Origin of the sequence: Yonghaparkia sp. Root332, from assembly GCF_001425665.1 — a bacterium.
In the GTDB taxonomy this organism is placed as follows: domain Bacteria; phylum Actinomycetota; class Actinomycetes; order Actinomycetales; family Microbacteriaceae; genus Microcella.
This window is the reverse complement of sequence record NZ_LMCX01000002.1, coordinates 1-56,930: the sequence shown is the minus strand read 5'-3', so window position 1 is coordinate 56,930 and position 56,930 is coordinate 1. Positions and strand designations below refer to the sequence as shown.

At 73.0% G+C, this 56,930-nt stretch carries 48 protein-coding genes, 1 tRNA gene and 1 rRNA gene (1 of these 50 running past the window's edge); 15 read left to right on the top strand and 35 right to left on the bottom strand.

The genetic code is table 11. From position 1 onward, the window contains the following. The 6 genes from ASC54_RS08025 to ASC54_RS08000 form a co-directional block, all read right to left on the bottom strand. Positions 1 to 804 carry the 5' portion of a Na+/H+ antiporter subunit D gene (locus ASC54_RS08025; RefSeq protein WP_055859630.1) on the bottom strand. It extends 774 nt beyond the left edge of the window, so only the first 804 of its 1,578 coding nucleotides appear in the window; the start codon lies at positions 802 to 804; the stop codon falls past the left edge of the window. Then, positions 801 to 1,235 (bottom strand): Na(+)/H(+) antiporter subunit C, encoded by a 435-nt coding sequence (locus tag ASC54_RS08020; protein WP_055859627.1) that lies wholly within the window; start codon positions 1,233 to 1,235, stop codon positions 801 to 803. Before ASC54_RS08020 ends, ASC54_RS08025 begins: the two co-directional genes overlap by 4 nt. Next, complete coding sequence (locus tag ASC54_RS08015) at positions 1,232 to 4,213, bottom strand: Na+/H+ antiporter subunit A (protein WP_082514981.1); 2,982 nt, start codon at positions 4,211 to 4,213, stop codon at positions 1,232 to 1,234. The genes ASC54_RS08020 and ASC54_RS08015 overlap by 4 nt, the downstream gene beginning before the upstream one ends. Before the next feature lie 75 nt (positions 4,214 to 4,288). After that, positions 4,289 to 5,131 (bottom strand): trehalose-phosphatase, encoded by an 843-nt coding sequence (otsB, locus tag ASC54_RS08010; protein WP_082514980.1) that lies wholly within the window; start codon positions 5,129 to 5,131, stop codon positions 4,289 to 4,291. 3 nt (positions 5,132 to 5,134) lie between these two features. Next, positions 5,135 to 6,556 (bottom strand): alpha,alpha-trehalose-phosphate synthase (UDP-forming), encoded by a 1,422-nt coding sequence (gene otsA / locus ASC54_RS08005; RefSeq protein ID WP_055898213.1) that lies wholly within the window; start codon positions 6,554 to 6,556, stop codon positions 5,135 to 5,137. Positions 6,557 to 6,655: 99 nt separating this feature from the next. Then, entirely contained in the window at positions 6,656 to 7,573 is a 918-nt protein-coding gene (locus ASC54_RS08000; protein WP_055898210.1) for an SDR family NAD(P)-dependent oxidoreductase, read from the bottom strand. Between the two features lie 87 nt (positions 7,574 to 7,660). Between ASC54_RS08000 and ASC54_RS07995 the strand changes: the two genes are divergently transcribed. Both ASC54_RS07995 and ASC54_RS07990 read left to right on the top strand, forming a co-directional pair. Beyond that, a complete protein-coding gene (locus ASC54_RS07995) occupies positions 7,661 to 8,260 on the top strand; it encodes a TetR/AcrR family transcriptional regulator (RefSeq protein ID WP_055898208.1) in 600 nt (199 codons plus the stop codon). Positions 8,261 to 8,269: 9 nt separating this feature from the next. Continuing rightward, the gene (locus ASC54_RS07990; RefSeq protein WP_082514978.1) at positions 8,270 to 9,061 is read left to right on the top strand and encodes a sugar phosphate isomerase/epimerase; all 792 of its coding nucleotides are present in this window, start codon (positions 8,270 to 8,272) and stop codon (positions 9,059 to 9,061) included. Positions 9,062 to 9,111: 50 nt separating this feature from the next. Here the strand turns inward: ASC54_RS07990 and ASC54_RS07985 are convergent, their stop codons facing one another. The 5 genes from ASC54_RS07985 to ASC54_RS07965 are packed head-to-tail and all read right to left on the bottom strand — an operon-like array spanning position 9,112 to position 14,134. Then, positions 9,112 to 9,843, bottom strand: a complete 732-nt coding sequence (locus ASC54_RS07985) for a FadR/GntR family transcriptional regulator (protein ID WP_055859616.1) — start codon at positions 9,841 to 9,843, stop codon at positions 9,112 to 9,114. Positions 9,844 to 9,855: 12 nt separating this feature from the next. Further along, positions 9,856 to 10,644 (bottom strand): 3-oxoacyl-ACP reductase, encoded by a 789-nt coding sequence (locus ASC54_RS07980; protein ID WP_055859613.1) that lies wholly within the window; start codon positions 10,642 to 10,644, stop codon positions 9,856 to 9,858. 16 nt (positions 10,645 to 10,660) lie between these two features. Beyond that, positions 10,661 to 12,019 carry an aldehyde dehydrogenase gene (locus tag ASC54_RS07975; protein ID WP_055898205.1) on the bottom strand — a complete coding sequence of 453 codons (1,359 nt, stop codon included), beginning with the start codon at positions 12,017 to 12,019 and terminating at the stop codon, positions 10,661 to 10,663. Then, on the bottom strand, positions 12,016 to 12,774 hold the full coding sequence (locus ASC54_RS07970; RefSeq protein ID WP_055898202.1) for a gamma-glutamyl-gamma-aminobutyrate hydrolase family protein: 759 nt from the start codon (positions 12,772 to 12,774) through the stop codon (positions 12,016 to 12,018). Before ASC54_RS07970 ends, ASC54_RS07975 begins: the two co-directional genes overlap by 4 nt. Continuing rightward, positions 12,755 to 14,134, bottom strand: a complete 1,380-nt coding sequence (locus tag ASC54_RS07965; RefSeq protein WP_055898200.1) for a glutamine synthetase family protein — start codon at positions 14,132 to 14,134, stop codon at positions 12,755 to 12,757. The genes ASC54_RS07970 and ASC54_RS07965 overlap by 20 nt, the downstream gene beginning before the upstream one ends. 223 nt (positions 14,135 to 14,357) lie before the next feature. Here ASC54_RS07965 and ASC54_RS07960 point away from each other — a divergent pair, with 223 nt between their 5' ends. Then, positions 14,358 to 15,872: an amino acid permease gene (locus ASC54_RS07960; protein ID WP_055859603.1), complete on the top strand. Its 1,515-nt coding sequence runs from the start codon at positions 14,358 to 14,360 to the stop codon at positions 15,870 to 15,872. A 336-nt stretch (positions 15,873 to 16,208) separates the two neighbouring features. Here ASC54_RS07960 and ASC54_RS07955 read toward each other — a convergent pair whose 3' ends face one another. Genes ASC54_RS07955 through ASC54_RS07945 form a run of 3 tightly spaced genes read right to left on the bottom strand, consistent with a single transcriptional unit; the run spans position 16,209 to position 21,563 of the window. Then, positions 16,209 to 18,119 carry a YhgE/Pip domain-containing protein gene (locus ASC54_RS07955; protein ID WP_055898197.1) on the bottom strand — a complete coding sequence of 637 codons (1,911 nt, stop codon included), beginning with the start codon at positions 18,117 to 18,119 and terminating at the stop codon, positions 16,209 to 16,211. After that, on the bottom strand, positions 18,116 to 20,992 hold the full coding sequence (locus tag ASC54_RS07950; protein ID WP_055898194.1) for an MMPL family transporter: 2,877 nt from the start codon (positions 20,990 to 20,992) through the stop codon (positions 18,116 to 18,118). Before ASC54_RS07950 ends, ASC54_RS07955 begins: the two co-directional genes overlap by 4 nt. A gap of 10 nt (positions 20,993 to 21,002) precedes the next feature. Beyond that, complete coding sequence (locus tag ASC54_RS07945; RefSeq protein WP_055898192.1) at positions 21,003 to 21,563, bottom strand: TetR/AcrR family transcriptional regulator; 561 nt, start codon at positions 21,561 to 21,563, stop codon at positions 21,003 to 21,005. 113 nt (positions 21,564 to 21,676) lie between these two features. On the opposite strand from ASC54_RS07945, the gene ASC54_RS07940 reads away from it, so the two are divergent. Continuing rightward, complete coding sequence (locus ASC54_RS07940; protein ID WP_055859590.1) at positions 21,677 to 21,883, top strand: hypothetical protein; 207 nt, start codon at positions 21,677 to 21,679, stop codon at positions 21,881 to 21,883. Here the strand turns inward: ASC54_RS07940 and ASC54_RS07935 are convergent. The 3 genes from ASC54_RS07935 to ASC54_RS07925 form a co-directional block, all read right to left on the bottom strand. Next, complete coding sequence (locus tag ASC54_RS07935) at positions 21,880 to 24,615, bottom strand: AMP-binding protein (RefSeq protein WP_055898189.1); 2,736 nt, start codon at positions 24,613 to 24,615, stop codon at positions 21,880 to 21,882. The genes ASC54_RS07940 and ASC54_RS07935 overlap by 4 nt on opposite strands. Positions 24,616 to 24,684: 69 nt before the next feature. Beyond that, a complete protein-coding gene (locus ASC54_RS07930) occupies positions 24,685 to 25,317 on the bottom strand; it encodes a LysE family translocator (protein WP_055898186.1) in 633 nt (210 codons plus the stop codon). Between the two features lie 81 nt (positions 25,318 to 25,398). After that, a tRNA-Lys gene (locus tag ASC54_RS07925) sits at positions 25,399 to 25,471 on the bottom strand. Positions 25,472 to 25,637: 166 nt separating this feature from the next. Here ASC54_RS07925 and bcp point away from each other — a divergent pair. Continuing rightward, a complete protein-coding gene (gene bcp / locus ASC54_RS07920) occupies positions 25,638 to 26,114 on the top strand; it encodes a thioredoxin-dependent thiol peroxidase (RefSeq protein ID WP_055859580.1) in 477 nt (158 codons plus the stop codon). A gap of 32 nt (positions 26,115 to 26,146) precedes the next feature. Here bcp and ASC54_RS07915 read toward each other — a convergent pair whose 3' ends face one another. Next, complete coding sequence (locus ASC54_RS07915; protein ID WP_055859577.1) at positions 26,147 to 26,554, bottom strand: hypothetical protein; 408 nt, start codon at positions 26,552 to 26,554, stop codon at positions 26,147 to 26,149. Positions 26,555 to 26,766: 212 nt separating this feature from the next. Here ASC54_RS07915 and ASC54_RS07910 point away from each other — a divergent pair, with 212 nt between their 5' ends. Further along, positions 26,767 to 27,015 carry a WhiB family transcriptional regulator gene (locus ASC54_RS07910; protein WP_055859575.1) on the top strand — a complete coding sequence of 83 codons (249 nt, stop codon included), beginning with the start codon at positions 26,767 to 26,769 and terminating at the stop codon, positions 27,013 to 27,015. Positions 27,016 to 27,118: 103 nt separating this feature from the next. On the opposite strand, the gene ASC54_RS07905 is transcribed toward ASC54_RS07910, so the two are convergent. From ASC54_RS07905 to ASC54_RS07895, 3 genes are read right to left on the bottom strand one after another with little or no spacing between them, the layout of a single operon-like run. Continuing rightward, the gene (locus ASC54_RS07905) at positions 27,119 to 28,618 is read right to left on the bottom strand and encodes a sensor histidine kinase (protein WP_055859572.1); all 1,500 of its coding nucleotides are present in this window, start codon (positions 28,616 to 28,618) and stop codon (positions 27,119 to 27,121) included. A 9-nt stretch (positions 28,619 to 28,627) separates the two neighbouring features. Continuing rightward, the gene (locus tag ASC54_RS12835) at positions 28,628 to 30,271 is read right to left on the bottom strand and encodes a hypothetical protein (RefSeq protein WP_055898184.1); all 1,644 of its coding nucleotides are present in this window, start codon (positions 30,269 to 30,271) and stop codon (positions 28,628 to 28,630) included. Between the two features lies 1 nt (position 30,272). Then, the gene (locus ASC54_RS07895; protein WP_055898181.1) at positions 30,273 to 30,911 is read right to left on the bottom strand and encodes a hypothetical protein; all 639 of its coding nucleotides are present in this window, start codon (positions 30,909 to 30,911) and stop codon (positions 30,273 to 30,275) included. A 145-nt stretch (positions 30,912 to 31,056) separates the two neighbouring features. Between ASC54_RS07895 and ASC54_RS07890 the strand changes: the two genes are divergently transcribed. Continuing rightward, positions 31,057 to 31,341, top strand: a complete 285-nt coding sequence (locus tag ASC54_RS07890) for a helix-turn-helix domain-containing protein (RefSeq protein ID WP_055859561.1) — start codon at positions 31,057 to 31,059, stop codon at positions 31,339 to 31,341. On the opposite strand, the gene ASC54_RS07885 is transcribed toward ASC54_RS07890, so the two are convergent. Next, entirely contained in the window at positions 31,317 to 31,901 is a 585-nt protein-coding gene (locus tag ASC54_RS07885) for a hypothetical protein (protein ID WP_055859557.1), read from the bottom strand. The two genes, ASC54_RS07890 and ASC54_RS07885, sit on opposite strands and share 25 nt — an antisense overlap. Before the next feature lie 185 nt (positions 31,902 to 32,086). Between ASC54_RS07885 and ASC54_RS07880 the strand changes: the two genes are divergently transcribed. Continuing rightward, positions 32,087 to 32,581 carry an Rv3235 family protein gene (locus tag ASC54_RS07880; RefSeq protein ID WP_055898178.1) on the top strand — a complete coding sequence of 165 codons (495 nt, stop codon included), beginning with the start codon at positions 32,087 to 32,089 and terminating at the stop codon, positions 32,579 to 32,581. 122 nt (positions 32,582 to 32,703) lie between these two features. Next, complete coding sequence (locus ASC54_RS07875) at positions 32,704 to 33,909, top strand: MFS transporter (protein ID WP_055859550.1); 1,206 nt, start codon at positions 32,704 to 32,706, stop codon at positions 33,907 to 33,909. A gap of 30 nt (positions 33,910 to 33,939) precedes the next feature. Here ASC54_RS07875 and secA read toward each other — a convergent pair whose 3' ends face one another. From secA to mtrA, 6 genes are all read right to left on the bottom strand, one after another. Beyond that, positions 33,940 to 36,747, bottom strand: a complete 2,808-nt coding sequence (gene secA / locus ASC54_RS07870) for a preprotein translocase subunit SecA (RefSeq protein WP_055859547.1) — start codon at positions 36,745 to 36,747, stop codon at positions 33,940 to 33,942. Between the two features lie 224 nt (positions 36,748 to 36,971). Further along, positions 36,972 to 37,652, bottom strand: a complete 681-nt coding sequence (hpf, locus tag ASC54_RS07865) for a ribosome hibernation-promoting factor, HPF/YfiA family (protein ID WP_055859544.1) — start codon at positions 37,650 to 37,652, stop codon at positions 36,972 to 36,974. A 47-nt stretch (positions 37,653 to 37,699) separates the two neighbouring features. Continuing rightward, positions 37,700 to 38,512, bottom strand: coding sequence for a ComF family protein (locus ASC54_RS07860; RefSeq protein ID WP_055859541.1), 813 nt, complete (start codon positions 38,510 to 38,512; stop codon positions 37,700 to 37,702). 94 nt (positions 38,513 to 38,606) lie between these two features. Beyond that, complete coding sequence (locus tag ASC54_RS07855) at positions 38,607 to 40,304, bottom strand: GerMN domain-containing protein (RefSeq protein ID WP_055859538.1); 1,698 nt, start codon at positions 40,302 to 40,304, stop codon at positions 38,607 to 38,609. Continuing rightward, positions 40,297 to 41,916, bottom strand: coding sequence for an MtrAB system histidine kinase MtrB (mtrB, locus tag ASC54_RS07850; RefSeq protein WP_055859535.1), 1,620 nt, complete (start codon positions 41,914 to 41,916; stop codon positions 40,297 to 40,299). The genes ASC54_RS07855 and mtrB overlap by 8 nt, the downstream gene beginning before the upstream one ends. Positions 41,917 to 41,920: 4 nt before the next feature. Continuing rightward, positions 41,921 to 42,601 carry an MtrAB system response regulator MtrA gene (gene mtrA, locus ASC54_RS07845; RefSeq protein WP_055859532.1) on the bottom strand — a complete coding sequence of 227 codons (681 nt, stop codon included), beginning with the start codon at positions 42,599 to 42,601 and terminating at the stop codon, positions 41,921 to 41,923. Between the two features lie 132 nt (positions 42,602 to 42,733). Between mtrA and ASC54_RS07840 the strand changes: the two genes are divergently transcribed. Genes ASC54_RS07840 through ASC54_RS07820 form a run of 5 tightly spaced genes read left to right on the top strand, consistent with a single transcriptional unit; the run spans position 42,734 to position 48,097 of the window. Beyond that, entirely contained in the window at positions 42,734 to 43,870 is a 1,137-nt protein-coding gene (locus ASC54_RS07840) for a hypothetical protein (RefSeq protein WP_055859527.1), read from the top strand. Then, positions 43,867 to 44,550, top strand: a complete 684-nt coding sequence (locus ASC54_RS07835) for a DUF4129 domain-containing protein (RefSeq protein ID WP_055898175.1) — start codon at positions 43,867 to 43,869, stop codon at positions 44,548 to 44,550. Before ASC54_RS07840 ends, ASC54_RS07835 begins: the two co-directional genes overlap by 4 nt. Continuing rightward, positions 44,547 to 45,803, top strand: a complete 1,257-nt coding sequence (locus ASC54_RS07830) for a DUF4350 domain-containing protein (RefSeq protein ID WP_055898173.1) — start codon at positions 44,547 to 44,549, stop codon at positions 45,801 to 45,803. Before ASC54_RS07835 ends, ASC54_RS07830 begins: the two co-directional genes overlap by 4 nt. Before the next feature lie 12 nt (positions 45,804 to 45,815). Then, the gene (locus ASC54_RS07825) at positions 45,816 to 46,769 is read left to right on the top strand and encodes a MoxR family ATPase (RefSeq protein WP_055898170.1); all 954 of its coding nucleotides are present in this window, start codon (positions 45,816 to 45,818) and stop codon (positions 46,767 to 46,769) included. 2 nt (positions 46,770 to 46,771) lie between these two features. Further along, a complete protein-coding gene (locus tag ASC54_RS07820) occupies positions 46,772 to 48,097 on the top strand; it encodes a DUF58 domain-containing protein (RefSeq protein WP_055898167.1) in 1,326 nt (441 codons plus the stop codon). Positions 48,098 to 48,354: 257 nt separating this feature from the next. Here the strand turns inward: ASC54_RS07820 and ASC54_RS07815 are convergent, their stop codons facing one another. From ASC54_RS07815 to ASC54_RS07790, 6 genes are all read right to left on the bottom strand, one after another. Further along, positions 48,355 to 51,234, bottom strand: coding sequence for an FtsX-like permease family protein (locus tag ASC54_RS07815; protein ID WP_156376792.1), 2,880 nt, complete (start codon positions 51,232 to 51,234; stop codon positions 48,355 to 48,357). Further along, complete coding sequence (locus ASC54_RS07810) at positions 51,231 to 51,968, bottom strand: ABC transporter ATP-binding protein (RefSeq protein ID WP_055898161.1); 738 nt, start codon at positions 51,966 to 51,968, stop codon at positions 51,231 to 51,233. Before ASC54_RS07810 ends, ASC54_RS07815 begins: the two co-directional genes overlap by 4 nt. Further along, the gene (locus tag ASC54_RS07805) at positions 51,965 to 52,588 is read right to left on the bottom strand and encodes a PadR family transcriptional regulator (RefSeq protein ID WP_055898158.1); all 624 of its coding nucleotides are present in this window, start codon (positions 52,586 to 52,588) and stop codon (positions 51,965 to 51,967) included. Before ASC54_RS07805 ends, ASC54_RS07810 begins: the two co-directional genes overlap by 4 nt. Before the next feature lie 166 nt (positions 52,589 to 52,754). Continuing rightward, positions 52,755 to 54,248, bottom strand: coding sequence for a catalase (locus tag ASC54_RS07800; RefSeq protein ID WP_055898155.1), 1,494 nt, complete (start codon positions 54,246 to 54,248; stop codon positions 52,755 to 52,757). Between the two features lie 86 nt (positions 54,249 to 54,334). Further along, positions 54,335 to 54,742, bottom strand: a complete 408-nt coding sequence (locus ASC54_RS07795; protein ID WP_082515094.1) for a Fur family transcriptional regulator — start codon at positions 54,740 to 54,742, stop codon at positions 54,335 to 54,337. Between the two features lie 66 nt (positions 54,743 to 54,808). After that, positions 54,809 to 55,804 (bottom strand): stage II sporulation protein M, encoded by a 996-nt coding sequence (locus tag ASC54_RS07790; protein WP_055898152.1) that lies wholly within the window; start codon positions 55,802 to 55,804, stop codon positions 54,809 to 54,811. A gap of 16 nt (positions 55,805 to 55,820) precedes the next feature. Here ASC54_RS07790 and ASC54_RS07785 point away from each other — a divergent pair, with 16 nt between their 5' ends. After that, on the top strand, positions 55,821 to 56,684 hold the full coding sequence (locus ASC54_RS07785; RefSeq protein WP_055898148.1) for an RDD family protein: 864 nt from the start codon (positions 55,821 to 55,823) through the stop codon (positions 56,682 to 56,684). 115 nt (positions 56,685 to 56,799) lie between these two features. Here the strand turns inward: ASC54_RS07785 and rrf are convergent. Further along, a 5S ribosomal RNA gene (gene rrf / locus ASC54_RS07780) occupies positions 56,800 to 56,916 on the bottom strand. Positions 56,917 to 56,930 lie beyond the last annotated feature (14 nt).

Here is a 56,930-nt window from a genome sequence, read left to right as displayed (position 1 = left end):
GGGGAAGATGACGGTCTCGACGCGGATGATCGCGTACACGCCGATCTTGGTGAGGAGGCCCGCGAAGGCCGCCGTGACCGGTGCGGGCGCCGTCGGATAGGAGTCCGGCAGCCAGAACGACAGCGGGAAGACGGCGGCCTTGATGCCGAAGGCGACGAGCAGCATGACGTGCAGGAGGATCTGGACGTCGACCGGGATCTCGCCGATGCGCTGCGCGATCTGCGCGATCGTCACGGTTCCGAGCGCGCCGTAGATCATCGCGATCGACGCGAGGAAGAGCAGCGAGGAGAGCAGGCTCACCACCACGTACGTGACGCCGGCCCGGATCCGCGACTCGGTGCCGCCGAGGGTGATGAGCACGTAGCTGGAGACGAGCAGGATCTCGAAGCCCACGTAGAGGTTGAACAGGTCGCCGGCGATGAAGGCGATCATGACGCCCGTGGTCAGGATCAGGTAGGTGGGGTTGTAGATCGAGACGGGGGTCTCCTCGTCGCCGTCGGCGAGACCCTGCCCGACCGAGAAGACGAGGACCGCGAGGAGCACGATCGCGGAGACGACGATCATCAGCGCGGCGAGTCGGTCGACGACCAGCACGATGCCGAAGGGCGCCTGCCAGCCTCCGACCTCCATGACGAGCGGCTCGACCTGGTCGACGTGGATGAGCAGGACGATGCCGATGACGAGCTCGATGACGAGCGCGCCGATCGCGATGACCCGCTGCGGTTGCGGGCGGCGACCGGCGACCAGCGTGAGGGCCGCTCCGAGCAGGGGCACGAGGACGACGAGCGGGACGAGGGCGGTCATCGCGACTCCTCGCCCTCGAGCGGGAAGTCGGTGGTCGACGACTCCGGCAGGGTCTCCTCCGCCGCGATGAGCACGGCGCCGCCGCGCAGGGCGAGGTCGTCGGCGTCGTCGCTGACGTCGTCGGCGTTGGCCAGGCGCCAGGAGCGATAGATGAGCGCGAGCAGGAAGGAGGAGACGGCGAAGGTGATCACGATCGCGGTGAGGATGAGGGCCTGAGGCAGCGGATCGGTGTACTCGGACGCCTCGATCGACTCGTCGAAGATCGGAGCGACGCCCGCCTCGCCGACCATGATGAGGATCAGCAGGTTGGTCGCGTTGCCCGCGAGCAGGAATCCGAGGAGCACGCGGGTGAGGCTCCGCTCGAGCAGCAGATACACGGCGCACGCGTACATCGCGGACATGACGATCACGAGGACGAGCGAGACGGTCATGCGCGGCCCTCCGACTGCGGGCCCGCGGCGGCCGGGGGGCTGACTGCCGCAGGAGCGGAGCCCGCGGCGGCGATGGCGCGCTCGACCGGGTCGGCCTGCCGGTCGACCTCCGCGCCGAGGCTGCGGAGGACGTCGAGCACGAGCCCGACGACGACGAGGTAGACGCCGACGTCGAAGATCGTCGAGGTGACGAACTCGACATGGCCGAGGACGGGGAGCTCGGTCTCGACGAACGCGGAGGTCAGGGCATCCGCCCCCAGCATCAGCGGCATCGCTGCCGTACTGGCCGCGAGGAGCATGCCCGTGCCGAGCACCGCGCCCGCGCCGACGGGCGCCGCGGCGCCGAGCTCGTAGCGGCCTCCGGCGAGGTAGCGCCCGACGAGCGCGAGGCCGGCGACGAGCCCTCCCGCGAAGCCGCCGCCGGGCAGGTTGTGCCCGGCGAAGAGCAGGTAGATCGAGACGACGACCGTGGCGTGGAAGGTCAGGCGCACGACGACCTCGAGCAGGATCGAGCGGTTGCGGGGGTCGAGCGAGGGCCCGGCGAGGATCCACGCGTTGCGCAGCTCGCCCGGGCGGCCCTGCTCGCGCACGCGGTCGAGCCGCTGCTCGACGCGCCGACGCACGAGGCCGCGCGCCGGGCGCGGCAGGGCGTCGTCGCGGCCGCGGATGAACAGCAGGCTCGCCACGCCCGTCGCCGCCGCGATGACCACGGCGAGCTCGCCGAGGGTGTCCCACGCGCGGAGGTCGACGAGAGCCACGTTGACGGTGTTGCGGCCGTGTCCGATCTCGTAGGCGAGCTCGGGCCAGGCGAGCGAGATGGGCGCCTCGGTGCGCGCACCCGCGGCGACGAGGGCGATGACCCCCATCGTCGCGCCGACGGCGACGGCGATGAGGGCGCGAAGGCCCTTCCGGGTGCTGCCGTGCCGGTCGCCGAGCTGGGCCGGCAGACGCCGCAGGACGAGGACGAACGCGATGAGGGTCACGAGCTCGACGAGGATCTGCGTGATCGCGAGGTCGGGCGCGCCCATGATCGAGAAGAGCGCCGACATGCCGAAGCCGGTGACGCCGACGACGAGGACGGCGGTGAAGCGCTTCTGCGCGCGCGTCGCCGCGACCGCGGAGGCGACCATGATGACGGCGATCGCGACCTGGGCGGGGGTGTCCCACAGGCGCACCTCGCCGGGCCCGCTCGAGCCGATGAGCAGGGTGGCGCCCGTGCCGGCGACGAACACGACGAGGATGACGCCGAGGTAGAACGGCAGCGAGCCGCGCTGGGTGAGGCTCGTCACGCGCACGGCGAGGCGGTCGACGCCGCCCACGACGTCCCAGTAGAGCTCCGACGCGCTGACCGGGCTGTGCACGCGCGCGTGCAGTCGGGCGATCGGCTCGCGCGCCAGGAAGATCGCGACGCCGGCGAGGATCGCGAGGAGGGAGAGCCCGAGCTCGAGCGTCGGCCCGTGCCAGAGTGCGAGGTGGTAGACCTCCCCCGATCCGCTCGGGGCGCTCGGGGCGCTCGGGGCGACCCCGGCCGGGAGCCCATCGGCGGAGGGGGCGACCCCGGCGTCGGCGAGCGCGGCGAGCGGGCCGAGCGCGAGCCCGGCGACCGCGAGCACGGCGGGCGCGAGGAGGAACCCCGGACCGACGTGATCGAGATCCTCCACGTCGTCGACGCCGCCCTTCGTCGCGAAGGCGCCCCAGAAGAAACGGATGCTGTAGGCCGCCGTGAGCGCGGACCCGGCGACGACGCCCGCGACCGCGATCGCGGCGAGGTCCGCGCCGCCGAGCGCGTCGACGAGCAGCGCGTGCAGGACCGCCTCCTTCGCGACGAAGCCGAACAGCGGCGGAAGGCCCGCCATCGAGGCGAGGGCGAGGGCCGCGATCGCGGCGAGCACGGGGGCGCGCCGCCCGAGCCCGGAGAGCGCGCGCAGATCGCGGGTGCCGGCGCCGTGGTCGATGATGCCGACGACGAGGAAGAGCGTCGACTTGAACAGCGCGTGGGCGACGAGCAGGGCGAGCGCGGCGAGCGCGGCGTCGCGCGTGCCCCACCCGGTGATCACGACGAGAAGGCCGAGCTGGCTGACCGTGCCGTAGGCGAGCAGGAGCTTGAGGTCGGTCTGCCGGAGGGCGACCCAGCCGCCGAGGATCATGGTGGCGAGCCCGAGCACGACGAGGATCTCGCGCCACGAGGGGGTCTCGGCGAAGGCCGGCGCGAAGCGCGCGATGAGGTAGACGCCCGCCTTCACCATCGCGGCGGCGTGAAGGTAGGCGCTCACGGGCGTCGGGGCGGCCATCGCGCCGGGCAGCCAGAAGTGGAAGGGCAGGATCGCCGACTTCGACAGCGCGCCGACGAGGACGAGGATGATCGCCGTCGTCGTGAGCGCCCCCTCGGGCGCCGCCGCGATGATGACGGGGATGCTCGCGCTGCCGGCCTGCTGGGCGAGCAGGACCAGGCCCACGAGCATGACGAGCCCGCCGAGCGTCGTCGTGATGAGCGCCTGCAGGGCCGCGCCGCGGCTCGCCCTGCGGCCCTGGTAGTGGCCGATCAGGAGGTAGGAGAGCACGCTCGTGAGCTCCCAGAAGACGAAGAGCAGGAAGACGTCCTCCGACAGCACGAGCCCGTACATGGCGCCGGCGAACGCGGTGAGCGTCGCCGCGAAGCGACCGATGCCCTCGCTGTCGCTGCGGAAGTACGCCGCGCAGTAGAGCAGCACGAGCGCGCCCACGCCCGTGACGACGAGCGTCATGACCCACGACAGCGGGTCCATGACGAGATCGAGGGTCAGCTGCAGCTGCGGGACCCACGCGGCGCGCTCGACGAGCGGGCCCCCCGAGAGGATGCCCGGGCCGACGACGAGCGCATGGCCGAAGGCCCCCAGCGGGACGAGGGCCGCCACGAGGAACACGCGGTTCGTGAGCGCTCGCGTGAGCGGGGCGAGCAGGAGGGCCGCGATTCCGAACAGCGCGAGGAGGACGAGCATGGGTCCTCCCTCGAGTGTCGGTGCGGCACGGGCGGGAGAGGGCTGGCGTCGGTTCCGGCGCTCTCGCCCCCCAGTTTACCGAGCGTCGCCTGAGAAGCTCTCACGCGATCGGAGGAGGTGCGCGAGCGCGACCGCCAGCTGCTCCGGGTCGGCCACGCGCGCCCGGGCGCTGGACGCGGCCTCGCCCACCTTGATCCCGAGGTCCCGCGGGCCGAGCACGGCGAGGGCGTCCTCGTCGGTCACGTCATCCCCCGCGAAGAGCACCGCGTCGGGGGCGAAGCGCTCGACGAGCGCGCGGAGGCCGTCGCCCTTGGTCGCGTCCCGCACGGCGAACTCGACCACGTCGCGGCCGTCGCGGACGGTGAGGGCGTCGTCGACGGCGACCGCCTCGGCATGCACCGCCTCGACGAGGGCGCCCACGGCGTCGGGGTCGTCGACGCGGCGGGAGTGCACGGCGAGGCCGGCGGGCTTCGGCTCGATCCAGGCCCCCGGCACGGCGGCGACGAGGGGCTCGAGCCGCGATCGGAGCGCGGCCACGCGGGCGGCATCGGCGTCGTCGACGGCGGGGCGGGCATCCGCCGCCGCGAAGCGCACCTCCAGGCCGTGCGAGCCGACGAGCGGCTGGTCGTCGGGCGCCTCGGCGACGCGCGCGAGGCTCTCGAGCGACCGACCCGAGACCAGGGCGACGATCGTGCCGGGGAGCGCGCCCAGCGCGTCGAGGGCGGTGCGGGCGGCGGGGAGGGCGCGGGAGTCGTCAGGGTCGTCGACGAGCGGTGCGAGCGTGCCGTCGAAGTCGAGCGCGATGAGGAGCGTCGGGGCCTCGGCGACGCGCTCGAGGGCGCTGATGAGGTCCGGATCGAGGTTCTGATCGAGGTCGCGACCGGCCGCCGAGCCGGCTACTGCGCTGCGGTCGCCCATCGCTCAGCGGTGCCCGACGTGGCGGAGCGTGTCGAGGAAGGTCTGCGACCAGCGGGCGACGTCGTTCTCGCGCACGCGGCGGCGCAGCGCCCGCATGCGGGTCGAGCGCTCGCGCTTGGGCATCTCGATCGCCTGCAGCATGGCCTCCTTGATGCCCTCGATGTCGTGGGGGTTCACCAGGAGGGCGTTGCGCAGCTCGTCGGCCGCGCCGGCGAACTCGCTGAGGATGAGCACGCCGTCCTCGTCGTGCCGGCAGGCGACGTACTCCTTCGCGACGAGGTTCATGCCGTCGCGCAGGGCCGTGACGAGCATGACGTCGGCGGCGAGGTAGAGCGCCACCATCTCCTCGCGCGGGTACCCGTGGTGGAGGTATGCGATCGCCGGGTGGCTGATGGTGGAGAAGTCGCCGTTGAGCCGGCCGACGGTGAGCTCGATCTCGTCGCGCAGCTGCATGTACGCCTCCACGCGCTCACGGCTCGGGCTCGCGACCTGCACGAGCGTGACGTTCTCCGTGCTGACGGAGCGGTCGCGCAGCAGCTCGCCGAACGCCTTGAGCCGGTGGCCGATGCCCTTGGTGTAGTCGAGGCGGTCGACGCCGAGCATGATCGTCGTCGGGTTCCCGAGGTCCTGGCGGATCTGCCGGGCCCGCTCGATGACCTCGGGGCGCCGCGCGATCTCCTCGAAGCTCTCGACGTCGATCGAGATCGGGAAGGCCTTCGCGATGACCGACCGGTGGCCGCCCGCGCCGTCGGGCACGCGGATCTCGGGGCTGCGGGTGCCGTAGCCGAACAGGCGGCGAACGGCGCTGAAGAAGTTGGCCGCGTCTGAGGAGCGCTGGAAGCCGATGACGTCGGCGCCGAGGAGGCCCTCGGCGATCGCGCGACGCCACGGCAGCTGCGAGTAGATGCCGTACGGCGGGAAGGGGATGTGGTTGAAGAAGCCGATCGTGAGATCGGGGCGCATCGCCCGCAGCAGCGCGGGCACGAGCTGCAGCTGGTAGTCCTGCACCCAGACGGTCGCGTTCGGTGCGGCGACCTCGGCGCTCGCGCGGGCGAAGCGCTCGTTGACCTCCTTGTAGGTCTCCCACCACTCGCGGTGATAGGCGGGCGGGGAGATCACGTCGTGGTAGAGCGGCCAGAGCGTGTCGTTGCTGAAGCCCTCGTAGTAGCGCTCGACCTCGCCGGAGGTGAGCGCGACCGGCACGAGATGCATGTCGTCGGCCTCGAACGGCTCTACCTCGACGTCGGGCTTGCCCGGCCAGCCCACCCAGGCGCCGTCGGCCGCGCGCATGACGGGCTCGAGGGCGGTCACGAGGCCCCCGGGAGAGCGCTGCCAGCTCGTCGTCCCGTCCGCCTCGATCACCCGGTCGACGGGGAGTCGGTTGGAGACGACGACGAAGTCGAAGCGGCCCTCTCGCTGGCTCATGTCACTCGCTTTCCGCACGCTCGTTCCGTATCGATCACGACCCCGGCGCTCGCGCGCCCGGCCGGCTCGCTACGGTATCAGCCGAATATCACCGTTCTCTCAGAATTGCGTCGACCCGGGCGCCGGGATCGGGGCGGCGAGGGCCCGGCGATGGAGCTCCTCGCTCGCGGCGACGAGATCGCGCTGCCGGCGCTCGTCCGCGATGAACGGCGCGATCTCGAAGCGGCCGCGCCTGCCCGCCCATCCGGCCGTCTCGGAGCTCCAGCTCGCGTCGGTGAGCAGGGAGACGAGCTGCTCGGCGACCGCTTGCGGCTCGCGCTTCGGGAAGAGTCCTACGAGAGTGCGGAACCACCAGGGCTGAGCGCGCAGGATGCCCGTGCGCACGTTGCCGGGCCCGTACCCCATGGCCGCGACCCCGTACCGCGCGGAAGCCGCGGCGACGAGGAGGTCGTTCGCGGTCTGCGCCGCTGCGTGCCCGCGGAAACCGGTGCGAGCGGTCACCGCGTCGAGGTCGTCGAACTCCACCCGTGCGAATCCCGGCGTCGTGGGGCTCGTCGCAGCGAGCGAGAGGAGCCTCGTGCCCGGACCGATGAGCCCGCGCGTCGCGGCGCGCTCGAGGAGGACGAAGCGCGCGAGGTAGCTCACCGCGAAATCGAGCTCGACGCCCTCGGCGGTGTGCTCGACGTGCGAGAGGAAGACGCCGACGCCCTGCACGAGGATGTCGATGCGATCGATGTCGTCGGCGAGAGCGTCCACCGCCTGCTCGACCGACCGCATGAGCGAGAAGTCGACCGTGCGCGCCGTCAGCGAGCCGGAGCTCGACGCGGCATCCGACCGGTCGATGAGAGCACGGGCCTTCTCGGCCGAGCGGCCGATGACGATGACGTGCGCGCCGCGATCACGGAGCTGGAGGGCGAGCGCGGCGCCCACGCCGTCGGTGCCTCCCGTGATGAGAGCGGTCGTGCCGTCGAGGCGGGGGCCGAGGGCCGGCAGGAGGTTACGAGCGGGTGCGGTCATGGGGCTCTCTCTTCTCGATTCGGGGCAGGCGAGGCGCTCGACCCAATGTATGCGGTGCACACATCGGGCTATGTATATCATGTAAACATGATGCGGGAGCCCGGCAGGTATCACCATGGGGATCTCGCCCGAGCCCTCGCCGACACCGGCCTCGCGATCGCACGGGCCGAGGGAGCGGCCGGGCTGAGCGTTCGTCGCATCGCGAAGCAGCTCGGCGTCTCGCCCATGGCCGCCTATCGCCATTACCCTTCCGCCGATGCGCTTCTGGCCGTCGTCTCCCAGCGCGCCAGGGAGGAGTTCGCGCAGCAGATCGCCGACCGCCCCGATGTCGCGGAGGGCGCGCCCCTCGACCGACTGCGCGCGCTCGGTGCCGCGTACGTCGAGATCGCACTCGATGACCCCGAGCTCTTCTCCGCCGCCTTCCTCCCCGTCTCGATCGCGCCACCCCGGCCCGACTCCCCCTCGGGCTGGGAGCTGTACCGCGCCGTGCTGCCCGCGACGGATGCCGCGACGCTGCAGGCGCAGTTCACCTTCGCCTGGTCCACCGTTCACGGTCTCGCGGTACTGCTCGGCTCCGGCCGGTACTCCGACGACGAGCGCTCCGCCCGCCTCGCGTCGACCCTCGACCTCATCGAGTCAGCGATCGTGCACGGCCCGGGAGGCCGAGCGTTCGACGACCGGCCCTAGGCTGGCCGCGTGATCCGCGTCGGCATGGGCACCACGAGCGTGCTCCCACGGCGGCTCGAGCCCGCGTTCCGTCTGTCGCGCGAGGCCGGGTTCGACGGCCTCGAGATCATGATCACGAGCGACCCGGCCACGCAGAGCGCCCGGGCGATCGGCGCGCTGTCGTCGCGGTACGGGATGCCCGTGCTGAGCATCCACGCCCCCGTCCTGCTCTTCAGCACCCTCGTCTTCGGGCGCGACCCGCGCACGAAGCTGCAGCGCGCCGCCGCCCTCGCCGCCGAGCTGGGAGCGGCCACGGTCGTCGCCCACCCGCCCTGGCGCTGGCAGGGCCGGTGGGCCGCCGCGTTCGAGGACGCCGTCGCCGAGACCGCCACCGCGACGGGGGTGACCGTCGCGGTCGAGAACATGTTCCCCGTCGCGGCGGGCGGCCGCACGCGCGACGCGTTCGCGCCGCACTGGAACCCGGGCGAGCTCGCCGTCGACCGCCTCGTGCTCGACGTCTCGCACGCGAGCATGGCGCGCGTCTCGGCGCTCGATCTCGCGCGCGCGTGGGGCGACCGGCTTCATCATGTGCACCTGTGCGACGCCGCCGCGCCCGACGCCGGGGGGCTGCTCGTCGACGCGCACCTCGTCCCGGGCCGCGGCGGACAGCCGGTCGCGGCGCTGCTGCGCCACCTCGCGGCGAGCGGGTTCGCGGGCGATGTCGTCGCCGAGCTCAACACGCGGCACTGCGGCCGCGACGACGCCGCGCGCCTGGCCGAGCTGCGCGAGACGGTCGCGTTCGCGCGCGCGCACCTCGCCTGAGCCGCGCCCGACGGACCGACGCGCCTGCCGGGGGCCGACGCGCCTGCCGCCTACGCCAGGAACCCGCGCAGCAGCGACGCCGTGCCCTCGAGGTGCTCGGTCATCGCGGCCGCGGCGCCGTCCGCGTCGCCCGACAGCACGGCCCACACGATGCGCTCGTGCTGCTCGTTGGAGTGCGCGATGTTGGGCGGCAGCAGCGGGATCCGATCGAGCAGGGTGTTGACCCGCATCCGGTTGTCGGCGAGCAGCGACACGAGCGTGGGGCTCCCGGCGAGCTCGCCGAGGGTGAGGTGCAGCCGCGAGTCGAGCCGGCGGTACTCCGCGCCCTCCGCGGCGGCGACCTCGCGCATGCGGGTCGCCAGATCGTCGCGCTGCGCCGCCGTCAGAGGCGTGGATGCCGCTGCCCTCGCCGCGCCGACCTCGAGCACGTCGCGCACGAGCAGGGCATCCCGCACCTCGTCGGCAGACACGCGCTCCCCCGGCCCGTCCTCGGGGTGCGGGAGCGGCTCGCGCACGAACGTACCGCCGTAGCGGCCCCGCCGCGACTCGACGTAGCCGGCCTCGGCGAGCGCCCGGATCGCCTCGCGCACGGTGTCGCGACTGACCTCGAGCCGCGCGGCGAGCTCGCGCTCGGGAGCGAGGGCCTCCCCCGGCGGCACGACCCCCAGCCGGATGAGCTGCAGGAGGCGGGCGAGGGTCTCCTCGAAGGCGTTGCCGCCCCGCACCGGTCGGCTGAAGGCCTCGAGCGCGAGCCCTTCGGGCGGCGGGGCGGGGTCGGTCATGATCGGCGGGCGCTACAGCGGGGTGACGTACGCGGCGCTGATGCCGCCGTCGACGAGGAAGGTCGAGCCGGTGATGAACGACGCGTCGTCGCTCGCGAGGAACGCGACGGCGGCGGCGAGCTCCTCCGCCTCGGCGAAGCGGCCCTTGGGGATGTGCACGAGGCGGCGCTGCGCCCGCTCCGGGTCCTTCGCGAAGAGCTCCTGCAGCAGGGGCGTGTTGACGGGGCCCGGGCACAGGGCGTTGACGCGGATGCCCTGGCGGGCGAACTGCACGCCGAGCTCGCGCGTCATGGCGAGCACGCCGCCCTTCGATGCGGTGTACGAGATCTGACTGGTGGCGCTGCCCATGACGGCGACGAACGACGCGGTGTTGATGATCGAGCCCGACTGCTGGGCGACCATGTGGCGCAGCGCGGCTCGCGAGCAGAGGTAGACGCTCTTGAGATTGACGTCCTGCACCCTGTCCCATGCCGGCAGCTCGGTCGTCTCGATCGAGTCGTCGTCGGGCGGCGAGATTCCCGCGTTGTTGAAGGCGATGTCGAGCGAGCCGTAGGTCGCGACCGCCGTGTCGAAGAGTGCGTTGACCTGGGCCTCGTCGGTCACGTCGACCTGCACGAAGAGCCCGTCGACCTCGGCCGCGGCGGCCTCGCCGGCCTCCGGGTTCATGTCGCCGATGACGACGCGCGCGCCCTCCGCGGCGAAGCGCCTCGCGGTCGCGAAGCCGATGCCGCTCGCGCCGCCCGTGATGACGGCGACCTTCCCGGCGAGTCGCTGGGTGAGGTCGATCGGGGTGATGGTCATGGTGCGGGCTCCGTTCCTAGCCGTGGGAGAAGAAGACGTTCTTGGTCTCGGTGAAGGCGAGCGGAGCATCCGGACCGAGCTCGCGCCCGAGCCCCGACTGCTTGAACCCGCCGAAGGGGGTCGCGTACCGCACGGAGGAGTGCGAGTTGACGCTCAGCGCGCCGCTCTCGACCCCGCGGGCGACGCGGATGCCGCGGCCGAGGTCGCGCGTCCAGATCGAGCCCGACAGACCGAAGATCGAGTCGTTCGCGAGCGCGATCGCATCGGCCTCGTCGTCGAAGGGCAGCACCGAGACGACGGGGCCGAAGATCTCCTCCGTCGCGACGCGGTCGGTGCGGTCCGGCAGCAGCACGGTCGGGGCCATCCAGTAGCCGGGGCCCCCGGGCGCGGTGCCCGTGAACGCGACGGGCGCGCTGCCGTCGAGGAAGGCCGCGACGTTCTCGAAGTGGCTCTTCGACACGAGCGGCCCCATCTCGGTCGCCTCGTCGGTGGGGTCGCCGACGCGGAAGCCTCGTACGGCGGGCTCCAGCAGCTCGAGGAACCGGTCGAGCACGCTGCGCTGCACGAGCAGGCGCGAGCGCGCGCAGCAGTCTTGCCCCGCGTTGTCGAAGACCGACCCGGGGGCGCCGGATGCCGCTGCCTCGAGGTCGGCGTCGGCGAAGACGATGTTCGCGCTCTTGCCGCCGAGCTCGAGCGTCACGGGCTTGACCTGCGCCGCGCATCCGGCCATGACGTGCTTGCCGACCTCGGTGGATCCGGTGAAGACGACCTTGCGCACGGCCGGGTGGGTGACGAAGCGGTCGCCGACGACCGAGCCGCGGCCGGGCAGCACTTGGAAGAGGTGCTCGGGCAGGCCCGACTCGAGGGCGAGCTCGCCGAGGCGGATCGCCGTCAGGGGCGTCCAGTCGGCGGGCTTCAGCAGCACCGCGTTGCCGGCGGCGAGCGCGGGCGCGAAGCCCCAGCCGGCGATCGGCATGGGGAAGTTCCAGGGCACGATGACGCCGACGACGCCGAGCGGCTCGTGGAAGGTGACGTCGAGCCCGCCGGCGACGGGGATCTGCTGGCCGATGAGCCGCTCCGGCGCGCCGCTGTAGTAGTCGAGCACGTCGCGCACGTTGCCCGCCTCCCAGCGGGCGGCGCCGATCGGGTGGCCGGAGTTGCGCACCTCGAGCTGCGCGAGCTCCTCGACGTGGGCGTCGACGGTCGCGGCGAAGCGGCGCAGGGCGCGGGCGCGGTCGACGGGCGCGAGCGCGGCCCACGCGCGCTGGGCGACGACAGCGCGCGCGACGGCCGCATCGACCTCCTCGAGCGTCGCGTGCCGGACCGTGCCGATGACGGACTCGTCGGCCGGGTTGATGAGGGTCGTCTCGCTCACGCGTGCACCCGGCGGCTCTCGGCGTAGTCGACGGCCGCGTCGACGAGGCCCGCGAACAGGCGAAGATCCTCCGGCGACATCTCGGGGTGCCACTGCACCGCGACGCCGAAGCTCATGCCGTCGACGTCGACCGCCTGGATGATGCCGTCGTCGCCGCGCGCGCTCACCGTCAGCCCCTCGCCGACCTCGTCGAGCGCCTGGTGGTGGTAGCTCTGCGCCGTCACCTGCTCGCCGACGAGCTCGGCCAGGCGCGTGCCGGGCACCGTGATCGCCGGGTTCGGGGTGAAGACCCCGCCACCGGCGTTGTACCGCTCGCTGCCGATGACCTCCGGCAGGTGCTGGATCAGCGTGCCCCCGCGCAGCACGTTGAGCACCTGCATCCCGCGGCAGATGCCGAAGAAGGGGATGTCGCGGGCGATCGCGCGCTCCAGGAGCGCGAACTCGAAGTCGTCGCGATCGGTGCGCGGCGCATCGTTCGTCGGGTGCGGGGTCTGCCCGTACCGGCTCGACTCGACGTCCTTGCCCCCCGTGATGATGAGGCCGTCGAGTCCGTCGAGGATGCTGTCGGCGACGGATTCGTCGACCGGCTGGGGAGGCAGCAGGACGACGGTCCCGCCGGCGCGCGTGACCGCCTCGAAGTAGACCTTGGGCAGGAACGCGGCAGGGACATCCCACACGCCCGTGTGCGCCTGCTCGAGGTAGGTCGTCAGCCCGATGACGGGTCGGCGGTGCCGGTCAGAATCGTTCGAAGCCACGGAATCGCTCCCAGTCGGTGACGGCCGCGTCGTAGGCCTTCTGCTCGACGCGCGCCATGTTGAGGTAGTGGTCCACGACATCCTGCCCGAACGCCGCATGAGCGATCTCCGAGCCGGCGAAGAGCTCGGCGGCCTCGCGCAGGGTCGACGGCACGCGCGGCTTGTCGGAGCCGTAGGCGTTGCCGGCGAAGGCCTCCTCGAGGGTGAGCTCGTTCTCGATGCCGTGGATGCCCGCGGCGATGATCGCGGCGGTCGCGAGGTACTGGTTGACGTCGCCGCCCGGCACGCGGTTCTCGACGCGCAGGCTCTGCCCGTGGCCGACGACGCGCAGCGCGCACGTGCGGTTGTCGAAGCCCCACGCGATCGCGGTCGGCGCGAAGCTGCCCTCGACGTAGCGCTTGTACGAGTTGATCGCGGGCGCGAAGAACAGGGTGAGCTCGCGCATCGCGGCGAGCTGGCCCGCGAGCCAGTGCTCCATGAGCGGCGAGAAGCCGTGCTCGCGGTCGCCGGCCATGACGGGCGTGCCATCGGCGCCGCGCACGCTGAGGTGGATGTGGCAGCTGTTGCCCTCGCGCTCGTTGAACTTCGCCATGAACGTCAGCGACTTGCCGTGGCGGTCGGCGATCTCCTTCGCCCCGTTCTTGTAGATCGAGTGGTTGTCGCACGTCGCGAGAGCGTGGGCGTAGCGGAAGGCGATCTCCTGCTGGCCGAGGTTGCACTCGCCCTTGACGCCCTCGCAGTACATGCCCGCGCCGTCCATGCTCAGGCGGATGTCGCGCAGCAGCGGCTCCATGCGCGTGGAGGCCATGAGCGCGTAATCGATGTTGTAGTCGCTCGCCGGGGTGAGGTCGCGGTAGCCCTTGCGCCAGGCGTCGCGGTAGCCGTCGTCGAAGACGATGAACTCGAGCTCGGTGCCGACGTAGGGCACGAGCCCGTGCTCGGCGAGGCGGTCGATCTGGCGGCGGAGGATCGCGCGCGGGCTCGGCGCGACGGGGGTGCCGTCGAGGAACAGCAGGTCGGCGAGCACCATCGCGGTGCCGGGCAGCCACGGGATGAGCCGGAGCGTGTCCATGTCGGGCTGCATGACCATGTCGCCGTAGCCGCGCTCCCAGCTGGAGATCGCGTAGCCGTCGACGGTGTTCATCTCCACGTCGACGGCGAGCAGGTAGTTGCAGCACTCGGCGCCGTGCGCGCCGACCTCCTCGCTGAACAGCCGCGCCGAGACGCGCTTGCCGACCAGACGGCCCTGCATGTCGGTGAAGGCCACGATGACGGTGTCGATCTCCCCCGCGCGGATGCTCTTCTCGAGATCGTGGGCGCTCAGGTTCCCCGAGCGGACTCCGGAGGGTGCAGCGGACATGGCTCGTCTCCTTCGACTGGCACGGTTTCGACCATTAGTACCACACACCCCGCCCAAGCCTCGGCCGTTCTGCGGGCTTCTCGCGCGTCAATGGTGGACACAGGCCACCTTTAGCGGCATGCTTCCCCACTAAGCGCACCGTGGCGCCGTGCCATCGAACGCGCATGACTGCTCCACCCCCTGTCCACCCCGGACTCGATGTCCATCCCCCCAGGAGGAATGCATGGCGGAAACGACCAAGGCGACGGGCGGTGTCACGTACACCCGCGTCGACAAGGGCTACTTCGAGAAGCGCGGCCTGCGCCGAACAGCGGGAGTGTGGGGCCTCTGGGGCCTCGCCGTCGCGGCGGTCATCTCCGGCGACTTCTCCGGCTGGAACTTCGGCATCGACTTCGCGGGCTTCGGCGGCATGCTCATCGCCTTCGTCGTGCTCGTGGTCATGTACTACGGCCTGACCTTCTCGATCAGCGAGATGTCGGCGGCCATGCCCCACACCGGAGGCGCGTACTCCTTCGCCCGCTCGGCCATGGGGCCGTGGGGCGGCCTCATCACCGGGGCCGCGGAGACGATCGAGTACGTCGCGACGACCGCCGTCATCGTCTTCTTCTCGGCGCAGTACCTCGACGGCGTCACGAGCGGCCTGCTCGGCTTCTCGCTCGCCGAGGCCGACATGATGTGGATCTGGTGGATCGTGCTGTACGTCGCGTTCGTGGCGCTCAACGCGGCCGGCGCGCACATCTCGTTCCGCTTCGCCATCGTCGTCTCGATCATCGCCATCGGCATCATCGTCGTCTTCTCGGTGATGGCCCTCGCCTCCGGCCTGTTCTCGTTCGACAAGCTGTGGGACATGGCGCCGAACCCCGACGTGGCCGGCTCGTCGGTGTTCCTCCCCGAGGGCATCGTGCCGATCCTGTTCGCACTGCCGTTCGCCATGTGGTTCTTCCTCGGCATCGAGGAGCTGCCGCTCGCGGCGGAGGAGTCGCACACCCCGGAGAAGGACATCCCGCGCGCCGGCGTCCTCGCGCGCGGCACGCTCATCGTCACGGGCGTCCTGGTCCTCTTCCTCAACACCGGCGTCCTCGGGGCGGAGGCGACGGGCACCTCGCTCGAGCCCCTGCTCGACGGGTTCCGGGCGATCGTGGGCGACGAGCTCGCCGCCGTGCTCGCGATCTTCGCGCTCATCGGCCTGCTCGCGTCGCTGCAGGGCATCATGTTCGCCTACGGGCGCAACATGTACTCGCTCTCGCGGGCCGGGTACTACCCGAAGTTCCTGTCGCTCACCGGCAGGAACCAGACCCCGTGGGTCGCGCTCACGGTCGGCGCCGTCGTCGGCTTCATCGCGATCGTGGTACTCGACCTCCTCGCGCGCCTCGACCCGGAGGGCGTCGGCGCGGTCGCCGGCGCGATCATCCTCAACATCGCAGTGTGGGGCGCAGTCGTGGCGTACTTCCTGCAGATGGTGTCGTTCCTCATCCTCCGTCGGAAGTTCCCGAACGCCAACCGCCCGTACAAGAGCCCGTGGGGTCTGTTCGGCGCCTACAGCGCCGCCGCGATCGCCGCGCTCGTCTTCATCGGGCTCCTCGTGAACCCGGCGTTCCAGGCGGCGATCGTCGCGATCATCATCGTGTACGCGCTCATCCTCATCGGGTTCGCCGTGCACTACCGCACGCAGCTCGTGCTCTCCCCCGAGGAGGAGTACGCGATGAGCGGAGGGACGCACGAGTTGACGAAGGAGTGATCGACCCGCTCACCGCGGGGTGAGCGACCGGCACTGCGCGACGGGCCGCGGGGAGCGATCTCCGCGGCCCGTTCGCGTCGACTCCCGTTCCTCCGCGCGCCGTTGTCAGGCGGATGACGGGTCCGCGGGCGCACGTCGCCGACCCGCGGTGCGCACGTCGCCGACCGGCGGTGCGCACGTTCTCCGGAGATCCGGCGAGGGACGCTCGCCCGGGCGCGCCGCGATGTGCGGTCGTCCCGCAACTCCGGAGAACGTGCACGCCGGCCGACGCCCGGCGAGGCCTGCCGGGCCGGCGGGGCGGAGACCGGGTCCGGCCCGCAGGCCCGATGAGCCGCGCTACGCCCGCGCGAGGGCGCGCGGCGCGAACCCGGCGAGCGCCGCGCGACGCCGCGCGCGGCCGACCGAGAGCCGCGCGACGACGAGCGACAGCACGCCGACGACGAGCATCGCCCCCACGGCGGCCGCGATGCGCGCCGCGTCTCCGCCGGCGAGCAGCGCCTGCAGCCCGTCGACGGCGTACGAGAGCGGGAGCACCGCGCTGAGCGTCGGGAACGGCTCGGCGAGCGCGGCGACGGGGATGAGACCGCCGACGGCGACGAGCTGCACGCCGAGCAGGAGGATCGACACCACGAGCCCCGCGCGCCCCAGCCCGAGCACGAGCGCCGCATGCAGCGCCGTGAGCGCGAGGGCGATGAGCGCCGTGAGCGCGAAGACTCCGGGCGCGAGGGCGAGGTCGACGCCGCCCGCCGTGACGAGCAGCACCGTGACGAGCGCCGCCTGCCCGACCGCGACGAGGGATGCCCGCCCGAGCACCCGGCGCAGGATCGCGCCGGCCGTCGCGGCCGTGCCGATCACGGCCGGAGCCGCGGGGCGCACGACGAGCATCGTCGCGAGCGCTCCGAGCCAGAGCCCGATCGGCGCGAGGGTCGCGGCGAGCACTCCCCCGATGTCGTCGACGGCGTTGGCGCGCGTCGACTCGACGGCGACGGGCGAGCTCGCGAGCTCGGCGTCTCCGGACTGGGGCACCTGCGCGGCGCCGTCGGCGAGGCCCGCGGCGAGCTCGTCGGCGCCCGCGGCGAGGGCGTCGGCTCCGGCGGCGAGCTCACCGGCTCCGGCGCTGGCCTCGGCGGCGCCCGACCCGAGGGCTCCGAGGCCGTCGGCGAGAGCATCCGCGCCCTGCACGAGGGAGGGGCCGCTGCCCGCGAGCGAGGCCGCACCCGTCGCGCTCATGGCGATGCCGCCCTGGATGCCGTCGATCGCTCCCTGGAGCTGCGGCGCGACGGCGCTCGTCGTGCCGGCCGCGATCTGGGCCTGCGTGAGCGCGGCGATGTAGGCCTGCTTCTCGGCGTCGGTGAGGCTCGATCCCTGGATGGCGGGGACGAGTGCGGCGAGCTGCCCGGCGGCCGAGACCGCGGCGGCATCGGCCGAGGCGACGGCGGCGGAGAGCTGGTCGAGCCCATCGGCGCCCCGGTCGAGCTGGGCGAGTCCGCTCGAGAGGCTCGAGACCCCTCCCGTGTACTGGGCGAGTCCCGCGGCGAGGTCGCGCGCTCCCGCGGCGGAGGCGTCGGCACCCGAGCCGAGCGCGGCGATGCCGTCGCCGAGCGAGGCGACGCCCGCTCCGACCTCGCCGACGCCGTCGCCGACCTGCGCGGCGCCGTCGGAGGCGTCGCCGAGCGCCGAGCCGAGCTCGCCGAGGCCCGACTGCAGGCCCGCGAGGTACTGCGCGGTCACCGTGTCGCCGAACTGCTCAGCGAGGCTCGCGCCGACGGACTCCACGATCGTGCCGGCCAGGTAGCTGTGCGCGTCGTCGGTCTCGATCGCGAGCGGGGCGAGCTCCTGGTCGGGCGAGCCGACGGTGAGCAGCGAGCGCGAGAAGCCCTCGGGGATGGTCAGCACGGCGAGCACCTCGCCCGAGGCGAGGTCGGCCTCGGCCTGCTCGGCGCTCGTGGCGCGCCAGTCGAAGCCCGTCGCGTCGGGGCCGGTGAGCTCGGTGACGAGCTGACGCCCCGCGAAGACGGGCTGCTCCTCGCCGTCCGGGCCGGTCGTCGTGACGAGCTCGTCGCTGTTGACGACGGCGGCGGGGATGCGATCGAGCGCGTCGTCCGCGTCGCCGACGGCGGCGAGGGCGGCGCCCACGAGCCCCAGCGGAACGATGACGGCGGCGATGATGCCCGCCCAGCGGCGCGGGCGGCGCCGGCGGGCGCGGGGCGCGGCGAGGGGCGCGGCGGCGGCGGTCGAGGTGCTCATCGGGGGGCCTCCGAGGTCGAGAGGGCGGTGTCGAGCAGGAGCGCGAGCTCGTCCGACGGATCCAGGTCGTGCGCGGTCTCCGGTGCGACGCCCCAGATGCGGACGACGTCGGGGCCGGCGAGCGCCTGCACCACCGCGTCGATCGCATCGACGTCGGCGGGGGCGAGCGCGCCGTCCGAGCCATCGAGCACGAGCACGGGCGTGCCGTCGATGGTCGCGACCGCGGCGAGCAGCAGCGCGCGGGCGGGGACGGGCAGGGCCGAGACGGGCTCGCCGGCCGTGATCGGCGACACGGTCGAGCCGTGGCGCTCGGCGAGGGTCGCGAGGCGGTCGAGCCAGCGGCCGGAGGAGCGGCCGGAGGAGCCGCCGCGGCGCGCGGCGCGCGGCGCGAGCGCGAGGCGCTCGGCGACGAGCTCGCCCGCGGTCGCGGTGGCCGCGAAGCGGGCGCCGCCGAGGTCGACGAGGCTCACGCGGCGCGAAGCGCGCCCGGCCTCCGACGGGAGGACGGCGCCGGCGACGAGGGCGCGACCGCCGAGCGCCGGAAGGTAGCCGGCGAGCGTCGCCGCCGCGATGCGGCGCGTGACGGGATCGGCGACGAGGGCGACGCGGTCGCCGGCGTGCGCGCGCAGCGAGAGCACGGCATCCGCGCCCTGGAGCTCGAGGCGGTCGGCGACGACGACCGCGTCGCCCTGCTCGGCGGCCCAGAGGGTGTGCTCGCGATGGTGGCGCAGCCTCTCGCCCTCGACGTCGAGGTCGGGCATCGCCCGCTCGAGCGCGCGCGGGAACCACCAGGCGCGGCGCCCGAGGAGGGTCATGATCGCCGGCCCGAGCGTCATGCGCACGACGAAGGCGTCGACCGCGATGCCGACGGCGAGGCCGAGCGCGATGGGCTTGATGAGGTTCGAGCCCTCGGGCACGAACGCCGCGAAGACGAAGAACATGATGAGCGCGGCGGCCGTCACGACGCGGGCGCCGTGCGCGAAGCCGTCCTCGATGGCGGCGCGCGCGTCGCCCGTTCGCACGTACTCCTCGCGCATCCCGGAGACGAGGAAGACCTCGTAGTCCATCGCGAGACCGAAGAGCACGGCCATGAGGATGATCGGCATGAAGCTCAGGATCGGCCCCGCCTCGGTGTGCAGGAGCTCGGCCCCCCAGCCCCACTGGAAGACCGCGACCGAGACGCCGAGCCCCGTGCCGACGGTCAGCATGAAGCCGAGCGCCGCCTTCACGGGCACGAGCACCGAGCGGAACACCGCCATGAGCAGCAGGATCGACAGGCCCATGACGATCAGGACGAACGGCACGAGCGCGTTCGTCAGCCGGGTGGAGATGTCGATGCCGACCGCGGTCGTGCCGGTGACCGACAGGGGCGTGCCGAAGTCGGCCTCGATGCCGGCCGCGGCGTCGCGCAGCTCGGCGACGACGACCTTCGTCGCGGGGTCGTCGGGCGCGGTCTCGGGCGCGACGCGGAAGATCGCGAGCTCGAGCCCCGGCGAGGGGATGCCCGGGCTGACGCTCGCGACGCCGTCGACCCGCTCGAGCTCGGAGCGGATGCCCGCGAGGTCGTCGAGGATGTCGGTCGTCTGCGTGATGTCGGCGGTCACGAGCAGCGGGCCGGCGGTGCCGGGTCCGAAGGCGTCGGCGATGAGGTCGTAGGCCTCGCGCTGGGTCGAGCCCGCGGGCTCGTTGCCGCCGTCGGGCAGGTTGAGGTCGAGCGAGAAGGTCGGGATCGACAGCGTGCCGAGGACGGCGACGACGGCGACGGTCGTGAGCACGGGGCGCTTCATGACCCCGCGCACCCAGCGGCGCCCCATCGTGCGCGCGTGCTCGGCCTCGGGCTGGGCGCGGCGCCAGGCGCGCGAGCCGGTCCGCGGCACGAGCCGCGAGCCGGCGAGGCCGAGCAGCGCGGGGAGCAGGGTGACCGCGCCCGCGATCGCGACGAGCACGGCGAAGGCCGCGCCGACGCCCATGACGGAGAGGAACGGGATGCCGACGACGAGCAGGCCCAGCAGCGCGATGATGACGGTGAGCCCGGCGAAGACGACGGCGCTGCCGGCCGTCCCGACGGCGACGGCGGCCGACTCGGCCGGGTCCATGCCGCGGCCGAGCTGGGTGCGGTGGCGCGAGACGATGAACAGCGCGTAGTCGATGCCGACGGCGAGGCCGATCATGAGCGCCAGCAGGGGCGCCGAGCTCGACACGGGCATCGCCGCGGCGAGGGCGAGGATGCCGCCCATCACGATGCCGACGCCGATGAGGGCGGTGACCAGGGGCATCCCCGCCGCGGCGAGCGAGCCGAAGGTCACCACGAGCACGAGGCCGGCGACGAGGAGGCCGACGACCTCGCTCGCGGTGATGCCGACCGTCGTGTCCTGGAACACCTGACCGGCGAACTCGACGCGCGACGCGCGGTCGTCCCCCGTGGCGATGAGCGCGTCGAGCGTGGACTCCCCGACCTCCTCCGAGGTGCCCGCGAGCTGCACCTGCACGATCGCGACGCGCTCGTCGTCGCTCACCTGCCCGTCGGCGAACTCGTCGAACGGGCCGAGCACGGCCTCGACGCCGTCGACGCGGGCGAGGTCGGCCGCGAGGTCGTCGATCTCGGCGCGGATGCCCGCATCCGTCACCGAGGACCCTTCAGGAGCGACCACGACGGCCTGCGCGCTCGCCCCCGCGACGGCCGGGAACAGCTCGTGGAGCTGGTCGAGCGCCTCCTGCGACTCGGTGCCGGGGATGGAGAACGCCTCCTCCGTCTGCCCGCCGAGTGCGAGCCCGCCGCCGAGCGCGGCGGCGAGCAGGAGCACCCAGGAGACGAGGACGAGCCAGGCGCGGCGGTAGGCGACGCGCCCGATGCGGTAGAGCAGGGTCGACACGGGTGGGCTCCTAGCGGGCGGGGTCGGCGATGGGGAGGAGGAGCTCGCTGATGACGGCGAGGAGTCCGGCGCGGAGGATCTCCGGCTCCTCCTCGACCACGTCGAGCTGACGAGCGGCGGCGAGGCAGTACGCGGCGCCGCCGAGCGCGATGCCGTACCGCAGGCGCTCGACGGGCGAGCCCGCGGCCAGGTCGAAGAGGTCGGCGACGCGGCGCATCTGCACGAGCGCGCTCTGCATGACGGGGACGTCCTCGAGCGTGGCTCCCTGGTTGATCACGAGGTGGACGACCTGGCGGTGCTCGAGCAGGTAGTCGACGAAGCGCTCGACGAACGCCGCGCGATGCGCGAGGTCGAGGCCGCTGGCGGCCGTGGCGTCGATGAGCGCGGAGAGGTCGTCCAGGGCCGGAGCGAGGGCCGCTTCGAGCAGCTGCTCCTTCGAGTCGTAGTGGTAGAGGACGCTCGCCTTGGAGGCGCCGACGAGGTCGGCGATGCGCTGCAGCGAGGTCGCGGCGTACCCGGCGCTCGCGAACTCGGCGAGCGCGATGAGGCGCAGATCTTCGGATCGGGACACCGCACGACCATACCTGACCGATCGGTCAGGTTGCTGGGCGGATCCTGAGCACCGGCCGCACCGGGTCGAGGCCACCCGGTAGCGTGGGCGACCGAGCCAATGGAGGTGCATTCGTGCGCAAGTACCTGTTCAACGGAGCCATCATCAGCGCCGCGGTGTCGGCCGTGAGCGTCATCAACGCCACCCGCAAGGGCCCCCACGACTGGCGCCTCGCGCTCATGTGGGCGAGCTGGGGCATCAGCGTCGCGATCGCCGTCGGCACGATCATCGAGGACCAGAAGACGCCGGGCGACCCGGCCTTCCAGCTCGTCGACAGCTAGGTCGTCGATCGGGCGCGCACCGCGAGCCGTCGACCCCAGCGGGGAAGGCGGAGCGCTCTGCGCCAGAGAGCCCACACGAGCATCCCCGCCGCGAACGACACCGCGGTCGCCGCGAGCGGGGCGTCGTCCTCCAGCAGCGGGTACAGCTCCCAGTGCACGAGGTAGACGAACAGCGACGCCGAGGCGACCGCGGTGACCATCGGCATCAGGATGCGCGGCAGACGCACCGCGCGCACCCAGACGAGCGCGAGCAGGCCCGCGATCACGACGGCCTCGCGCTGCGCGTCGCCGAAGAAGCCGACGGTGCCGACGACGGCGACGACGGAGGAGACGACCCTCTGCGACCGGGACCCGGCACGCGCGACGAGCCAGCCGAGGGCGAGCAGCCAGAGCACCCCGGGTGGGGCGTACCGCTCGACCGCGCCCGACGTGATGCCGCCGGTCGCCACGACCCGCGCGGCGAGGGCGAGGCCGACGGCGCCGAGCGCGAGCGCGAACGGCCGCCGACGCTCGAGCCGGTCGAGCGCGGGCACGGCGACGAGCAGCGCGAGCAGGAGCGCTCCGGCGACGGCCGCCTCGATGAACCAGAACCGCCACTGCTCCGACCACGTCGCGCTCGCCCAGCCGGCGGGCTCGCCGAGCCAGGAGTTCACCAGCAGGGCGGTCGTCGGCTCGTACGCTCCCGTCGTGAGGCCTACGGCTCCGATCCACAGAGTCGCGGGAACGGCGATCATCGCGGTCGCGCGCAGGAGGCTGCGCACGCGCGCGGCGCGGTCGATGCCCGCGAGCTGGAACCGCGCGAGGTTGTAGCCGAGCACGGCGAGCAGCACGTGCGCACCGCCCTGCAGCCCGAGCAGGTTCGCGTGCGTGCCGACGATGAGGATGATCGCGAGGGCGCGCAGCGCGACGGGGGCCTCGAGCGTCGCGGTCGACCAGCGCGACGCGCGCGCGGGTGCGGCCGGGCCGCCGCCGCGATCGGCCTCGCGATGGGCGGCGCGGCGCTCGCCCGATGAGGCGGATGCCCGGCGCTCGCTCGCGATCGCGCCGAGCTCGACCGCCGTGAGCGACGGCCAGTCGCGCGGCAGCTCGCCGACGAGCCGCTCGAGCCGCACGACCGCCTCGACGTACGCGAGAGAGTCCCCCTCGAGCGCGACGAAGCTGTCCTCGACGGCGGCGTCCGGTCGGTCGAGGACGACCGCGTACAGACTCCGGACGGCCTCGGCGAGCGCCGCCGACCCGTCGGTCGCGGCCCGCTCGAGGGTCCTCACCGCGCCGACGGGCGCCGGCTCGGTGACGAGGGCGCTCTCGACGGCGCTCTCGACGGCGCGCTCGGCGATGGCCCGCAACGCCGCCCGGTCGGGCTTCCCGCTCGAGGTCACGGCGAGCTCCTGGACCATGGCGACGCGGAAGCTGCGGGTCGGCAGCCCGGTCGCCGAGGCGAGCAGCCCGGGCACGCACTCGAGCTCGTCGAACGACGGCGACCCGATGAGCACGGCGTCGTCGGCGTCGACGGCGTAGGCGGGGATTCCCTTCTCGGCGAGCAGCGACTCGATCCGGTCGAGGTCGACGCGCAGGCCGAAGAGCTTCACGAAGCGGCTCGAGCGGCCGACGATCTCGACGAGGCCGTCCGGGGCGAGCCGCGCGAGATCGCCCGTCCGCAGCTCGTCGAGCTCGGGCCCGCGAGCGAGGTCGGCCGCGGTCGAGGCGTAGCCCATCATGACGTTCGGTCCGGAGTAGACGAGCTCGCCGCATCCCTCGTCATCGGGCGCGTCGATGCGCAGCGCGCCGCCGGGGATCGCGATGCCGATCGCCTCGGGGCGCTCCTCGGCGAGCGCGGGAGGCAGGTACGCCATGCGCGCGGTCGCCTCGGTCGCGCCGTACATGACGACGAAGTCGAGGCCGTGCGCGGCCGACGCGCGCGCCCAGCGCCGCACGCGCTCGGGTCCGAGCTTCCCGCCCGCCTGCGTGAGGCAGCGCAGCGCCGGCAGCTCGAGCGGGCGCGCTCCCGAGGCCTCGATGAGGTCGAACGAGTGCGGCACGCCCGCGATCGAGGTCACGCCGGCCGCCTCGACCTCGCTCCAGAAGGCGGGCTCGACGACCGAGCGGTCGGTGAGCAGCACGCTCGCGCCGGCGGCGAGGTGGCTCGTGATGATCGAGAGGCCGTAGCAGTAGTGCGGCGGCAGGGTCGTGGCGCCGCGGTCGGCGGGGGTGAGCGCGAGGTACTCGGCGATGCTGCGCGCGTTGCTCACGAGATTGCCGCGCGAGAGGCGCACGAGCTTCGGCGAGCCCGTCGAGCCCGAGGTGCTGAGAAGGAGCGCGAGGTCGGGGTGCAGCACGTGGGCGCTCGCGTCGCGGCGATGCTCGAGGCGCGCCTCGCCGTCGACCGACGAGACGATCGTGTCGGGGTCGTACTCGGCGAGGATGCCCGCGCGCAGCGTCTCGGCGGCGCCCGCGTCGCTCTCGCCGTCGATCATGATGACCGGATGCCCGCCCGCGAGCGCGGCGAGCAGGCTCACGATCGTCTCCTCGTCCCGACGGGCCGCGAGCATGACGAGCCGGCGGTCGGCGCCGAGCAGCGCGGAGCGCTGCACGACGCGGTCGCGGAGCTCCCCGTACGAGGTCGCCCCGCGCTCCCCCACGAGCGCGACCTGCTCGTCTCCCCCACCGAGGAACGGGTGCGCGACCGGGGTCGCCCGCGAGCGCGCGATCGAGGCGGGGAGAACGGAGGCCATGGCGCAGGTAAGGCTAGCCTAAGTGAGGCGGTCCCGCGAGAGCGGAGGGCCGGTGGGCCGCTCGACCGATCAGGAGCGCGCCGCGAAGGCCATGACGATGCCGAGCACGATGAGCGCCGCTCCCCCCGCCGCGCGCACCGCGGCGATGCGGCTGCGATTGGAGGCGAACCACTCGCGCGCCGTGCCGGCCGCGATGCCGTAGAGCCCGTCGCTCACGATGCCGATGACGAGGAAGATCGCGCCGAGGAGCAGCATCTGCACCGCCGGCTCGGCACCGCCCGGCACGACGGCCTGCGGCAGCGCGGCCACGAAGAAGACGATCGTCTTCGGATTCGTGATGCCGACCACGACGCTCTCGCGCACGATCGTCGTCGTGCGCGGCGTCACGGGGTCGAGCTCCTGCTCGCCGAACTCGTTCCTGTGCCGGATCGACTGCACGCCCAGCCAGACGAGGACGAGTGCGCCGGCGATCTTCAGGATCGTGAACAGGAGCTCCGACTGCGCGATCACGACCCCGACGCCGAGCGCGACCGACGCGATCTGGAGGCCGACGCCGAGCGCGCCGCCGAGGACGCTCAGGAGGGCCGCGCGCGTGCCGAGCGCGAGAGCGCGCCCGATGACGAACAGCACGCCGGGGCCGGGCACGACGATGATGACGATCGACGTCAGGAGGAACGCCGCGAACTCGGGACCGAACACCACGCTCCCGATGCTAGGGCCGCGCGATAGAGCCGCTGAGCACGAGAAAACCCCGGCAGCTGGCGAGAGCGAACCGGGGTTTCGTACACCCCCCGGGACTTGAACCCGGAACCCACTGATTAAGAGTCAGTTGCTCTGCCAATTGAGCTAGAGGTGCGCAGTTCGACGAGCGAACCGAGAGGCAACGATAGCAGAGATCGAAGGGGGCGTTCTACACGGCGGGCGTCCAGGCGACCCGGGGAGCGCATCCATACACTGACCACGAAGCGACGGCGCCCGGAGGGCGACGCGCGCGCTGACCCCCTCACTCCCAAGGAGCCCCCATGACCGAGGCCCGCCTCGAGGCCGGCACGCCGGCCCCCGCCTTCACCCTGCCCGACAAGGACGGCAACCACGTCTCTCTCGCCGACTACGCCGGGAAGAAGGTCGTCCTGTACTTCTACCCGGCCGCCTCGACGCCCGGCTGCACGACGCAGGCGTGCGACTTCCGCGACAGCCTGAACTCGCTCGCCTCCGCCGGCTACCAGGTGCTCGGCGTCTCGAAGGATCACGGGGCGGCCCTGCAGAAGTTCGCCGAGGAGGAGAACCTCTCCTTCCCGCTGCTGAGCGACCCGGACCTCGCCGTGCACCAGGCGTACGGCGCGTACGGCGAGAAGTCGATGTACGGGAAGACCGTGACGGGCGTGATCCGCTCGACGTTCGTCATCGACGAGAACGGCGTCGTCACGCACCCGCTCTACAACGTCAAGGCGACCGGCCACGTCGCGAGCCTGCGCAAGAAGCTCGGCATCGACGCGTAGGCCTCCCCCTCATCGTCGACGGGCTCGGGTCGCTACGACTCGGGCCCGTCGTCATGACGTGCGAGGTGCTCGCTCACCGAGGGGGTGAGCAGCAGCACGATCGCGACGATCGCGGGAACGAGCAGCCACGTCGCGATGTCGGGGCGCGGAACGAGGCCCTGGATGCTGCCGACGCCCACGGCGACCTGGAGGAACTGCCACACGAGGGCGCCGCCGCGCGTCCACGATCGACCGCGCCAGGCGGCGATCGTGATGACCACGAGCCAGATGGCCGCGATGGCGCACGCGACGAGGAGCGCGACGGCCGTGGCGATCGAGGTCGCGGGAACGGTGACGAGCTCGACCAGGAGGACGAGCGAGACCCCGATCATGAGGGCCGCCTCCGCCCCCAGGATCACGACCAGAAGGATGACGAGAGGTGGCCGGCCGGTGTCCTGCACGCAAACCCCTCTCGCGGAAACCCTTGATTTCGATCGTGTTACGTGCGAGCCTAGTTGCGGTTGAAGTGCCGCCTACAACGCTGTGGGCCGTCCTGAAGATCCCTCTTCACTCCCCACTCAGAGACCTCGTTCGCACGAGGTCGCGGTGCGCCAATCAAAGCACTTCTCGGCACTTCTCTGGCGCCCGACCCCAACCCTAGGAGCACTGTCCCATGGACTGGCGTGACAAGGCAGCCTGCCTCACCGCTGACCCCGAGCTGTTCTTCCCGGTCGGCAACACCGGCCCCGCGGTCGACCAGATCGAGAAGGCGAAGACGGTGTGCGGTCGCTGCTCGGTGACGGAGACCTGCCTGCAGTACGCCCTCGAGACCAACCAGGACTCGGGCGTCTGGGGCGGACTCAGCGAGGATGAGCGCCGCGCGCTCAAGCGCCGCGCCGCTCGCGCCCGCCGCGCCTCGTAGCTCCCCTCGACCGCCCCGTCGTCGCTGCGAGCATCGCGCGGAGGCGGGGCGTTCCTCTGCCCTCCGTGCGGTGCTCGCGAGCGCCGACCGGGCGCTCCGGCCGCTATGCGCGACGCTTGAGGTAGAGCAGCGGGACCTCGATCGTGACCTCGGTGCCCTCGCCCTCGAGCGTGTGCCAGTCGATCGTGCCGCCGAGCTCGCCCTGGATCAGCGTGCGCACGATCTGCGTGCCGAGCCCGGACCCGACCTTGCCCTCGGGCAGCCCTCCGCCGTTGTCGCGCACCTTCACCGCGAGGCTGTCGTCGGTGCGGCTCGCGACGATCTCCACCTCGCCGTCCGAGCGGCCGACCAGCCCGTGCTCGACCGCGTTGGTGACCAGCTCCGTCAGAGCGAGCGCGAGGGGCGTCGCGTACTCGCTCGGCAGCGTGCCGAAGCTGCCCGTCGACTTCGGACGGACCACCGTGTTGTGGCTCGAGGCGACCTCGGCGATGAGCATGAGCACGCGCGAGAACACGACGTCGAAGTCGACGTTCTGGTTGAGCCCCTCCGAGAGTGTGTCGTGCACGACCGCGATGGCGGCGACGCGGCGCATGGCCTGCGTCAGGGCATCCCTCGCCCCTTCGCTGTGGGTTCGGCGGGCCTGGATGCGCAGCAGCGAGGCGACCGTCTGCAGGTTGTTCTTCACGCGGTGGTGGATCTCGCGGATCGTCGCGTCCTTGGTGATGAGCTCGCGCTCCTGGTGCCGCACCTCGGTGACGTCGCGCACGAGCACGATCGCGCCGATCCGCACGCCGCCGAGCCGCAGCGGGATCGCCCGCAGGCTCACCGTCACGCCGCGCGCGTCGATGTCGGTGCGCCACGGCGCGCGGCCGGTGACGACGAGCGGCAGCGACTCGTCGACGACGAGCTTGCCGTGCAGCAGTCGCGTCGTGACGTCGGCGAGCGACTCGCCCTCGAGCTCGCCGGCGAAGCCCATGCGGTTGAAGGCGCTCAGTCCGTTGGGGCTCGCGAAGGTCACCGTGCCGTCGACGTCGAGACGGATCAGCCCGTCGGAGGCGCGCGGGGCACCGCGGCGGGGGCCGCTCGGCGCGGCCATGTCGGGGAAGTCGGCGCTCGCGATCATCTCGAACAGGTCGTTCGCGCACTCGTTGAAGGTCAGCTCCTGGCGGCTCGGCATGCGCGCCTCGCTCAGGTTGGTGTGGCGCGTCATCACCGCGATGGGATGCTCGCTCACGGCCTTCCCGCCCGGCGACAGCCGCCGCACGACGGGCACGGCCCGCACGCGCGTGGGCGTCTCCTCGTACCAGTCGGGCGCGCTGGAGTCGACGATACGGGCGGTCTCGAAGGCCTGGGTCACCTGGCGGCGCCACTCGGGCTTAATCTCCTGGCCGACGAAGTCACGGTAGAACAGCGTCGCCGAGCTCGACGGGCGCGCGTGCGCGACGGCGACGAAGCCGCCCCCGGTGGTCGGAACCCACAGCACGATGTCCGCGAACGCGAGGTCGGCGAGCAGCTGGCCCTCCGCGATCAGCAGGTGGAGCCACTCGATGTCGGCGTCGCTCAGAGCCGCGTGCTCGTGGACGAGATCGGAGAGGGTCGACACCCCGAAAGGCTACCCCGTCCGCCGGAGCATCCCTCGACCGCGCGATGACGCCGCCCCGCGGCCGCGCGACGCGGCGGCGCCGTACCCGAGGCGGTCGGCGAGAGCGGCGGCTCCCTGCCGCAGAGCGGAGCGCGGCGCGACATCGAGCACGGTGCGGGCGCTCAGCAGCGCGGCGTCGGCGGCGCTCGGATCATCGGCGATGAGGATCGGGTCGGCGATGCCGCCGAAGCGATCGAGCGTCTGACGCACCTGACCGCCCGGATCGATGCCGAGCACGCTCGCGCGGATCCGGTTGGCCACGACGTGGACGCGGTCGGTCGTCACGGTCTCCAGGAGGTCGGCGTGCGTGCGCAGCAGGCGCGCGAGACCGACCGGGTCGGCGGCGCCGACCGCCACCACCTCGTCCGCCGCGCGCAGGGCGGCGATCGTCGCGGCGTTGCGACGAGGCGCGAGCATGTCGCTCGAGACCTCCTCGTCGGTCTCGAGATTGAAGCCGGTGTCCACGACCACGACGTCGCTCCACCCGCGCGCGGCCTCGAGAGCCCGGGCGACCCGGTCGCGCGAGAGCTCGGGCCAGCGATGCGGGCGGCCGATGCCGGTGAGCACGCGGAAGGGTGCCGCCGTGCCGCCGTAGGTCAGCGCGATCCGGTCGAGCTCGCCCTCGGTGAGCGCGTCGGACCCCGCGAGGCGGCACGCGGCGGCGAAGCCCGGTGCCTCGTCGAGGAGCCCGAGCGCGGGGGCGACCGTGCCGCCGTAGGTGTCGGCGTCGACGAGGCAGACCCGCAGGCCCCGGGCGGCGAGCTCGGCGGCGAGTGCGATCGCGAGAGTCGTCCGGCCGGGGGCGCCCGCCGGGCCCCAGACCGCGACGATGCGCTGCGCGGGCGGGGTGGCGAGGGGAACGGCCCGCTCCGCCGCGGGCTTCTCGCTCGGTGCCGATGAGTCGGGTGGCGACAGGGTAGAGGCCGACGAGGAGGGTGCGGCGGGCGGGGTCGAGGCGTGCGCGCCGGCGGGCTCCGCCGCTTCGGGGGTCGCGTCGGCTCGCGTATCGCGGTCGCGGGACCACGGCCAGCGACGTGACGCGCCCGGCTGGCGCGGGGTCCGGCGGGGGCGCCCATCGGCCTCGGTCGGCGAGGCCGATGGGTCGATGCGGTGCGGCGGGAGGAGGGCGGGCGGCGGGGCCGAGCCCGTCGCAGGGGGCGCGGCGGGAGGCGGAGCATCCGTCGCCGCAGCGATCGGAGCGGCGGGTGCGGAGGACGGGGGCGCACCGGCGAAGCCGGGGTGGGCTCCGGCGGCGTCGGCGATGCCGCCATCGAGGGCGTCGAACGGAGGGGCGAGCACCCTCAGGTCGATCGGTAGGCCCGGGAGGACCCGGAGGATGTCGTGCACGCCGAGCAGCCGGGCCGTCGCCGAGACCGCGTCGTCGGCGCGCACGAGACAGGTGCGGACCCCGAGGAGGTCGCACGCCCCCACGACCTCGGTGGTGGCGACGGCGGGGTCGTCGGCGACGAGGACGACGTCGGGGACCACCTCCGCGAGCTGGGCGAGCAGCGACTCGCGGTCGTCGGCCCGCCACGCGATGCGGTGGCCGGCGCGCAGCAGCTCCAGCTCGACCGCATCGGAGAGCGAGCCGGGAAGCGCGAGCGCGACCCGCACGTCAGCGACCCACCGCGAGCGACACGGGGACGGCCGCGAGCGCGTCGCCGTTCGCCAGAGCGTCGAGGATGCGCGCGACGTCGCGACGAGGGACGAGCAGCTCCACGCGCGCGGCCTCCGCACCCGCCACCAGGCCCTCCTCGGCGACCTCCCGCACGAGCTGGGCCCCCGAGCTGATGACGACGGGGGCGCCGAACCGACCGGCCTCCTCCTGCGGCGACGCCCAGACATCGAGCTGATCGCCGGCGCGCACCGTCTCCCCGAGCGGGGTCGTGAGCGCCACGACGATCGTCGTGGTCGAGGGGCCGCGCTCGTCGCCGACCGCGGCCGAGGGCACCAGCTCCCCCTCCCCGATCGTGCGCGCGACGATGACGCCGGAGGCGGGGAGGGAGTCGACGGCCAGGTAGGCGGAGGAATCGGCGCCGAGAGAGACGCGGCGCACGTCCAGATCGTCGGCGGTGATGCGCTCGCCGGCGGTCAGCAGGCGCGGTGCGGCGTACACCTCGATGCCGTCGTCGTTGGCCGCGACGATGCCGACGACGCCCGCGATCGAGGCCGCGACGAGCGCGAGGCCGATGAGCAGACGCGGATCCGGGGCACGGCGTCGGGCGGGACGGTCGTCGCGATCGCGCTGGCTCATGGGGCTCCTCGGCAGGGGGCGGCGGGGGCGTCCCGACGTCGCGGAGCGCGGCAGGACGCGAACGATGATGAGCAATGCCCGCGGTCGCCGAGCGCAGTTATCCACACGCTCGTGCGTGCCAGGGGCGTGGTGCGAAGATCGGAGCATGGCCGACCCGACCTCCGACGCGATGGGGCGATTCCTCACCCTCACCGACGTCGCCGAGGTGCTCAGTCTCACCGCGGCGGAGGTCCTCGCCCTCGTCCGCTCGGGCGAGCTCCCGGCCATCCGACTCGGGTCGATCGGCCAGTGGCGCGTCGAGCACGCCGTGCTCGAGTCGTTCATCGCCGACAAGTACGACGAGAGCCGCCGCCTCGCGCTCTGGCACGAGGCCGAGTACGCCGACGTGGCCGAGATCTTCCCCGATCAGAGGCGCAGCACGAGCACCTGATCGAGCGCGATCACGCGGATGTGATCGACGGCGCTCTCGCGGCGCGGGGTGTCGAGCTCGTGCACGGCCACGTCCAGGTGATCGCGGCCCACGCGGTCGATCGTCCCGGTGACGCGCGTGGTGCTCGTCTCCACCGTGAGCGGGGTGCGACGTCGGCAGAGGTCGCGGAGCAGGAATGCGATGCCGAGCCGGGCGGCGAGCACGGGACCCTCCGGGCTCGCGGTGAGCGAGTCCGCGACCTGCCCGCGATCGATCAGAAGCGCCTCGATCGCGGAGAACGGCACGACGCCCTGTGCTCCCGGTCGATCATCGAGGTCGCCCGCCATCCAGTCCCGGCCGACCGTCAGGGGTCGCAGGGTGTGGACCTCGCCCGCGCGCGAGCGGTAGCGGACCCGACGCGCCTCCGGATCGCCCGAGCGCTGCAGCGCCGCGATGCGATCGCGGATCGTGAGCCGGCCGAGCCGCAGTCGCTCCTCCTCGTGCTGGAGATCGGCCTCCTCCGCCCGGAGCTCGTGCTCGAGCTGCCCGGCGAGGTCGTCGAAGAGGTGGTCCCAGCGCATGCGGGCGACGCTAGCCAGGGCCTCCGACGGTCCCGGGACGGTTCTCCACAGTTCGCGCCACCCCCTGGACACTGAGGAATCATTCTGCTTGAGTGATCCAGCCCCCCGAACGGGGGTGAACGCGACGGTCTGCCACCCGCCCCGCGAGCGGCGCCGCCTGGATCCCTCGGAGAAGAGGAGTGGGAATGAGCTCTGCCGCCGCATCCGCGGAGTCCCCCGTCGTCGAGTCGAGCACCGAGGGTGCCGCCGCGCCTCGAGCGCGCACACGTTCCGGCCGCACCATCCACGCCCGGATCGCGCACGAGGAGTTCTTCGACTACCAGCCGACCTCCACGGCCGACCTGCCGGACCCTCGACCCCTCGTCGAGAACCTCACCCGCTGCGTCATCGAGATCCTCGCCGGTGCGCGCGAGCTCGAGCAGATCGCACGCTGGGTCACCGACGACGTGTACTCCACGCTCTTGAAGCGCCAGGTCATCTCGGCCCGCGCCCGCGCCGCTCGCGGTCGCCCGGCTGTGCGACCCGCCTTCGCCCTCGGCTCCACCATCATCTGCGAGCCCCGCGACGGCATCATCGAGGCTGTCGTCGTCGTGAACTCCCGCGCACGGTCGCGCGCCGTCGCCGTGCGTCTCGAAGGGCTCGACCGCCGCTGGCGGGCGAGCGCCATCCACGTGCTCTGACTCTCACCGCGCGCCGCGCCCCTTGACGCACGGCCGCGTCCCCTGCTTGACTGCTGATCGAGACGCTGTCTCAATCAATCGGCCAGGCCGTCGCCTCGGCCCCGAGTCGGCGAGAGGACGCAATGGCCGCGGCGCGCCCGACGCTCCTGCTCGCCCTCGCCGTCGCCCTCCTGGTGCAGTTCGCCCAGCACGCGACCCGCCCGATGGCCTCCTATCGCGCACTCGGGCTCGACGCGTCGGTCGAGCAGCTCGGGCTCCTCGCCCTGGCCTTCGGGGCGCTCTCCATCCTCATCGCCATCCCGATCGGGCGGCACGTCGATCGCCGAGGCGCGCGGCCGACGACGATCGGCGGCATCGCCCTCATGGGCGGGGCCGCGGCCGCCCATGCGGGATCCGGCTCGATCACCGGCCTCATCGTCGCGCACGCCGCTCTGGGCCTCGGCCTCATCTTCGCGGTCGTCGGCCTGCAGGCGATCGTGGCCCACGCGGGGCCCTCCGAGGGGGCGGATGCGCGATTCGGGCTCTTCGGAGCCACCATCTCGCTCGGCCAGATGCTGGGGCCGCTCGTCGCCGGCGGTCTCGCCGAGGCCGCCGTCGCCTTCGACCTGACCGCCGCCGACGACCGCTACGGCACAGCACCGACCTTCGTCCTCGCCGCGGCCCTGTGCCTCATCGCCGCCGTCGCCGCCGCCCGTCTGCCGCGCCACCCGGGCGGTGCGCGCACCGCCCGCGTGGCGGAGACGGAGACGGATGCGGCTCGGTCGGAGGGTCTCGGCACCGTGCTCCGCGCCCCGCACATGGGCAAGGCGCTGTGGGCGAGCGCCATCGTGCTCACGGCGACCGACGTCCTCACGGTCTACCTGCCCGCGATCGGGGCCGAGCGCGGCTGGTCGGTCGCGCTCGTGAGCATCCTGCTCGCCGTGCGGGCGGGGATGTCGTTCGCCGTGCGCGTCGGGATCGCGCCGCTGGTCCGTCGGGTCGGGCGCAGGACGCTCCTCGTGGCGGCGTGCGCCATCGGGGCGGCCGCCCTGCTGCTCATGGCTCCGCCGTCCCCCACGTGGTCGGCGGTGATCCTGATGGCCGTGATCGGGCTCGTCCTCGGCCTCGGGCAGCCGGTGACGATGGCGTGGGTCTCGCGGTCCGCGCCGGAGCGGCTGCGCGCCACCGCGCTCGCCGCGCGCCTGACCGGCAATCGGCTCGGCCAGTCGGTCATCCCCGTGGCGGTGGGCGCGGCGACGGCCGTCGCCGGCTCCGGCGCGGTATTCGTGGTGCTGGCGGCGCTGCTCGTCAGCACATCGGTCGCGGTCGCGCGCTCCGACCTCCGCTGACGGCGGAGTCGGAGCGCGCGGCCGGGCGGACTACTTGCCCTTGCCCTGCGAGCGGCGCTGAGCGCGATTGGCGGGCGCCGGGGCGTCGCCCTCGGTCCGCTGGCCGAAGGCGCCGACGCCGCCGGCGGCCGGGCGCGCGGGCGCGGCGCCCGGAGCGGCCGGCGCGGCAGCGGTCGCCGCGGGAGCCGCCTGCCGCGCCTTCGCGGTCTCCGCCTGCTGGAGCTGACCGCGCTGGTTCCGGACCTCCACCTCGCCATCCGCGCTGGGCGCGGTGTAGCTGAGGTTCTGCGGGGCCTGCGGCGCGTTGAGGCCCTTCGCCGTGACCTGCGCCGTGCCCTTGCCGCCGGTGACCTCGACCTCGAGGTTGAACAGGAAGCCCACGGCGTCCTCGCGGATCTGGCCCATCATCGACTGGAACAGCGCGAAGCCCTCGCGCTGGTACTCCACGAGCGGGTCGCGCTGGGCCATGGCCCGGAGGCCGATGCCGTCCTTCAGGTAGTCCATCTCGTAGAGGTGGTCGCGCCAGCGGCGGTCGATCACGCTCAGCACCACGCGACGCTCGAGCTCGCGCGTCGCGGTGCGGCCGAGGCTCTCCTCGCGGTTCGCGTAGGCGAGCTTGGCGTCGGAGACGAGCTCGCGCACGAGGAAGCCGCTCGTGAGCTTCGCGCCGGCCTCGCTGATGACCTCGTCGATCGTCAGGGAGACAGGGTAGAGGGTCTTGAGCTCCGTCCAGAGCTGATCGAGATCCCACTCGTCCGAGTGCCCGGACGCGGTGTGCGAATCGACGACCTCGGTGATCACCGACTCGATGAAGGTCTGCACGCGCTCCTGCAGGTCGTCGCCCTCGAGGATGTGGCGGCGGTCGGCGTAGATGGCCTCGCGCTGCCGGTTCAGGACGTCGTCGTACTTGAGGACGTTCTTGCGGATCTCGGCGTTGCGCGACTCCACCTGCGACTGCGCGGAGCGGATGGCGCGGCTGACGACCTTCGACTCGATCGCGAGGTCGTCGGGGACGTTCGACCGTCCCATGAGCGCCTCGGCGGCGCCCGCGTTGAACAGGCGCATCAGGTCGTCCTGCAGCGAGAGGTAGAAGCGGCTCTCGCCCGGGTCGCCCTGGCGGCCCGAGCGGCCGCGGAGCTGGTTGTCGATGCGGCGCGATTCGTGGCGCTCGGTGCCGAGGACGTAGAGGCCGCCGGCGGCGATGACCTTCTCGGCCTCGACGGCGACCTGCTCCTTGACGCGGTCGAACACCGCGTCCCACTCCGCCTCGTACTCGTCCGGGGTCTCGATCGGGCTGAGCCCGCGGCCGTTCATCTCGGAGACGGCGAGGAACTCGGCGTTGCCGCCGAGCATGATGTCGGTCCCGCGGCCCGCCATGTTGGTGGCGACCGTGACGGCGCCGACGCGGCCGGCCTGCGCGATGATCGCGGCCTCGCGAGCGTGGTTCTTCGCGTTGAGGACCTCGTGGCGGACGCCGCGCTTGGCGAGCATGCGCGACAGCAGCTCGCTCTTCTCGACGCTCGTCGTGCCGACGAGGACGGGCTGGCCCTTCTCGTGGCGGCGCACGATGTCCTCCACCACCTGCTCGAACTTCGCCTGCTCGTTCTTGTAGACGAGGTCGGGCTGGTCGATGCGCTGCATGGGGCGATTGGTCGGGATGGGGACGACGCCGAGCTTGTAGGTGCTCATGAACTCGGCGGCCTCGGTCTCGGCCGTGCCTGTCATGCCCGAGAGCTTGGAGTAGAGGCGGAAGTAGTTCTGCAGCGTGACGGTCGCGAGGGTCTGGTTCTCGGCCTTGACCGTCACGCCCTCCTTGGCCTCGATCGCCTGGTGGATGCCCTCGTTGTAGCGGCGCCCGACGAGGATGCGGCCGGTGTGCTCGTCGACGATCAGCACCTCGCCGTTCATGACGACGTAGTCCTTGTCGCGCTTGAACAGCGCCGCGGCCTTGATCGAATTGTTGAGGAAGGAGATGAGCGGGGTGTTGGCCGACTCGTAGAGATTGTCGATGCCGAGGTAGTCCTCTACCTTCTCGATGCCGGGCTCGAGGACGCCGACCGTCCGCTTCTTCTCGTCGACCTCGAAGTCCTCGCCGGGCACGAGCCGGGTGGCGATGCGCGCGAACTCCTGGAACCACCGGTTCGCCTCGCCCGAGGAGGGCCCGGAGATGATGAGCGGCGTGCGGGCCTCGTCGATCAGGATCGAGTCGACCTCGTCGACGATCGCGAAGAAGTGGCCGCGCTGCACCATGTCGCTCGACTGCCAGGCCATGTTGTCGCGCAGGTAGTCGAAGCCGAACTCGTTGTTGGTGCCGTAGGTGATGTCGGCCGAGTACTGCTGGCGGCGGACCTCGGGCGTCTGCCCGGAGAGGATGCAGCCGGTCGTCATGCCGAGGGCACGGAAGATGCGGCCCATGAGCTCGGACTGGTAGCTCGCGAGGTAGTCGTTGACGGTGATGACGTGAACGCCGCGCGCGGGGATCGCGTTGAGGTAGGCGGCGAGGGTCGCCACGAGGGTCTTGCCCTCACCGGTCTTCATCTCAGCGATGTTGCCCAGGTGGAGGGCCGCGCCGCCCATGAGCTGGACGTCGAAGTGGCGCATGCCGAGGGTGCGCTTCGCCGCCTCTCGCACGGCCGCGAAGGCCTCGGGCAGCAGATCGTCGAGCGACTCGCCGTTGCCGTAGCGCTCGCGCAGCTCGGCGGTCTCGTTCTTCAGCTCGTCGTCGGTGAGGTCGGTGAAGTCGTCCTCGAGCTGGTTGATCGCGTCGGCGTAGGCCTTCAGTCGACGGAGGATGCGGCCTTCGCCGACCCGGAGGACACGCTCGAGAACATTCGCCACTTCGGTAACTCCACTCATCGAGCCCGCGTGATCCGGGCCCTCAGGTCTCGGGGTCGCCGCGAGGGATCGTTCCCGGGCATGCGGCGGCCCACCGCGAGGTGCGGCGGGCCCATGCTAGCAAGGTGCGCTCGGCGGGTGCCGGGCGGCGGACGCGAGAGCGCCGGGTGCGCGACGTGAGCGCACCCGGCGCTCCGGGCATCCCGCCTCAGGGGCGGACGCGGCGCTCAGCCGCGACGACGGCTCTTCGCCGGGGCCTCCTCCTCCGTCTCGAGGCCGATGACGCCGTAGTTCCAGCCGGTGCGCCGGTAGACGACGCTCGGGCGGTCGGAGGCCGCGTCGATGAAGAGGAAGAAGTCGTGGCCGACGAGCTCGAGCTGGTCGACCGCCTCGTCGACGGTCATCGACGCGGCGGGGAACACCTTCTCGCGGACGACGACGGGCGAGTAAGCCTCCTCGCCCTCGGCGGCGGGCTCCTCGACGATCGGGTTCGCGCCCGTGGCGACCTTCTCGATCATCTCGGCGTCGGCCGGCGTGATGTCGACGACGCTGAATCCGTCGGCCGAGGCCTCCCGCAGCGAGACCGGCCGATGCTGGCCGCGATGCACCTTCTTCTTGTCCTTGGCCCGCCTGAGCCGCTCCAGGAGCTTGTCGATCGCGAGGTCGAAGGCCACGTACTTGTCGCTTCCGGCCGATTCGGCCCGCACCACCGGGCCCGGCCCCACGAGGGTCATCTCCACACGGTCGTCTCCTGCGTGCCCGCCGGCCTTCTCGTGGTGGCGCGAGACCTTGATCTCGAGCACGAGCGCTCGATCGGCGAGGTGGGAGACCTTCTCCGCCTTCTCGGTGGCGTAGTCCCGGAACCTGTCGGTGATCCCGATGTTCCGACCCGTGATGCTGATGTCCACGTCGACCTCCTTGACCGTTGAGCGTGCCGCCTGCGGTCAGGCGGTGATCACGCCTTCCATGACGACACGCTAGTCCTCCCCGCGCGCAAAGTCACCGGCGCGCCGATAGCGGTCGACCCTGCGTCACCTATGCAGGTGCTGACCGTCGCCGGCGACGCCGCGGCGACGGTCCACGGGATGGCCGACTCCCCGTCCCGACGCGGCGTCGCGGCGATCGCGGCGCAGCCCACGACCGCGGCTCCCGCTCGCGCGAGGGCGCGCGCCGCGGCGCGCAGGGTCGCCCCGCTGGTCACGACGTCGTCGAGCAGCACGACGGAGCGCCCGTGGAGCCGCCGCACGACTCGGGGCTCGGCGCGCTCCCGTGTGCGCGCGGCGAGAGTGCGGTGCTTCTGGGCCCCCGAGCCGGCCTCCGGGACGACCGCGAGCGCCCGCGTGGTCGCGAGCCCGGCCCGCCGAGCGAGCAGCTCGACGGGCTGGAAGCCTCGACGGCCGAGGCCGGCGGGCGAGCCGGGGACGGGGACGAGCAGAGCGCCGCGGGCCGCCGGGGGCGTGAAGGCGAGATCGAGCGCGGCGAGCAGCGGGGCGCGGAGGGGCCGGGCGAGCTCGGTCCGGCCGTCCTCCTTCAGGGCGAGGATCACGGCGCGGGCGACGCCCTCGTAGGGGATCCCCGCCGTGAGCGGGACCGACCACCCGGGTGCGACGTCGAGCAGCGCGGTGCGGGGCGCGGGGGCCAGCCCCGCGGCGCACGCGGGGCACAGCGCGCGGTCGGGGGCACCGCATCCCGCGCAGTCGACGGGCGCGACGAGCGCGGCCGCGTCGAGGAGGGAGCCGAGGAGTGCGGTGCGCAGGGGGCTGGTCACGCCGACAGTGTGGGGCGCCCGGGCGACGCGCGAGCCGCTCCCCCGGCGCGTTCGGGGTGACAGCGTCGGCGCGCGCGGCGGGGGACGAGCGGCGCTACTGCTGCACGCCGAGGAACACCGCGCGCGTCCCGGTGCTCTGCCAGCCCGAGCCGCGGGGCTCGAGCACGACGCCGTCGATCGTGAGCGCGCGGAGCCCCTCGACGCCGCCGTTGCCGCCGACGAGCTGGAGGGCGTCGGCCGGGCGGCCCAGCGAGCGCGAGCGCCCGCCGATCTCGAGCAGCTGGGCGAGGGCGCCGTCGATGTCGGAGGTGAGCACGGCGACGCGGACCTCGTCGACCCAGGCCGCGTCGATCGGCGTGCCGTCGTCGACCGGGAGCTCCTGGAACTGCCCGAGCCGCACCGGCACGTTGGATGCGGGATCGCGGATGACCGCCGCGACCACGAGCCTCGGCCCGCTGCCGCCGTCGAGCAGCAGGAGGACTCGGGCGTCGTCGCGCGAGACGTCGAGGGAGACGACGCGGTCGCCCTCGGCGATGGGGGCCTCGACGGCGTGGATGGTGCCGTCGAGCTCGGTCGCTCGGATGCCGCCCGCGCCGCTCGCGGTGGCCGTCCAGAGGAAGCTGTAGCCGTCGACGCTCGGCGCCACGAGTCCCGGGCGGGCGTCGAGCAGCCCGGGCGGCATGTCGCCCGTGCGCACCGACCAGACGCCCGCCTCGGTGAGGGCCGCGGCGAGGGTCCCGCTGGGGCCGAGGGTCACCGCGGTGGCGCCCAGCTCGATCACGCGATCGGTCAGGTCGCCGAGCGGCTCGACGCCCGACGCGCCGGCGAAGCCGAAGGTCTCCTCCGTGCGGAGGAGGAGTCGCGCATCCACCTGCGGCGGCACGTCGAGCCCGAGCGGCCCGTCGGCGACCTGGACGGGGTTCTGGTCGACGGTGAGCTGCACGCTCGCGACGTTGCTGACGTTGCGCAGGCTCGCCTCGAGCTGCCGCTTGAGCGCGCGCCGCTGGGCGTCGTCGATGAGCAGGACCTCGTCGGTGAGATCGACCTGCGCGACGCCGCCGACGACGGTGACGGGGACCGCGAGCGCGGTCCCCTCCGGAACGGCCGAGACGACGGCGCCCTCGAGCCAGCTCGTCGGAGGCTCGAGGACGGCGCGCACGATCCGCGAGGCGACCTCCGCCCGCGTGGGGAACCATCGCAGGTCGGGCACGAGGTTCTGGAAAGCGGGGTCGTAGTAGTAGACGGAGTGCTGGTTGAAGGCCGAGGGGAAGGCCTGCTGCGAGATCAGGATGCCGTCCTGCAGCTCGGCGATGCGCCACTCGCCGTCCTCCTCGACGAAGCGGAACGGCGCGAGCTCCTGCGGGCCCTCGCCCGCCGTGCTGTAGCGTCCGAGGCCGTCGACCTCCGCGCTGACGGCGGCGGTGTACGAGAGCGTCGTGTCGTCGACGCGCGCGACGACGCCCTCGCGGCTGCGGACGAGCGTGCCGGCGTAGGGGTTCCAGACCTGCTGCGCCCCCTCGGCCAGGTACTGGCGGGCGATGCGGTAGTTGTTCTGCGAGGCGGTCGTGGCGGCGAGGAATCCGGCGAGGATCTCCTCCTGGCTCGCCCCCTCCGCGGGGCCCGACGGCAGGAAGTCGAACTCGGCGGCGATGTCCTCCTCGACCTCCCCGCCCGGCTGGACGGGGCCGCTGAAGGGGACCTGCACGCACGCCGCGAGCAGCAGTGCGGGGATGACGGCGGCGAGCGCCGCCCAGCGGCGCCGGCGGCCTCCGCGGACTCGCGCCTCAGTCATCGGCTCCCCCTCCCGCCTCGGCGAGCGCCGCGTCGAGGGGGTCGACGGGCGGGAGCTCGATCGGCGACCCCGTGACGGGGTGGCCGGGGCGGCGGGGCAGGGTGAGACGGAAGCACGAGCCCTCCCCCTCCGCCGACCACACGTCGATCGTGCCGCCGTGCAGGTGCGCGTCCTCCGTGGCGATGGCGAGGCCGAGCCCCGTGCCGCCGGTCGAGCGCTGACGCGAGGGGTCGGCGCGCCAGAAGCGGTCGAACACGCGCTCGAGCTCCTCGGCGCTCATCCCGATCCCGTAGTCGCGCACGGCGATGGCCACCGCATCGGCGTCGGAGTCGACGTAGACCACCACAGGGCGGCCCTCGCCGTGATCGACGGCGTTGCCGAGCAGATTCTGAAGGATGCGGCGCAGACGCCGCGCGTCGACATCCGCCTCGAAGTATCCGCCCGGCGCCACGAGCCGCAGCTCGCTGCCCTTCTCGTCGGCGAGCGGCCGGATGCCCTCGAGCGAGTCCTCCACGAGCCGGACGAGGTTCGTCGGCTCGGTGTCGAGCGATGCCGCGCCGGCGTCGAACCGGCTCATCTCGAGCAGGTCGCCGAGCATCGACTCGAAGCGCTCGACCTGGGTGTGCAGGAGCTCGGCGGTGCGCGCGGTGGCGGGCGCGAACTGGTCGCGCTGGTCGTACAGGACGTCGCCGGCGAGGCGGATCGTCGTGAGCGGGGTGCGCAGCTCGTGCGAGACGTCGGAGACGAAGCGCTGCTGCACGCGCGAGAGGTCGGCCAGCTGGGTGATCTGGCGCTGGAGGCTGTCGGCCATGCGGTTGAACGATCGGGCGAGCGTCGCGATGACGTCCTCGCCCTTCTCGGGGATGCGCTCCTCGAGCTGCCCCGCGGCGAGCTTCTCCGCGGTGTCCGCGGCCACTCTGACCGGGGCGATCGCGAGACGGACGACGAAGAAGGTCACGAGCCCGATCGTCAGCACGAGCAGGAGGGAGCCGATCACCAGGGTCTGCTGCACGAAGTCGAGGGTCTGCTGCACGTCGCGGACGTTGTAGACGAGGTAGACCTCGTACTGGCCGGCCGTCGGCACCTCGATCGCGCCCCCGACCACGATCCCGGGGTCGACGCCGGACGGCGTCGTGAGCGAGACGGCCTGCGCGTAGACCGAGCCGTCGCCCTGCGCCACCTGCGCCTCGAGCTCGGGCGAGATGACGGAGGTGTCGAGCTCGCGACTCGTCACCGAGAGCATGATCTGGGCCGTCGACTGCCCGTCGCTGCGGAGGATGGCGTACTGGGTGCCGCCCGGGTTCGACGAGGCCGCGCGGATCGTCGTCTGCGCGGCCGAGTTCGCGGTCTCGAGGTCGATCGTGCCGGTCTGCGTCACCGAGGAGTCGAAGAGCTGCTGCGCGCTCGCCGTCGCCTGCCTCGCCTCGGCGAGCACCTGCTGCTTGCGCGCCTCGTAGAGGTTCGTGGCGATGCTCAGCGACATGTAGCCGGAGATGATCGTCACCGCGACCGTCGACAGCGCGACGGTGATCGCGACGGTGCGCAGCTGGAGGGAGGTGCGCCACAGCCGCCTGGCCCGGGCGAGCCAGTCGCGCCAGTCGAAGGGCGGCATCGGATCAGAGCGTCGCGCCGGCCCGGTAGCCCACGCCGCGCACGGTCATGACGATGCGCGGCTCGTCGGGGTCGAGCTCGACCTTCGCGCGCAGCCGCTGCACGTGGACGTTGACCAGGCGCGTGTCCGCCTTGTACTGATAGCCCCAGACCTGCTCGAGCAGCATCTCGCGCGTGAACACCTGGTTGGGCTTCATGGCGAGAGCGAGGAGGAGGTCGAACTCCAGCGGCGTGAGCGAGATCGCCTTCTCGCCGCGCTTGACCTCGTGGGCGGTGACGTCGATGACGAGGTCGCCGATCGGCAGGGTCGAGACCGCGGCCTCGGGCGAGGGCCGCAGGCGCGTCTTGATGCGGGCCACGAGCTCCTTGGGATTGAAGGGCTTCACGACGTAGTCGTCGGCTCCGCTCTCCAGGCCCTGCACGACATCCGCCGTATCGGACTTCGCGGTCAGCATGATGATGGGCGTCCCGCTCTGCTCGCGGATCGCGCGGCACACCTGGATGCCGTCCATGCCCGGCAGCATGAGGTCGAGAAGGACGAGGTCGGGCTTGACCTGCTCGAACGCGCCGACCGCTTCGCCTCCGTCGTGGGAGAAGAAGGTGTCGTAGCCCTCGCCGCGGAGCACGATCCCGATCATCTCGGCGAGCGCCGTGTCGTCATCGACGACGAGGATGCGCGGGGTCATGGTGCTCTCGGGCCCTCCTTGGCCGATCCGGGGCGCCTGTCGAGCGAACCCGAGGGGTGTGCGCTCCAGCCTAGACGAGTGTGACAGCATACCTTCGTCAGGGAACGACCACGGCGCAGAGGACGCGAGACGATGACCGACAGCCCCACGTGGCAGTCCCCCGGAGCCTCGGCGGCTCCGACACCGCCGGGCGGCGACTCGCCGTGGCACGCGGCGGGGGCTGCCCCCGCCGCCGCGCCGCCCTCCGCGGGCTGGGCCCCGCCGCCCCGCCCCGGGCTCATCCCGCTGCGGCCCCTCGACTTCGGCACCGTCTTCGGCACCACCTTCCGGGTGCTGCGCCGGAACCCGCGACCCGTGTTCGGCGTCGCGATCGGCCTGACGACTCTCGTCACCTTCCTCGCGGGCGCCGCCGTCACCGCCGTCGTCCTCCTCGGCACCGATCGGATCGCGCGCGCCGCGCCGGAGGACATGGAGGCCATCGCGTTCGGCACGGGCGCCGTCGTTCTGCTCTCGGCCCTGCTCACCGCCGCGCTCACGGTCGTCGCCGGCGCTCTGCTGCAGGGAGTCATCGCGACCGAGGTCGCGAGCGCGACCCTCGGCGAGCGACTGACCTTCCGGCAGCTGTGGGCCCGCGGCCGGGGGCGATGGGGTGCCCTGGTCGGCTGGTCGCTCCTGCTCAGCGCGGCGCTCACCGCGGCGATCGCCATACTCGTGGCGATCATCGTCCTCATGGTCTCGATCGGCGATGTCGCCGGCATCGTCGCGGGCGTCCTCATCGGCATCCTCGGCGGGCTCGGAATGGCCGTGCTCGCATCCTGGCTGTGGATCGTGCTCCTCTTCGTGCCGCCCGCGATCGTGCTCGAGCGCCGATCCCTCCGCGACGCGGTCGCCCGATCCCGGCGGCTCATCGCCGGTCGCTTCTGGCGCACCTTCGGCGTCATGCTCCTGCTCTCCGTCGCGATCCAGACCGCCGCGAGCGTCGTCACCGCACCGTTCAGCCTCGCCTCCGGCTTCGCGGGAGCGCTCGTGAACCCGACCGGCGACATCACCGCCGACCTGGGCTTCCTCATCGGCATCAACACGATCGCGATCGCGCTCAGCGCCGTCGTGGGCGCAGTCGGCGCCGTGCTCCTCGCGGCGGGCTCGACCCTGCTCTACGTCGACGCCCGCATGCGCGACGAGGGGCTCGACCTCGATCTGCAGCGCACGGTCGAGGCCCGGGCGGCCGGCGCGAGCACCGACGACCCGTTCCTTCCCGCTCGGTCGTGACACGCCGCCTCACCGCTGCCGTGCTCGCCGCGCCCCTCGAGCCCGACGCCGACGAGGCGCGCGAGCTGCTGCTCGACGAGCTCGCGAAGCTCGAGTACGCGCAGGCGCAGCCGACCTGGTTCGACCTGCTGACGCAGTCGATCGTCGAGTGGTTCGCGGGGCTCCGCTTCGGCGGAACGGGCGGGCTCCCCATCGGCGTCCTCATCGTCGGCGCCGTCCTGATCGCGCTCGCCGTCATCGCCGCTCTCCTCATCTACGGCCTCCCCCGCTGGCGCCGCCGCTCGACCGTGCTCGCCGACCTGTTCGGCGAGAGCGACGCGCGCACGGCGCGCGAGCTGAGACGGGATGCCGCGGCGGCGGCCGCGCGCGACGACTGGCGCACGGCCATCGCCGACCGCTACCGGGCGATCGCGCGCTCCCTCGACGAGCGGACGCTCGTCGCGCTCCTCCCCGGCACGACCGCGCACGCCGTGGCCCGGCAGGCCGCGCGAGAGTTCCCCGACGCCGCCGCCGAGCTCGAGGCCGCCGCCGATCTGTTCGACGGGGTGCGGTACCTCGACCACGAGGGCGACCGCGCCGGCTACGAGCGCGTCCGGGTGCTCGACGACCGCCTCGTCCGCTCCTCCCCGCTGCTCGAGCGGCCGACGGTGCCCTCCGAGCTCGTCGAGGCTCCCCGATGACGAGCAGCGAGGTCGTGACGCCCACGGTGCGCCGCACGCTTCGCCGCGCGCTGTTCTGGATCGTCCTCGCCGCCCTCCTCCTCGCCTTCGCCGCCGTCTACGGGCTCACCACCCGATCGACGACCGAGGCGGACCGGTTCTCCGCCGACGAAGCCGCCCCGGCCGGATCCCGCGCGCTCGTCCAGGTGCTCGGCGACGCGGGCATCGACGTCGTCGCCGCTGAGACGCTCGACGACGCCCTCGCCGCGATCGACGACCCTGCCACCACGACGCTCGTCGCCGCCGACCCTCGCACCGTCCTGACCGCCGAGCAGTGGCGGGAGCTCGACGGCGCGGCGGCCTCGCTCGTCCTCGTCGAGCCGCCCGCCCCCGCGGTCGGCTCTCTCGCCCCGGCGATCGCGCCCGGCGTCCCCTCCCTGGGCGGCGTCCGCGACGAGGCCGGATGCTCTCTCCCGGCCGCGCTGCGCGCCGGATCGATCACCGCCGACGGGCTGGGGCTCGACGCCTCGGGTGCGACAGCGGCCGACCTCGGCGCGGCCGGCGTGCAGCTCTGCTTCCCCGGCGGGGAGGGCGAGGGCGGCGCGGCGCTCGTGTCGCTCGACCAGCCGGCGGGCGGAACCCTCCACCTGCTCGGAGCGGGCGGCGTCGTGCAGAACGGCCTCATCGGGCGGGAGGGCAACGCCGCTCTCGCGCTCGGGCTCACGGGAGAGCATCCGCGCCTGGTCTGGTACGTGGCGTCGACGGCCGACATCGCGGGCGGCACGACCGCGCTGTCGGAGCTCTACCCCGGCTGGGTGAATCCCGTCGCGTGGCTCGCCCTGACCGTCGGGCTCGCCGCCGCCGTGTGGCGCGGCCGCCGGCTCGGGCCCGTCGTGATCGAGAACCTTCCCGTCGTCGTGCGCACGACCGAGACGATGGAGGGCCGCGCGCGCCTGTACGCCCGCGAGGGGTCGCGGCTGCGCGCCCTCGACGCGCTGCGGGTCGGCACGCTGCGGCGCCTCGCCGAGGGGCTCGCGCTCGGCAGCGCGGCCGGGCTCGACGACATCGTGACCGCTGTCTCGGGCATCACCGGTCGCGATCGCGCCGGCCTGCGCGCGCTGCTCGTCGACCGCGAGCCCCGCGACGACGGGGAGCTCGTCGCCCTCTCGGACGAGCTGCTCGAGCTCGAGCGCCTCGTCCAGCGCCGCGTCGCCCTCGCCGACGACGGACCCGGCGAGCGCCCCGCCGACCGACCCGACCCGACCACCCGATAAGAGGAGAACACCATGGACAGCGACCTGCGGGCATCCTTCGCGAGCGTGCGGAGCGAGGTGGGCAAGGCCGTCGTCGGTCAGGATGCGGCCGTCAGCGGCCTCATGGTCGCGCTGCTCGCGAACGGGCACGTGCTGCTCGAGGGCGTCCCCGGCGTCGCGAAGACGCTGCTCGTGCGCTCGCTCAGCCACGCCCTCAGCCTCACCACCACGCGCGTGCAGTTCACCCCCGACCTCATGCCGGGCGACGTCACGGGCTCGGTCGTCTACGACGCGAAGAACGGCGACTTCGAGTTCCGGCGCGGGCCGGTGTTCACGAACATCCTGCTCGCCGACGAGATCAACCGAACTCCGCCGAAGACGCAGTCCTCGCTGCTCGAGGCCATGGAGGAGCGCCAGGTCACCGTCGACGGCACGACCCACCCCCTGCCCGAGCCGTTCGTCGTCGCCGCCACGCAGAACCCCGTCGAGTACGAGGGCACCTACACGCTGCCCGAGGCGCAGCTCGACCGCTTCCTGCTCAAGCTCGTGCTCGACCTGCCCGCGCGCGACTCCGAGATCGAGGTGCTGCAGCGCCACGCCGACGGCTTCAGCGCCCGCGACCTCACCGCGGCGGGCCTGCGGCCCGTGCTCGGCGCAGAGCAGATCGTCGCCGCGCGGGCGGCCGTCGCGCGGGTGGGCGCGACGCCCGAGCTGCTCGCCTACCTCGTCGACCTCGCACGCGGCACCCGCCAGAGCCCGTCGGTGCGCCTCGGCGTGAGCCCCCGCGGCACGACGGCCCTGCTCGCCGCGACGAAGGCGTGGGCGTGGCTCTCGGGAGCCGAGGCGATCACGCCCGACCACGTGCAGCAGATGATCCTTCCCGTGTGGCGCCACCGCATCGGCCTGCGCCCGGAGGCGGAGCTCGAGGGCGTCTCGGCCGACACCATCCTGCGCTCGGTCGTGCAGCAGACCCAGGTTCCGCTGTAGCCATGGCCGTCACGGGGTGGTTCGTCGCGCTCGTCGCTCTCGGCGTCGTGCCCGTCGTGCTGCTCGCGAACGGGTGGGCGTACGTCGGCTGGGTCGGTCTCTGCCTCGTGCTCCTGGCGGTGGATGCCGCGCTCGCGGCCTCCCCGCGCGCCGCGTCGCTCGCGCGGTCGGGCCCCGATCGCGTGCGTCTGACCGAGCAGGCCGAGGTGACCCTGCTCGTGACGAACGGCTCGCGGCGACGCCTGCGCGGCGTGATCCGCGACGCCTGGGAGCCCTCGGCCGGAGCGACCCCCCGACGCCAGAAGCTCGACGTGCCCGCCGGCGAGCGCCGCGCGGTGCGCAGCGTGCTGAGGCCGTGGCGACGCGGTGAGCGAAGGGCTGCGATGGTGACCATTCGCGCGATCGGGCCGATGCGGCTCGCGGGGCGTCAGGCGAGCATCCTCGTGCCCGGAGGCATTCGCGTGCTGCCCGAGTTCGCCGCGCGGCGCCACCTGCCCTCGCGCCTCGCGCGCCTGCGCGAGCTCGACGGGCGCACCTCGCTCATGGTGCGCGGGCAGGGCACCGAGTTCGACAGCCTCCGCGAGTACGTGCGCGGCGACGACGTGCGCTCGATCGACTGGCGGGCGACGGCGCGACGCGCGGGGGGACCGGGGCCTGCGGGGTCACCCGCTCCGACGCTCATGGTGCGCACGTGGCGCCCCGAGCGCGACCGGCACGTCGTCGTCATCGTCGACTCGGGGCGCACCGCCGCGGCGCGCATCGCCGACGAGACGCGCATCGACACGGCGTTCGAGTCGACGCTGCTGCTCTCGGCCCTCGCCGACCGCGCGGGCGATCGCGTCGACGTCGCCGTGTTCGACCGGCGCGTGCGCGGACGGGTGCAGGGCGCGCGCGGGGCCGACCTGCTCGCGAAGCTCGTCGACACCATGGCGCCCATCGACCCCGAGCTGCTCGAGACCGACTGGACGGCCGTGCCCTCGCTCGTTCGTTCGATGACCGCGCAGCGCTCGCTCGTCGTGCTGTGCACGCCGCTCGAGTCGCCCGGTTCGACGCGCCAGCTGCTCGCGATGCTGCCGCAGCTGACGCGCACCCACCTCGTGCTCGTCGCGGCCGTCACCGACCCCGCGCTGCTCGAGGCGGCCGCAGATCGCTCGGACCGGGCATCCGTCTACCGCGCCGCCGCGGCCGAGCGGGCGATGCTGGATGCTCAGCGCGTGGCCGCGGCGGTGCAGCGCCTCGGCGCCGACGTCGTGACGGCCGCGCCGCTCGAGCTGCCGCCCGCCGTCGCCGACCGGTACCTCGTGTACAAGGCCGCCGGGCGGCTGTAGCCGCGCGCGGCCGCCCGCCGCCCGGGCCCGCGCCCGCGCCCGCGCCCGGCCGCCGCCGTCGCCCGTTGCCCTCCGCCCTCGCCCGCCCTCGCCCGCCGCCCTCGCCCAAATGAAGGGAGCGCGTCGCCCCTAACGGCGTGTCGGCGCCGACACGCCGAGCGAGCGAGACGCGCTCCCTTCATTTGGTCTCGAGCGGCGGGGTGCGGAGGGGCCGGACGGCCGCGCCGGTCGTCGAAGAAAGGTCGGCCGCCCGACGGTCAGGCGATCGCCGAGCGATCGGTCGGGAGCGCCGTCGCACGGCCCGCGAGGAGCCAGGCGCCGACGGCGATGACGAGCGGGACGCCGAGGGCGGCGATCGCGAGCTGCAGCGGCGGGGGCGAGAAGAGCATCGGCCCGCCCGGCAGGGCGAGTGCGCCCGCGGTGAGGATGCCGAGTGCGGCTCCGACGAGCGCTCCGATTCCCGCGAGCAGCACGGCCTGCCAGAAGCTCACCGCTCGCCGCAGCCGCCGGGTCGCGCCTATCGCGCCGAGGATCGCCTCGTCGCGACGCCCGTCGATGCGGGCGAGTCCGATGGCGATCGCGGAGGCCGTGAGCGCGATCGCGCCGCTCAGGGCGACGAGCGACCACGCGGCAGGACCGACGATGTCGTCGGGGCCCGACTCGGCGACGCTCTGCAGGCTCCACGGGTCTCCCGTCAGTTCGCGCGAGAGCTCGAGCAGCGCGTTCTCCTCGGCACCTCCGGGCATCTGCTCCGGATAGGCGATCGCCGCGAGGGGCGTGACCTCGAGCTCGAGCTCGCGCGCCGTCTCCGCGGACATGAGCAGTGCGCCGCGGACAGGGGTCGGCGGTTCCTGGAGCACCGCAGGCAGCTCGGCGGAGCGCACCGCCTCGATGCGCTGGGGGTGAAGACCGGCGGTCGTGAATCGCACGGCGTCGATCCAGCGCAGCGTGGCCTCTCCGTCGATGGCGTACGCGGGGTGGAGCGCAACGACACCGCCCGCGTCGAGCGCCTCGCGCGAGGCGGCGTCGAGCCGCATACCCGTCGCCGCCTCCAGCTCGGTGACGTCGCCGACGCGGATGCTGTCGCTGAGCAGAGGATTCGACCACATCAGCCCGCCATCGATGCCCGGCGCGCACCGCGGATCATCCTCGACCGCCTCGTAGAACGCGGTGATCTCCGACGCGCTGGTCCCGACAGGCGGGCCGAAGTAGTCGGGGCAGACGACCTCCTCGTCGAGAGCGACCGTCAGCACGGTCGCCCCTTGCGGCGGGTCGAGGTTCTCCCCCGTCCGCGGATCGAACCAGTAGTCGCGCACGTACACGCCGTCCAGGAGCGTCGCCGGCGCGTCGGCGATCTCGGCGACACCCGCGACGAGCGCATCGAGGTCGTCGATGGGCGCGATCTCGTCGGTCAGCGGGTCGTTGTCGCGCGCGGACATCATCACGGAGCCGAGCGGCGCCTGCGGCGTGTACCACTGCTCGCTCTCGAGCTGCGCCGCACCGAACACGCTCATCAGGAAGCTGGAGAGGAACACCGTCGTCATGACGGCTGCGGCGACGGGGACCGTGCGCGCCGCGTTGCGCGCGGAGTCGCGCGCGGCGAGCCGCAGCGGCGTGCGTGCCGCCGCGGTCGCCCGGGCGAGGGCCCGGAGGGCGGCCGGCAGGGCGAGCAGGACGCCGACCTGGAGCACGATCGCGCCGACGGCGATCGCACCGATCGCGACCACGTCGGCGACGGGCGGGTACTCCTCGAGCGTGCGCAGCACGACGAGCGCGACACCGCCGGCCGCGAGCACCCCGGCACCGAGAGCGATCAGCCCGATGGCCGACCGGCGGACGCGCGGGCCCGGCCGGGCGGGGCGTCGCGCACCGCGGAGAGCGGTGACGATGTCGAGCCGCGTCGCGATGCGGGCCGGGATCGCGGCGGCGAGCCAGCCCGCACCGGTCGCGACGAGCACCGTCAGGCCGAGCACGACCGGGTCGAGGTGGAACCCCGGGTACTGCAGCGAGGACCCGTTGCGCGTGACCTCGAGGAAGATCGCGCCGCCCGCGATGCCGAGCGCGAGTCCGAGGAGCGAGCCGACGAGACCGAGCACGAGGCCGCCGGCCGAGACGACGGCGCGAACGGTGCGATGATCGCCGCCCACGCTGCCGAGCACGGCGAGCGAGCGCTGCTGCTGGCGCGCCCCGACCATGAAGGCGGCCCCCGCGAGCAGCACGACCTGCAGGAGCAGGAACGCGGCGATCATCGCTGCGAGAGCGAGCAACTGGCCCTGGAATCCGAACAGCGAGGCGATCGGATCGACCGGCAGCGCACCGGGCGTCTCCTCGGCGCCCAGCACGATCGATCGCGAGGTCGCGATGACACCCTGCTCGTTGAGCGACTGCACCTCCCGCCAGCTGAGCTCGTGGTCGAGCGCGAAGTACGTGGCGGCGAAGGCCTGCGCACTGGCATCCCCGGCTCCGAGCCCCTCGATCGTGCCGAAGACGCGCAGGGTGTCGCTGGAGTCGTGCGCGAGGAGGCCGATGCCGACCACCGTGCGATCGACGCCGTCGGGCTGCATGGTGACGATCGAGCCGACGGCGAGCGCGAGATCGTCGGCGAGCGCCGGCGAGACGACGAGCTCTCGCGAGCTCGATGGAGCGGAGCCCTCGCGCAGCACGTAGATCGCCGCGAGCTCGTCGACGAACACATCGCCCGCTGTCGCCTGCACCTGGCGAAGTCGGCCGTCGGTGTCGATGGTCGCGACGGTGCTCACGGCCTCGACGATCCGGCCGTCGAGCAGGCGCCGGGGGTCGACGAGCTCCCCGCCCTGGTCGATCGGCGTGGCGGACGACTGCCAGCCGCCGAACAGAGGTCCCTCGGCCGCCTGCGTCTCGACCGAGCCGGGCGGCCCGACGACCTGCGCGACGGACGCCGCCTCACCGAGCCGCAGGTCGACGAGCTCCTGCGCGGTCGCGTTCGAGCTGGCCACGACGACCGCCGTGGCCGCCATGCCCGCGACCGGCACGGCCATCATGAGAACGATGAGGATGCTCCGGCCGAGCGCCCGACGCGCGTTGCGGGCGGCGAGCACCAGGGCCAGGCGTCGCGGCGGCCGCCCGGGACGCGTCGCGCTCGAGGCCTGCCCGCTCATGCGCCCGCCGCCAGGAGCGCGCTCGGGTCGTCGCGGCGGCTCTCGTCGACCACGCGACCGTCGCGGAGGAACACGATGCGGTCAGCCCAGGCGGCGTGCCGCGCGTCATGGGTGACCAGGATGCCGCCCGCACCTTCGTCGATGCGCGAGCGCAGCATCCGGAGCACGAGCTCGCCGGTCTGCGAGTCGAGGGCTCCGGTCGGCTCGTCGGCGAGGATGAGGGCGCGGCCGCCGACGACGGCGCGCGCGATCGCGACGCGCTGCTGCTGACCCCCGGAGAGGTCATCGGGGAAGTGGTCGGCGCGGTCGTCGAGCTCGACGAGATGCAGCGCGTCGAGGGCGGCGCGACGGGCCTTCGAGCGCTTCCAGCCGTCGAGCTCGAGCGGGAGGCTCACGTTCTCGACCGCGGTGAGCGCGGGGACGAGATTGAAGTCCTGGAAGACGAAGCCGAGCGTGCGGCGGCGGATCGCCGCGAGCTGCGCGGGCTTCGCGTCGCGCAGGTACTGCCCGTCGACGACGACCTCGCCGCTCGTGGGCGTCACGAGCCCGCCGGCGATCGTCAGCAGCGTCGACTTCCCCGACCCGGAGGCCCCCATGATCGCGACGAGCTCGCCGCGCTTGACCGACAGGTCGACGCCCGCGAGGGCCGTGACCGAGTTCTCGCCGGCGCCGTAGTGCATCGCGACGGCGTCGAGACGCAGCAGCTCGCTCGCGCCGATCCGCTCGCGGCTCATCGTGCGCTCGCCGTCGTCGTGGCGGGAAGCTCGGCGGGCGCTGTGCGCGGTGCTGACGCCGTGGCGCCGCGCGCCGCGCCTTCCGACCCGGTTCGCGCCCGCAGCCGCCGGATCCGCGCCTCCGAGTGCTCGAGCCACCGCACCTCGGCCTCCGCCTGGAAGATGAGCGCGTCGACGACGAGCTGCCAGGCGAACTCCTCCGGTGAATCGGGGTCGCCGCCGGCCGCCTTCGATCGCGTGAGCTCCTGCAGCGATCGGATCGTCGCGACCCTCTGAGCGTGGATGATCGCCTCGGGGTCGACGTCCGGCAGGGTCACGGCGAGAGCGAGCTTGACCGCGAGCTCGTCGCGCGCGGCCGCGCCGCGCACCACGGGCCCCTCGAGCCAGGATCGCGCCTCCGCCGCCCCGGCGTCGGTGATCGCGTAGAAGACGTGGCCGTCTCCGTCGGTCTCGCCGCGCTCGATGAGGCCGTCGCGCTCGAGGCGGTCGAGCGTGTTGTAGACCTGGCCGACGTTCACGGGCCACGAGTCGCCCGTGCGCCGCTCGAACTCGACCTTGAGCTGGTAGCCGTAGCTCGGCCCCTGCGAGAGCAGAGCGAGCAGGCCGTGACGCACCGACATGGAGACTCCTTCGACAGCCGACCGGGGCATCCGATCGATGACTGCATGCCGAGCATATGCATTCCCGACATGCGTGTCGAGATGTCCTCGTGAACGGCGTGTCGCGTCCATGCGGAACGGGCCGCCCCTCCGGGAGGAGGGACGGCCCGTCCGCGGCGGATGCGCCCTACTTCGCGGCGGTCGGCGCCGGCACGAGGGTCTCGCGCGGGGCGGCGATCTCGGGCAGGCCCGCCGCGACGCGCGCACCGATGCCCGGCTCGATCGCCGTCCAGTACTGGATGACGCGCTCACGCAGCTCGGGGATCGTGACCCCTGAGACGTGCCCGATGATCGTCGAGACGAGACGATCGCGCTGGGCATCGTCCATGACGCGCGTGATGAGGTCGCGCGCCTGGCCGTAGTCGTCGTCGTCCGCGTGCACGGTCGCCGAGGTGCGCAGGAGCTCGCCATCCATCTCCCAGCCGCGGTCGGGGCCGTGGGCCTCGGCGTCGGCGTGCGGGCCGCCGAACGAGTTCGGCGCGTAGACCGGCTGGGTCGCGGGCGGGAAGGAGTACGTCATCGCCCCCTCCTTCGAGTACGCGTGCGCCTCGTTCTTCGGCGCGTTGACCGGCAGCTGCGCGTGGTTGGTGCCCACGCGGTAGCGGTGCGCGTCGGCGTAGCTGAAGATGCGCGCCTGCAGCATGCGGTCGGGGCTCGCGGCGATGCCCGGCACGAAGTTCGACGGCGCGAAGGTCGCCTGCTCGATCTGTGCGAAGAAGTTCTCCGGGTTCCGCGTGAGCGTCAGACGCCCGACCGGGATCAGCGGGTAGTCGGCCTTCGGCCACACCTTCGTGAGATCGAAGGGGTTGAAGCGGTAGGTCTTCGCCTCCTCGTACGGCATGACCTGCACCGACAGCTGCCACGAGGGGTGCTCGCCGCGCTCGATCGCCTCGAACAGGTCGCGGCGGTGCAGGTCCGCGTCCTCGCCGGCGATGCGGTCGGCCTGCTCCTGCGTGAGCGTCTCGTGCCCCTGCTCGGTGCGGAAGTGGTACTTCACCCAGAAGCGCACGCCCGCGGCGTTGATCCACTGGTAGGTGTGCGAGCCGAAGCCATCCATGTGGCGCCATGAGGTCGGGATGCCCCGATCGCCCATGAGCCACGTCACCTGGTGCGACGACTCGGGCTGCAGGGTCCAGAAGTCCCACTGCATGTTGTGGTCGCGCAGCCCCGATCCCGGCAGACGCTTCTGCGAGCGGATGAAGTCGGGGAACGTGATGCCGTCCTTGATGAAGAAGACGGGGGTGTTGTTGCCCACGAGGTCGTAGTTGCCCTCGGAGGTGTAGAACTTCAGCGCGAAGCCGCGCGGGTCGCGCCACGTGTCGGGGCTGCCCTGCTCGCCGGCGACGGACGAGAAGCGCGCGAGGGTCTCGGTCGTGACCCCGGGCTGGAACAGCGCCGCGCGCGTGTACGCCGACACGTCGTGGGTCGTCTCGAAGACGCCGAAGGCGCCGCCTCCCTTGGCGTGGACGACGCGCTCCGGCACGCGCTCGCGGTTGAACTGGGCGAGCTTCTCGACCAGGTAGTGGTCGGTGAGGGGGATGACGCCGTCGGCGCCGACGGTCTGCGAGTGCTGGTCGCTCGCGACGGGCGCGCCGGAGGTGGTCGTGGTGTGGCTGGTCACGCGGAGGAGCTCCTTCTGGGATGGGGGAACGAATCGTGCTCGGCGCACGCACGAGCGCCCGCTCGCCACGGGCATCCGCGCTGGATTCAGGCTGCGCAGGCGGGGCACAGGCCCCAGAACGTCACCTCGGCGGTCGTCACCGTGAACCCGCCCGTGCTCGAGGGCACGAGGCAGGGCGCGTCGCCGACCACGCAGTCGACGTCGCCCACGGCGCCGCACTGCGTGCAGACGACGTGGTGGTGGTTGTCGCCGATGCGGCGCTCGTAGCGCGCGGGGCTCCGCGCGGGTTCGATGCGCCGCAGGACGCCGGCTGCCGTGAGGTCGCCGAGCACGTTGTGCACCGCTTGCAGCGTGAGCCTCGCGCCGTCCGCCGCGAGGGCGGCGTGGATGCGATCGGCCTCGCTGTGCGGCATCCGCTCGAGAGCGCGCAGCACCGCCAGTCGACCGGCGGTCACCCGCAGGCCGGCCTCGCGGAGCAGCGTCTCATCGGTCACGGGCACTTCTCGACCGTACTCGTTTTCATGAACAGGTCAAAAATACGATCGATTCAGGATGCCCGCTCAGTCGGCGACGACGACGCGAGCCCCCCGGCTGATCGGGTCCAGGTCGCCCGTCTCGCCGTCGCGCGCCGCGGCGCGGCCGACGATCCACTGCAGCCACAGGAACCAGGCGAGCGCGAGGCTGCCGATCCCGATGCGGATCACGTCGGGCCACTCCTGCCGCGTGACGAAGCCCTCGACGATGCCGCTCACGAGGAGCCCGACGACGAGTCCGCCGATCACGGCGAACAGGGCGCGGCCATCCTCGGCGAGGGCCTGCAGCCGCGTGCGCGAGCCCGGGGCGACCCAGGACCAGAAGATCATGAGGCCCGCGGCCGCGGCGACGAAGATGCAGTAGAGCTCGAGCTGGCCGTGCGGGGCGATGTTGAGGAAGAAGACGTCGAGGCGCCCGAACTCGGCCATGATCGCGGCGCTCTGGCCGACGCCCTGGGCGTTCTGCAGCACCACGACCGGCACCCAGAAGCCCGAGATGCCGAAGGCGACGCACTGCGCCGCGATCCAGGCGTTGTTGACCCAGACCTGCCCGGCGAACGAGGCCTCAGACGACTCGGAGTAGTAGTTGACGAAGTCCTGCTCGGCGTACCGCCGCAGCGTCTCGTAGTCGCCGAGGCTCGCGAGAACCTCGGGGGTCGACCCGATCCACAGCGCGTAGAGGGTCGCGACGACCGCGAAGACGACGGCGATCACGAGCGTCAGATATCGGATGCGGTGCAGCGCCGCCGGGACCTCCCGCGTCGCGTACCGCGCCAGCTGCGCGAGCGGCTCCGCCTGCGCGCCGGTGAACCGCAGGCGCGCCCGCGACAGCGCCACGGAGAGGCGCTCGCGCTGCGGAACCTCGCCCGCGGTCGTCGAGATCGCGGACAGGTGCGTCGCCGCGGCCTGGTAGTGGTCGATGAGGTCATCGGCGTCGCGGCCGGCGAAGCGACGGCGACGTGCGAGCGCGTCGAGGCGATCCCACTCGTCGGCGTGGGCGGCGGAGTACGCGTCGAGGTCCATCTGTTTAGATGATGACATGTCCGGTTCCGCGGCGGCTCCGATCCCGAACGGGACGGACTACGACGCCGAGCGGGAGCTGCTCACGGGCGAGGCCGTGGCCCTCCAGATCCGTGCGACGAGCGTCATCCTCCGTGCGGCGGGGGCCGCGATCGACTACCTCGTCTACGGGATCGGCACGGGGCTGCTCATCTGGCTTCTGCTCGAGACGGCGCCGACGCTCGGACTCCCCGAGAATCTCTACGGCGCCGTCGCGATCTCCAGCGCAGTGCTCGGGCTCGTCATCGTCCCCGCCGTGGTGGAGACGGCCTCCCAGGGGAAGTCCCTCGGCCGCTGGGCACTCGGCGATCGGGTCGTGCGCGATGACGGAGGCGCCGTGTCGTTCCGTCACGCCGCCATCCGGTCGTTCGTCGGTCTCTTCGAGATCGTCCTCACCGCCGGCGGCCTCGCCGTCATCGTGGCGATGCTCAACACCCGCGCGAAGCGCCTGGGCGATCTGATCGCCGGCACCTACAGCCAGTACGAGCGACTGGCGCGACCGCAGCAGCGGACCTTCGGGGTGCCCCCGGAGCTCGCCGAGTGGGCGTCGACGGCCGACGTCGCCCGCCTGCCCGACGCGCTCTCGCGTCGGATCGCCCAGTTCCTCGCCCAGGCCGGCGGGCACACACCCGCCACCCGCCAGCGGCTCGCCGCCGCGCTCGCCCGCGATGCGGCCCTGTCTGTCTCCCCCGTGCCCGACGTCGATCCCGAGCTCTTCCTCGCCGCCGTCGCCGTCCTCCGGCGCGAGCGCGAGGCCACGGCGCTCGAGCGGGAGCGCGCACGGCTCGAGCAGCTCGCGCCGACGCTCGCGGCGCTCCCGCACGGGTTCCCCGACCGGGGCTGACGCGCCGGCACAGCCGGCACGGGCGAGGGGGGTGCACTCGTCGACGGCCGCTGCCGCCCCGGCCCATTAACGACGAGAAGCCCCTCCACGAATGGAGGGGCTTCTCTCGAAAGAAGTCCGGCGGTGTCCTACTCTCCCACGAGGTCGCCCTCGCAGTACCATCGGCGCAGAAGGTCTTAGCTTCCGGGTTCGGAATGTAACCGGGCGTTTCCCCTTCGCTATGGCCGCCGAAACACTATTGATTTA

Bases quoted from the DNA above. Each gene is read 5' to 3' on its own strand.
- ASC54_RS08020 (WP_055859627.1), bottom strand. From the start codon at position 1,235: ATGACCGTCTCGCTCGTCCTCGTGATCGTCATGTCCGCGATGTACGCG.
- ASC54_RS08015 (WP_082514981.1), bottom strand. From the start codon at position 4,213: ATGCTCGTCCTCCTCGCGCTGTTCGGAATCGCGGCCCTCCTGCTCGCC.
- otsB (WP_082514980.1), bottom strand. From the start codon at position 5,131: ATGGGCGACCGCAGCGCAGTAGCCGGCTCGGCGGCCGGTCGCGACCTC.
- otsA (WP_055898213.1), bottom strand. From the start codon at position 6,556: ATGAGCCAGCGAGAGGGCCGCTTCGACTTCGTCGTCGTCTCCAACCGA.
- ASC54_RS08000 (WP_055898210.1), bottom strand. From the start codon at position 7,573: ATGACCGCACCCGCTCGTAACCTCCTGCCGGCCCTCGGCCCCCGCCTC.
- ASC54_RS07995 (WP_055898208.1), top strand. From the start codon at position 7,661: ATGATGCGGGAGCCCGGCAGGTATCACCATGGGGATCTCGCCCGAGCC.
- ASC54_RS07985 (WP_055859616.1), bottom strand. From the start codon at position 9,843: ATGACCGACCCCGCCCCGCCGCCCGAAGGGCTCGCGCTCGAGGCCTTC.
- ASC54_RS07980 (WP_055859613.1), bottom strand. From the start codon at position 10,644: ATGACCATCACCCCGATCGACCTCACCCAGCGACTCGCCGGGAAGGTC.
- ASC54_RS07965 (WP_055898200.1), bottom strand. From the start codon at position 14,134: ATGTCCGCTGCACCCTCCGGAGTCCGCTCGGGGAACCTGAGCGCCCAC.
- ASC54_RS07960 (WP_055859603.1), top strand. From the start codon at position 14,358: ATGGCGGAAACGACCAAGGCGACGGGCGGTGTCACGTACACCCGCGTC.
- ASC54_RS07955 (WP_055898197.1), bottom strand. From the start codon at position 18,119: ATGAGCACCTCGACCGCCGCCGCCGCGCCCCTCGCCGCGCCCCGCGCC.
- ASC54_RS07935 (WP_055898189.1), bottom strand. From the start codon at position 24,615: ATGGCCTCCGTTCTCCCCGCCTCGATCGCGCGCTCGCGGGCGACCCCG.
- bcp (WP_055859580.1), top strand. From the start codon at position 25,638: ATGACCGAGGCCCGCCTCGAGGCCGGCACGCCGGCCCCCGCCTTCACC.
- ASC54_RS07910 (WP_055859575.1), top strand. From the start codon at position 26,767: ATGGACTGGCGTGACAAGGCAGCCTGCCTCACCGCTGACCCCGAGCTG.
- ASC54_RS07895 (WP_055898181.1), bottom strand. From the start codon at position 30,911: ATGAGCCAGCGCGATCGCGACGACCGTCCCGCCCGACGCCGTGCCCCG.
- ASC54_RS07890 (WP_055859561.1), top strand. From the start codon at position 31,057: ATGGCCGACCCGACCTCCGACGCGATGGGGCGATTCCTCACCCTCACC.
- ASC54_RS07885 (WP_055859557.1), bottom strand. From the start codon at position 31,901: ATGCGCTGGGACCACCTCTTCGACGACCTCGCCGGGCAGCTCGAGCAC.
- ASC54_RS07880 (WP_055898178.1), top strand. From the start codon at position 32,087: ATGAGCTCTGCCGCCGCATCCGCGGAGTCCCCCGTCGTCGAGTCGAGC.
- ASC54_RS07875 (WP_055859550.1), top strand. From the start codon at position 32,704: ATGGCCGCGGCGCGCCCGACGCTCCTGCTCGCCCTCGCCGTCGCCCTC.
- ASC54_RS07855 (WP_055859538.1), bottom strand. From the start codon at position 40,304: ATGACTGAGGCGCGAGTCCGCGGAGGCCGCCGGCGCCGCTGGGCGGCG.
- mtrB (WP_055859535.1), bottom strand. From the start codon at position 41,916: ATGCCGCCCTTCGACTGGCGCGACTGGCTCGCCCGGGCCAGGCGGCTG.
- mtrA (WP_055859532.1), bottom strand. From the start codon at position 42,601: ATGACCCCGCGCATCCTCGTCGTCGATGACGACACGGCGCTCGCCGAG.
- ASC54_RS07840 (WP_055859527.1), top strand. From the start codon at position 42,734: ATGACCGACAGCCCCACGTGGCAGTCCCCCGGAGCCTCGGCGGCTCCG.
- ASC54_RS07830 (WP_055898173.1), top strand. From the start codon at position 44,547: ATGACGAGCAGCGAGGTCGTGACGCCCACGGTGCGCCGCACGCTTCGC.
- ASC54_RS07825 (WP_055898170.1), top strand. From the start codon at position 45,816: ATGGACAGCGACCTGCGGGCATCCTTCGCGAGCGTGCGGAGCGAGGTG.
- ASC54_RS07820 (WP_055898167.1), top strand. From the start codon at position 46,772: ATGGCCGTCACGGGGTGGTTCGTCGCGCTCGTCGCTCTCGGCGTCGTG.
- ASC54_RS07815 (WP_156376792.1), bottom strand. From the start codon at position 51,234: ATGAGCGGGCAGGCCTCGAGCGCGACGCGTCCCGGGCGGCCGCCGCGA.
- ASC54_RS07810 (WP_055898161.1), bottom strand. From the start codon at position 51,968: ATGAGCCGCGAGCGGATCGGCGCGAGCGAGCTGCTGCGTCTCGACGCC.
- ASC54_RS07805 (WP_055898158.1), bottom strand. From the start codon at position 52,588: ATGTCGGTGCGTCACGGCCTGCTCGCTCTGCTCTCGCAGGGGCCGAGC.
- ASC54_RS07790 (WP_055898152.1), bottom strand. From the start codon at position 55,804: ATGGACCTCGACGCGTACTCCGCCGCCCACGCCGACGAGTGGGATCGC.
- ASC54_RS07785 (WP_055898148.1), top strand. From the start codon at position 55,821: ATGTCCGGTTCCGCGGCGGCTCCGATCCCGAACGGGACGGACTACGAC.